This is a genomic window from Kitasatospora kazusensis (genome assembly GCF_039529945.1).
Taxonomy (GTDB): Bacteria; Actinomycetota; Actinomycetes; order Streptomycetales; family Streptomycetaceae; genus Kitasatospora; species Kitasatospora kazusensis.
In genome coordinates this window covers 1-43,325 of sequence record NZ_BAAANT010000048.1, presented here as the reverse complement: position 1 = coordinate 43,325, position 43,325 = coordinate 1, and the positions used below count along the sequence as shown (strand labels likewise).

34 protein-coding genes, 2 rRNA genes and 1 pseudogene are annotated in these 43,325 nt (G+C 73.9%); 9 read left to right on the top strand and 28 right to left on the bottom strand.

The window, feature by feature from the left end; translation table 11 throughout:
* Nucleotides 1–643 precede the first annotated feature (643 nt).
* Together ABD330_RS27945 and ABD330_RS27940 are read left to right on the top strand one after the other, a co-directional pair.
* Nucleotides 644–1,489, top strand: coding sequence for a hypothetical protein (locus tag ABD330_RS27945; protein WP_344468779.1), 846 nt, complete (start codon nucleotides 644–646; stop codon nucleotides 1,487–1,489).
* Nucleotides 1,490–1,581: 92 nt separating this feature from the next.
* The gene (locus tag ABD330_RS27940) at nucleotides 1,582–2,163 is read left to right on the top strand and encodes a hypothetical protein (protein WP_344468784.1); all 582 of its coding nucleotides are present in this window, start codon (nucleotides 1,582–1,584) and stop codon (nucleotides 2,161–2,163) included.
* Between the two features lie 228 nt (nucleotides 2,164–2,391).
* Here ABD330_RS27940 and der read toward each other — a convergent pair whose 3' ends face one another.
* From der to ABD330_RS27915, 5 genes are all read right to left on the bottom strand, one after another.
* Nucleotides 2,392–3,840 (bottom strand): ribosome biogenesis GTPase Der, encoded by a 1,449-nt coding sequence (der, locus tag ABD330_RS27935; protein WP_344468778.1) that lies wholly within the window; start codon nucleotides 3,838–3,840, stop codon nucleotides 2,392–2,394.
* 191 nt (nucleotides 3,841–4,031) lie between these two features.
* Nucleotides 4,032–4,745, bottom strand: a complete 714-nt coding sequence (gene cmk / locus ABD330_RS27930) for a (d)CMP kinase (RefSeq protein WP_344468776.1) — start codon at nucleotides 4,743–4,745, stop codon at nucleotides 4,032–4,034.
* A 234-nt stretch (nucleotides 4,746–4,979) separates the two neighbouring features.
* On the bottom strand, nucleotides 4,980–5,615 hold the full coding sequence (locus ABD330_RS27925; RefSeq protein ID WP_344468775.1) for an MBL fold metallo-hydrolase: 636 nt from the start codon (nucleotides 5,613–5,615) through the stop codon (nucleotides 4,980–4,982).
* Nucleotides 5,616–5,623: 8 nt separating this feature from the next.
* Nucleotides 5,624–6,709, bottom strand: a complete 1,086-nt coding sequence (locus tag ABD330_RS27920; RefSeq protein WP_344468774.1) for an S-(hydroxymethyl)mycothiol dehydrogenase — start codon at nucleotides 6,707–6,709, stop codon at nucleotides 5,624–5,626.
* A 202-nt stretch (nucleotides 6,710–6,911) separates the two neighbouring features.
* Nucleotides 6,912–8,000: a prephenate dehydrogenase gene (locus ABD330_RS27915; protein WP_344468773.1), complete on the bottom strand. Its 1,089-nt coding sequence runs from the start codon at nucleotides 7,998–8,000 to the stop codon at nucleotides 6,912–6,914.
* A 203-nt stretch (nucleotides 8,001–8,203) separates the two neighbouring features.
* Here ABD330_RS27915 and ABD330_RS27910 point away from each other — a divergent pair, with 203 nt between their 5' ends.
* From ABD330_RS27910 to ABD330_RS27900, 3 genes are read left to right on the top strand one after another with little or no spacing between them, the layout of a single operon-like run.
* Nucleotides 8,204–10,327 carry a DUF4139 domain-containing protein gene (locus ABD330_RS27910; protein WP_344468772.1) on the top strand — a complete coding sequence of 708 codons (2,124 nt, stop codon included), beginning with the start codon at nucleotides 8,204–8,206 and terminating at the stop codon, nucleotides 10,325–10,327.
* A gap of 4 nt (nucleotides 10,328–10,331) precedes the next feature.
* On the top strand, nucleotides 10,332–11,903 hold the full coding sequence (locus tag ABD330_RS27905) for a mucoidy inhibitor MuiA family protein (RefSeq protein WP_344468771.1): 1,572 nt from the start codon (nucleotides 10,332–10,334) through the stop codon (nucleotides 11,901–11,903).
* A gap of 25 nt (nucleotides 11,904–11,928) precedes the next feature.
* Nucleotides 11,929–12,291 (top strand): DUF952 domain-containing protein, encoded by a 363-nt coding sequence (locus tag ABD330_RS27900; RefSeq protein ID WP_344468770.1) that lies wholly within the window; start codon nucleotides 11,929–11,931, stop codon nucleotides 12,289–12,291.
* 16 nt (nucleotides 12,292–12,307) lie between these two features.
* Here the strand turns inward: ABD330_RS27900 and ABD330_RS27895 are convergent, their stop codons facing one another.
* The 10 genes from ABD330_RS27895 to pyrG form a co-directional block, all read right to left on the bottom strand.
* Nucleotides 12,308–13,288: a transcriptional regulator gene (locus ABD330_RS27895; RefSeq protein ID WP_344468769.1), complete on the bottom strand. Its 981-nt coding sequence runs from the start codon at nucleotides 13,286–13,288 to the stop codon at nucleotides 12,308–12,310.
* Between the two features lie 189 nt (nucleotides 13,289–13,477).
* Complete coding sequence (locus ABD330_RS27890; RefSeq protein WP_344468768.1) at nucleotides 13,478–15,136, bottom strand: pseudouridine synthase; 1,659 nt, start codon at nucleotides 15,134–15,136, stop codon at nucleotides 13,478–13,480.
* A 66-nt stretch (nucleotides 15,137–15,202) separates the two neighbouring features.
* Nucleotides 15,203–15,853 (bottom strand): SMC-Scp complex subunit ScpB, encoded by a 651-nt coding sequence (gene scpB, locus ABD330_RS27885; protein ID WP_344468783.1) that lies wholly within the window; start codon nucleotides 15,851–15,853, stop codon nucleotides 15,203–15,205.
* Nucleotides 15,854–16,068: 215 nt separating this feature from the next.
* Nucleotides 16,069–16,917 carry a segregation and condensation protein A gene (locus tag ABD330_RS27880; protein WP_344468767.1) on the bottom strand — a complete coding sequence of 283 codons (849 nt, stop codon included), beginning with the start codon at nucleotides 16,915–16,917 and terminating at the stop codon, nucleotides 16,069–16,071.
* Between the two features lie 133 nt (nucleotides 16,918–17,050).
* On the bottom strand, nucleotides 17,051–17,521 hold the full coding sequence (locus ABD330_RS27875) for a hypothetical protein (protein WP_344468766.1): 471 nt from the start codon (nucleotides 17,519–17,521) through the stop codon (nucleotides 17,051–17,053).
* Between the two features lie 41 nt (nucleotides 17,522–17,562).
* Nucleotides 17,563–18,627 carry a ParA family protein gene (locus ABD330_RS27870; protein WP_425555661.1) on the bottom strand — a complete coding sequence of 355 codons (1,065 nt, stop codon included), beginning with the start codon at nucleotides 18,625–18,627 and terminating at the stop codon, nucleotides 17,563–17,565.
* Between the two features lie 588 nt (nucleotides 18,628–19,215).
* Nucleotides 19,216–20,331: an alanine dehydrogenase gene (gene ald / locus ABD330_RS27865; protein ID WP_344468764.1), complete on the bottom strand. Its 1,116-nt coding sequence runs from the start codon at nucleotides 20,329–20,331 to the stop codon at nucleotides 19,216–19,218.
* A gap of 240 nt (nucleotides 20,332–20,571) precedes the next feature.
* Nucleotides 20,572–22,770, bottom strand: coding sequence for a tetratricopeptide repeat protein (locus ABD330_RS27860; RefSeq protein ID WP_344468763.1), 2,199 nt, complete (start codon nucleotides 22,768–22,770; stop codon nucleotides 20,572–20,574).
* Nucleotides 22,771–23,096: 326 nt separating this feature from the next.
* Nucleotides 23,097–23,738 carry an NUDIX domain-containing protein gene (locus ABD330_RS27855; RefSeq protein ID WP_344468762.1) on the bottom strand — a complete coding sequence of 214 codons (642 nt, stop codon included), beginning with the start codon at nucleotides 23,736–23,738 and terminating at the stop codon, nucleotides 23,097–23,099.
* 100 nt (nucleotides 23,739–23,838) lie between these two features.
* Entirely contained in the window at nucleotides 23,839–25,515 is a 1,677-nt protein-coding gene (gene pyrG / locus ABD330_RS27850; protein WP_344468761.1) for a CTP synthase, read from the bottom strand.
* Nucleotides 25,516–26,156: 641 nt separating this feature from the next.
* Between pyrG and ABD330_RS27845 the strand changes: the two genes are divergently transcribed.
* The gene (locus ABD330_RS27845) at nucleotides 26,157–28,112 is read left to right on the top strand and encodes a glycoside hydrolase family 15 protein (RefSeq protein WP_344468760.1); all 1,956 of its coding nucleotides are present in this window, start codon (nucleotides 26,157–26,159) and stop codon (nucleotides 28,110–28,112) included.
* A gap of 88 nt (nucleotides 28,113–28,200) precedes the next feature.
* Here ABD330_RS27845 and ABD330_RS27840 read toward each other — a convergent pair whose 3' ends face one another.
* The 3 genes from ABD330_RS27840 to yczE all read right to left on the bottom strand — a co-directional run bounded on the left by ABD330_RS27840 (nucleotide 28,201) and on the right by yczE (nucleotide 32,030).
* Nucleotides 28,201–29,361, bottom strand: coding sequence for a glycosyltransferase family 4 protein (locus ABD330_RS27840; RefSeq protein ID WP_344468759.1), 1,161 nt, complete (start codon nucleotides 29,359–29,361; stop codon nucleotides 28,201–28,203).
* A 176-nt stretch (nucleotides 29,362–29,537) separates the two neighbouring features.
* The gene (recN, locus tag ABD330_RS27835) at nucleotides 29,538–31,286 is read right to left on the bottom strand and encodes a DNA repair protein RecN (RefSeq protein ID WP_344468782.1); all 1,749 of its coding nucleotides are present in this window, start codon (nucleotides 31,284–31,286) and stop codon (nucleotides 29,538–29,540) included.
* A gap of 75 nt (nucleotides 31,287–31,361) precedes the next feature.
* Entirely contained in the window at nucleotides 31,362–32,030 is a 669-nt protein-coding gene (yczE, locus tag ABD330_RS27830) for a membrane protein YczE (RefSeq protein WP_344468758.1), read from the bottom strand.
* Between the two features lie 154 nt (nucleotides 32,031–32,184).
* On the opposite strand from yczE, the gene yczR reads away from it, so the two are divergent.
* A complete protein-coding gene (gene yczR / locus ABD330_RS27825; RefSeq protein ID WP_344468757.1) occupies nucleotides 32,185–33,684 on the top strand; it encodes a MocR-like transcription factor YczR in 1,500 nt (499 codons plus the stop codon).
* Between the two features lie 145 nt (nucleotides 33,685–33,829).
* On the opposite strand, the gene ABD330_RS27820 is transcribed toward yczR, so the two are convergent.
* From ABD330_RS27820 to ABD330_RS27805, 4 genes are all read right to left on the bottom strand, one after another.
* Nucleotides 33,830–34,732, bottom strand: a complete 903-nt coding sequence (locus ABD330_RS27820) for an NAD kinase (protein ID WP_344468756.1) — start codon at nucleotides 34,730–34,732, stop codon at nucleotides 33,830–33,832.
* Between the two features lie 85 nt (nucleotides 34,733–34,817).
* Nucleotides 34,818–35,624: a TlyA family RNA methyltransferase gene (locus ABD330_RS27815; protein ID WP_344468781.1), complete on the bottom strand. Its 807-nt coding sequence runs from the start codon at nucleotides 35,622–35,624 to the stop codon at nucleotides 34,818–34,820.
* Between the two features lie 42 nt (nucleotides 35,625–35,666).
* Nucleotides 35,667–35,855 carry a hypothetical protein gene (locus ABD330_RS27810; RefSeq protein ID WP_344468755.1) on the bottom strand — a complete coding sequence of 63 codons (189 nt, stop codon included), beginning with the start codon at nucleotides 35,853–35,855 and terminating at the stop codon, nucleotides 35,667–35,669.
* The gene (locus ABD330_RS27805) at nucleotides 35,848–36,465 is read right to left on the bottom strand and encodes a hypothetical protein (protein ID WP_344468754.1); all 618 of its coding nucleotides are present in this window, start codon (nucleotides 36,463–36,465) and stop codon (nucleotides 35,848–35,850) included. Before ABD330_RS27805 ends, ABD330_RS27810 begins: the two co-directional genes overlap by 8 nt.
* 171 nt (nucleotides 36,466–36,636) lie before the next feature.
* Between ABD330_RS27805 and ABD330_RS27800 the strand changes: the two genes are divergently transcribed.
* The gene (locus tag ABD330_RS27800; RefSeq protein ID WP_344468753.1) at nucleotides 36,637–36,984 is read left to right on the top strand and encodes an SCP2 sterol-binding domain-containing protein; all 348 of its coding nucleotides are present in this window, start codon (nucleotides 36,637–36,639) and stop codon (nucleotides 36,982–36,984) included.
* Nucleotides 36,985–37,083: 99 nt separating this feature from the next.
* Here the strand turns inward: ABD330_RS27800 and ABD330_RS27795 are convergent, their stop codons facing one another.
* A complete protein-coding gene (locus tag ABD330_RS27795) occupies nucleotides 37,084–38,133 on the bottom strand; it encodes an HAD-IIA family hydrolase (RefSeq protein ID WP_344468752.1) in 1,050 nt (349 codons plus the stop codon).
* A 53-nt stretch (nucleotides 38,134–38,186) separates the two neighbouring features.
* On the bottom strand, nucleotides 38,187–38,669 hold the full coding sequence (locus tag ABD330_RS27790; protein ID WP_344468751.1) for a tetratricopeptide repeat protein: 483 nt from the start codon (nucleotides 38,667–38,669) through the stop codon (nucleotides 38,187–38,189).
* Nucleotides 38,670–38,757: 88 nt separating this feature from the next.
* On the opposite strand from ABD330_RS27790, the gene ABD330_RS27785 reads away from it, so the two are divergent.
* Nucleotides 38,758–40,128: a DUF1015 family protein gene (locus tag ABD330_RS27785; protein ID WP_344468750.1), complete on the top strand. Its 1,371-nt coding sequence runs from the start codon at nucleotides 38,758–38,760 to the stop codon at nucleotides 40,126–40,128.
* Between the two features lie 108 nt (nucleotides 40,129–40,236).
* On the opposite strand, the gene ABD330_RS27780 is transcribed toward ABD330_RS27785, so the two are convergent.
* The 4 genes and pseudogenes from ABD330_RS27780 to ABD330_RS27765 all read right to left on the bottom strand — a co-directional run.
* Nucleotides 40,237–41,121, bottom strand: coding sequence for a tetratricopeptide repeat protein (locus ABD330_RS27780; protein WP_344468780.1), 885 nt, complete (start codon nucleotides 41,119–41,121; stop codon nucleotides 40,237–40,239).
* Between the two features lie 129 nt (nucleotides 41,122–41,250).
* Nucleotides 41,251–42,276 (bottom strand): annotated as a pseudogene (locus tag ABD330_RS27775) (hypothetical protein); the annotation flags it as partial.
* A gap of 703 nt (nucleotides 42,277–42,979) precedes the next feature.
* Nucleotides 42,980–43,096 (bottom strand): 5S ribosomal RNA (rrf, locus tag ABD330_RS27770).
* 134 nt (nucleotides 43,097–43,230) lie between these two features.
* Nucleotides 43,231–43,325, bottom strand: a 23S ribosomal RNA gene (locus tag ABD330_RS27765); the annotation flags it as partial.

The window sequence follows — 43,325 nt, the reverse complement described above, 5'->3', positions numbered from 1 at the left end:
CCGGGAGGACCAGCACGGCGCCTCCCATGAGGGCCATCCGCACGCGGTTGCGCTTGGTGGTCGAGGTGGCAGCGGCGGTCTCGTTACGGAAGGTCATGTGTTTCCTCTCGACAACCCCGGGCGGGCAGGCGGAACCAGGCCCGAGGGGCCTGATGTCGCTCACCGTGTCCGCGAGGGCGGCTGTGCACGTGTCCGACGTGCTGCGCCGCCCCGGTCACCGTCCCGTGCACCGGCCGCCCCGGAGGGCGTGGGCTGCGGGGGTGAACCCGGGTAGTGCTCGTTGCACTGGTTACGAAGCTACGAGTCACCGGGGTGTGTGCCAAACAGTTTCGGGTTGTCCCAGCTCAGGACGGCGTTACCGGCAGTAAGGATCAAGTAAATCGTGGGCAGATGTCCGATTTGCGCCCTATTTCCATGATCAAACCTCGTCGGATTATGACCTGAGTCACCCTCAGAGCCCGTCCGGGGCCCCGTGACCTCGGACACAGCATCGACAGATTGTGACCAGTCGTCCACACAGTGCTGTCAGATTCGCGGCAAATCCCGACTTGGCCGAGCCCACCCGTGACCCCAGACACAGCCGCCCGTTGGTAGTGGCGGCCGGGCGCGCCCCTGCCACCCCCTGACGACCCGAGGAGTACCCGTGCCGCGCATGCTCGATGTGAGCGACGAGGTCCGCGCCGAGATCGGCGACGACGAGGCCGACCGCCTGCTGGCCGGCGCCCACGCGCCCGACACCTACGACTGCACGTCCTGTCGAACGAACGGCGACTCCACCCGGGAGGCCACCAGCACCGTGCTGTTCGTCGGAGACGAGACGGCCGTGCTGGCGTTCGCCCACGCCCGCTGCATCCCCTCCCAGGTGGTGCCCGTCGCGGAGGAGCAACTGCTCGGCGCGGTCCGCAGCATCAGCCAGTCCCAGCACAGCACCCCGCCCTCCGGAGCCCCGGCCCCCGCTCCCGTTCCCGTTCCCGCCGCCGTCCAGCCGCAGCCGCAGCCCATCGTGCCCACCACCGGCGCACCCGCCATCCTCGGGATCACCTGCGGCCTGGTGCTGCGCGGCGATACCGGGCACGCCGCCCTGGTCATCGAGCCGACCGGCCCGGTCGGACGGCCCGGCGACGTCTCCGGCCAGGACCAGTTCCTCTCGCTCCTCACCGACCACGGCTTCCAGCACGTCACGGGTGTCGAGCAGCCGCCCGCCCAGATGCCCGGCTGGTCGGTGCTGATGGCCATGGGCCGGCTGCACGCGATCCTGCACCCCACCGCCACCGGCGGCAGCGCCGCATGGTGGCAGGCGCACCAGCCGCTCCAGGTCACCGAGACCTGGCGGTTCGCCGCCGGACGGCAGAACGCGGTGACCGTGTACGCGGCACCGGCCGGCACCATCGGACGCCAGCCCCGCGAGGACCTGCTCCGCCAGGCGCTCGACCGGGCGGCGGGCCAGGGCATGCTGGTCGCGGCCTCCCTGCCGCTGGCGGGCACCTGAGCTGACGCCCGTCCGGCGGGCCCGGGCGACGCGGCATAGGCCGCTCTGTCCCGGGCCCGCATCCCCCGGCTCGCTCGCTCGTTGGCTCCTACGTGTACAGCTACGACGTCGCCGCAGCCCACCGCCCGCCCACCAGCAGCCGTTCGATTCCGGGCATGCGCCCGTCGTACGACGCGGAGCACCCCTCTCCGGCCACGCCGATCTACGACGCGCTGTACTCGGAGTACCGCCGGCTCTTCCGGGCCCTGCCGGGCGACCGCTCCGGCGAGGAGGACATGCGCTTCACCGGCTTCGCGGTCCGCGACTCGTACCTCTCCCGCGAGCTGTACCCGGCCAGGGCGGTGGAGGCGGCCGGGTACCCGCAGCAGCAGGCGTTCCACACCTACCCGGGGCACGCCCAGGGCACGCCGCAGTTCATGCCCGCCCAACAGCAGCTCCAGAACGGCGGCCAGGCCACGAACGGCCACACCCAGAACGGGCAGACCCCGAACGGCCAGTACTCCGGTGCCCCGCTCTCCGGCGGCCAGGGCTGGGTCGCGACGGGCTATCTGACCCCGCCCCCGCCGGCTCCGCAGGCCACCGCGGCGGCGGCGGACGACGGCGGGGCCGGGATGGGCGGGCGGCACCGCAGCATGCTCTCGCTGCCGCCGGGCCGGGTGCCGGGCCAGGGCTGACCCGGCACCCGGGAACGGAGTGAGGCCGGGCACCCGTAGGTGCCCGGCCTCATCCCTGCGTCACTCGTGCGTCACTGCTGCATCACTCCGGCGCTGCCCGCGCCCGTACTCCCACTCCCGTACATCTGCGCGCTCTCACGCCCGGGAGCCCGTACGCCCGTACGCCCGTACGCCTGCGAGCCGTACGCCAGTGGGCCCGTACGTGGAACCGGCCCACGCCCGCGCGCCCTACTTCTTGCGGCTGCGCTTCTCCCGCACCCGGACCGAGATCGAGATCGGCGTGCCGACGAAGCCGAACTCCTCGCGCAGACGGCGCTCGACGTAGCGGCGGTAGCCCGCCTCCAGGAAGCCGGAGGCGAACAGCACGAAGCGCGGCGGGCGGATGCCCGCCTGGGTGCCGAACAGGATGCGGGGCTGCTTGCCGCCCCGGACGGGGTGCGGGTGGGAGGCCACCAGCTCGCCGAGGAAGGCGTTCAGGCGGGCGGTGGAGATCCGGGTCTCCCAGCCGGCCAGCGCGGTCTCGATCGCCGGGACGAGCTTCTCCATGTGACGGCCGGTCAGCGCGGAGACGTTGACCCGGGGTGCCCACTGGACCTGGACGAGATCCTGCTCGATCTCGCGCTCCAGGTAGTAGCGGCGCTCCTCGTCCATCTGGTCCCACTTGTTGTACGCGATCACCACGGCGCGGCCGGACTCGACGGCCATCGAGATGATCCGGGTGTCCTGCTCGGCCAGCGGCTCGCTGGAGTCGACCAGGATGACCGCGACCTCGGCCTTGTCCAGCGCCGAGGAGGTGCGCAGCGAGGCGTAGAAGTCGGCGCCCGAGGTCAGGTGGACCCGGCGGCGGATACCGGCGGTGTCGATGAACTTCCAGGTCTTGCCGCCCAGCTGGATCAGCTCGTCGACCGGGTCACGGGTGGTGCCGGCCAGCTCGTTGACGACCACGCGGTTCTCGCCGGCCACCTTGTTGAGCAGGCTGGACTTGCCGACGTTCGGACGGCCGATCAGCGCGACCCGGCGCGGGCCGCCCTCGACGACGCCGAAGGTCTGCGGCGGGGCGTCGGGCAGCGCGGCCATCACGGCGTCGAGCAGGTCGCCCGAGCCACGGCCGTGCAGGGCCGAGACGGCGTGCGGCTCGCCGAGGCCGAGCGACCACAGCATGGCGGCGTCGGCCTCGGCGGACGGGCCGTCGACCTTGTTGGCGCAGAGCACGACGGGCTTGCCGGCCCGGCGGATGATCTTGATCAGCGCCTCGTCGGTGTCGGTGGCGCCGACGTTGGCGTCCACCACGAAGAGCACCGCGTCCGAGTTGTCGATGCCGACCTCGGCCTGTGCGGCGACGGCGGCGTCGAGGCCGAGGACGTCGATCTCCCAGCCGCCGGTGTCCACCAGCTTGAACCGGCGGCCGTTCCAGGTCGCCTCGTACGTGACGCGGTCACGGGTGACGCCGGGCTTGTCCTCGACGACCGCCTCGCGGCGGCCGATGATGCGGTTGACCAGGGTCGACTTGCCGACGTTGGGGCGGCCGACGACGGCCAGCACCGGCAGCGGGCCCTGGCCTTCGAGGCCTTCGAGGTCCTCGGGGTCGAAGCCCTCCTCGGCGGCCAGCGCCATGAACTCGGCGTACTCGGCGGGGTCCAGCTCACCGTGGGGACCGGTGACGGTCTCGTTGCTCATCTTGGTTCTTCCGTTTCCCGGCACGGCCCTTCCCAGGGACGTGCCGTGCGTACCTGCCCCGCTCGGGGGCAGCGCGGTGCGGACCGCCCTGGTAGCGGGCGACGCAGAGTTCTGTGGGGGGGGGTGGGATCGGACCGTACCGGGTTCGGGCCGCACCGGTACGGATCGCACCGGGTTCGGGCCGTGCCGGGTCAGACCGTGCTGAGGCGGGCCTTCTCCTCCACCAGACCGGCGATCCGGTCGATCACCTGCTCCAGCGTGAGGTCGCTGGTGTCGACGAGCACGGCGTCGGCGGCCTGGACGAGCGGCGCGGTCTCCCGGGAGGAGTCGGCCGCGTCGCGGCGGGCCAGGTCGGCGGCCATCGCGGTGATGGTGGCCGCGTCCACGCCCTTGGCGCGCAGTTCGGCGGCCCGTCGTTCGGCGCGGGCGGCCTCGGAGGCGGTGAGGAAGATCTTCGCGGTGGCCTCCGGGAAGACCACGCTGCCCATGTCCCGGCCCTCGGCGACGATGCCGCGCTCGGCGACCTCGGCGCAGCCGCGCTGCAGCTCGACCAGCCGCGCCCGCACCTGCGGGACGGCGGCGACCGCGCTGACCTGCGAGGTGACCTCCTGGCTGCGGATCGGCCCGGAGACGTCCTGGCCGTCGACTGTGATGGTCGGGCCCGCCGCGTCCGTACCGGAGACGATCACCGGCTTGCCGCAGGCGATGGCGACCGCGTCGGCGTCCTGGACGTCGACCTCGTTCGCCAGCATCCACCAGGTCATCGCCCGGTACATCGCGCCGGTGTCCAGGAAGCTCAGCCCCAGACGGGCGGCCACGGCCCGGGAGACCGTCGACTTGCCGGAGCCGGCCGGCCCGTCGATGGCGACGACCACCGGTGCGGCGGCTCGGTCGGCAGTGTCCACGGGGCGAACCTCTCTCTGTCTCGGAAGCCGTCTCCGAAACCCGGGCGACTACATCAAGGTTAGACGACCCGCGCGGCCTCCCCCTCCGGGTCGGTCCGGCGGACCTGCCCGGCGGACCCGGAACGGGAGGCCGGCCCGGGGATCCGGGCCGGCCGGGCCGGCCGGCTCGTCGCCCCGGGCCCGCCGGCTCGGTCACCCCGGGCGGGTCGGCTCAGCGGCCCCGGGCCGGTCGGCTCAGCGGCCCCGGGCGATCCACTCCGCCAGCTGCGGGGCTTCCGCACCGATGGTCGTGGTGGCGCCGTGGCCGGGGTGCACCGTGGTCTCCGGGGGGAGGGTGAGGAGCCGGTCCCGGATCGAGTCGATGATCGTCGGGAAGTCCGAGAACGACCGGCCGGTCGCGCCGGGGCCGCCCTGGAACAGGGTGTCGCCGGTGAAGACCGCCTCCAGCGCCGGCACGTAGATGCTCACCCCGCCCGGGCTGTGGCCGGGGGTGTGGCGGACGTGCAGGTAGATGCCGCCGACGGTGATCCGCTGGCCGTCGCGGAGGTCCTCGTCGGGGTGGTCGCCCGGGTGGGTCTGCTTCCAGAGCGGCAGGTCGTCCGGGTGCAGCAGGATCGGCGCACCGGTCAGCGCGGCCAGCTCGGGGGCGGCGCCGACGTGGTCGTCGTGGGCGTGGGTGCAGATGATCGCCCGCAGTTCGCGGTCGCCGACGGCCGTCGCGACGGCGCGGGCGTCGTGCGCGGGGTCGATGACCACGGCGTCCTGGTCGTTGGCGATGATCCAGACGTTGTTCTCGACCTCCCAGGTACCGCCGTCCAGGGAGAAGGTGCCGGTGGTGGTGAGGAGCTCGATCTCGGGCTCGGGGGGCATCTGGCGCATCAGAGCATCACGACCGAGCGCAGCACGTCGCCGCCGTGCATCCGGGCGAAGGCTTCCTCGACCTGGTCGAGTGCGATGGTCTCGGAGACGAAGGCGTCCAAGTCGAGCCGTCCTTGCAAGTAGAGGTCGATCAGCAGCGGGAAGTCCCGCGAGGGCAGGCAGTCGCCGTACCAGGAGGACTTCAGCGCGCCACCGCGTCCGAAGACGTCGAGCAGCGGGAGCTCCAGCGTCATCTCCGGCGTCGGCACACCGACCAGGACGACAGTACCCGCCAGGTCACGGGCGTAGAACGCCTGCTTGTACGTCTCGGGGCGGCCGACCGCCTCGATCACCACATCGGCGCCGTTGCCGCCGGTGAGCGCGCGGATCTCCTCGACGGCGTCGGCGGTGGCGGAGTTCACGGTGTGGGTGGCGCCCAGGCGCAGCGCGGTGGCGAGCTTGCGGTCGTCGATGTCCACCGCGATGATCTTCGCCGCGCCGGCCAGCCGGGCGCCCATCACGGCGGCGTTGCCGACCCCGCCGCAGCCGATCACCGCGACGCTGTCACCCCGGCCGACCCCGCCGGTGTTGACGGCGGCGCCGAGCCCGGCCATCACGCCGCAGCCGAGCAGCCCGGCGGCGGCCGGCGAGGCGGCCGGGTCCACCTTGGTGCACTGGCCGGCCGCGACCAGGGTCTTGTCGGCGAAGGCGCCGATGCCCAGGGCGGGCGAGAGCGGGGTGCCGTCGAGCAGCGTCATCGGCTGCTTCGCGTTGTGGGTGGCGAAGCAGTACTGCGGGCGGCCGCGTCGGCAGGACCGGCACTGGCCGCACACCGCACGCCAGTTGAGGATCACGAAGTCACCGGGCGCCACCTCGGTCACGCCGTCGCCGACGCTCTCCACCACGCCGGCGGCCTCGTGCCCGAGCAGGAACGGGAAGTCGTCGTTGATCCCGCCGTCCCGGTAGTGCAGATCGGTGTGGCAGACCCCGCAGGCCTGGACCTTGACCACGGCCTCCCCCGGCCCGGGATCGGGCACCACGATGGTCTCGACCCGTACCGGCTCGCCCTTGCCCCGAGCGATGACGCCCCTGACCTGCTGTGGCATGTGGCCCTGACCTTCCCTCACGGAAACCTGAATCGGCGGAGCCGGACGGCCCCTCAGGGGAATTCTCCCCCGAGAACGACCGGCCGGGGACAGGGACGCGTCGGGGTACCTCCCGGCCGGAGGCGGCGGCCCCCGGGGAGCCGTCCCGGCGCCGCCTGTCCCGGAGGGCTCCCCGGACCGCTCCCCGGGGGCCGCCGCAGCGTCAGACCGACCGCACGCTCCACCCGTGCTCCCGCAGCGCGGTGTTGAGCCGCGCCACCGCCGAGGGGGCGACCGAGAGCTGGACGAAGCCGACCTGCTGTGCGGTGGAGTGTTCGATCGCCACGTCCTCGATGTTGACGCCGAGCGCGCCCACTTCGCCGAACAGCCGTCCGAGCTCGCCGGGCTGGTCGCCGAGCACCACGGCGACGGTCTCGTACCGGGTGGGCGGCGCGCCGTGCTTGCCGGGGATCCGGGCCTGGCCGTTGTTGCCGCGCCGCAGTACCGCCTCGATGCCGGCCGCACCGGACCGGCGCCCGGCCTCGTCGGCCGCCTCCAGTGCGCGCAGCGCGGTGACGGTCTCGCCGAGGTCGGCGGCGAGTTCGTCCAGGATGTCGGCGACCACTCCGGCGTTGGCGGAGAGGATGTCGACCCACATCGCCGGGTTGGACCCGGCGATCCTGGTGACGTCGCGGACGCCCTGGCCGGCCAGCCGGACGGCCGTCTCGTCGGCGTGCTCCAGCCGCGCCGCGACCAGCGAGGAGAGCAGCTGCGGAGCGTGCGAGACCAGCGCGACGGCGCGGTCGTGCGCGCCGGCGTCCATCACTATCGGCATCGCGCCGCACAGGGCGACCATTTCGAGCGCGGCGTTGAGCGTCTCGGTGTCGGTGTCGGCGGTCGGGGTCAGCACCCAGGGCCGGCCCTCGAAGAGGTCGGCGCGGGCCGCCAGCGGGCCGGTCCGCTCCCGGCCCGCCATCGGGTGGCTGCCGATGTAGTGGGTGGTGTCGCAGCCGAGCGCGGTCACGTCGGCGCGCGGGCCGGCCTTCACGCTGGCGACGTCGGTGTAGCGGTGGGCCAGCCCGCGCCGCTGGCAGTCCGCGAGCACCCTGCCGACCAGGGCGGGCGGCACCGCGACGACCGCCAGGTCGACCGGGCCGTCGGCCGGGTCGGTGGTGCCCGCGCCCAGCGAGGCGGCCGTCCGGGCGGCGTCCGGGTCGGCGTCCTCCAGGTGGACGGTCAGGCCGCGCCGGACGAGCGCGAGCGCGAGGGAGGTGCCGATCAGTCCGGTGCCGACGACGGCGACAGTGCGCATGGCGTTTCACGTCTCCTGGAACGGGTGGGCTGCTGCTCCGCTCATCCTCCCTCACCTGCTCCGACACCGTCCGACCGGCCCGCGCGGGGGGCGGACGGCGCGCGACGCGCGGGAGAAACCCCGGGAGAAATCCGCGCCACCGGGGGCCTTCCGGGGGCAGACTGGGCGCCCGGGCCGGGGAGTGCTGGAAGGGGTACCGCGGGGTGGCTGCTGAAGCAGGACAGGGTTGGGAGTCCGTACTGGACTCGGTGGTGGTCTACGCGAGCGGTGCGCTGTGCCGCCGGCGGGCCCGGGTGACGGTGCCGCCGGACGGCCGGGTACGGCTGTCGGGGCTGCCCCGGGTGCTGGACCCGGGTTCGCTGCGGGCCTCGGTGCTCGGCGGCGACGGGCTGCGGGTGACCGAGGTGCGGCTGGCGGAGGAGGCCGAGCTGCGCGCGCCGCAGGCCCGGCCCGAGCTGCGCCGCCTCGTCGAGGAGGCCGCCGACGCGCTGGAGGCCGCCGAGGGCCGGCACGCGCGCCTGTTCGCCCGGATCGAGGAGGTCGCGGCGTTGCGCGCGGTACCGCCGCCACGCCGGCGCGACGAACCGCACCGCCGCACCCCCGCCGATGCCTGGCTGGACCTCGCCGACTTCGTGGACGAGCGCCTGACCGGCCTGCACATCCGAGCAGCCCAGCTGGCGGACGAGCTCCGCCGGGCCGAGCACGCCTTCGCCGTCGCCCGGGAGCGGCTGGAGTCGGCCTCCAGCGCCCTCCCGTCCGGCGCGGTGCAGACCACCGTGACGGCCGTGCTGACCATCGGCGCAGCCGGCACCGAGGCGGGCACCGACCAGGGCACCGGACTCGACACCGACCAGGGCACCGAGGTGGACATCGAGCTGGAGTACGGCGTCCCCGGCGCGGTCTGGGCGCCGTCCTACCGGCTGAGCCACCGCCAGGGCGCGGGCGACGGCACGCTGGTGCTCTGCGCCTCGGTGGCCCAGCGCACCGGAGAGGACTGGACGGGCGTCCGGCTGGCCCTGTCCACCGCCGACCTGAACCGCAGGACGGACCTCCCCCGGCTCCGCTCGGTCCGGATCGGCCGACGCCAGCCCGCCCCCGCGCCGTCCGGCTGGCGGGAGGCGCCCGGCGGCCTGGACGACCTGTTCGCCGGGTACGACGCGGCGGCCCCGCTCCCGGCGCCGCCGCGCCGCCGGGCGATGCCCTTCGCGGCGGGCGGCGCGGCCCCCGGCCCGGCCGCCGTCCCCTACGGCGCCGCCTCGGCGGGCGGCCCGGCACCCGCCGTGCCCCCGGCGGCCCCGGCGCCGGGGCCGTTCGGCGGGCCCGGCGGACCCGGTGGCCCCGGCGAGCCCGATGCCGCGCTGCCGCTGATGGCCCGGCGCTCCCGGATGGCCGCGCCGGCGGCCCTCAGCGCCCCGCCGCCGGTGCCCCAGACCGCCCCCGGCTCCGGGTCCCGTCCGGAGCCCGGTACGGCCGGACCGGCCGCACCGGCCGGACCGCCGCACCCCGACCCCCGCTGGCTCGACTACGCCGCGCTGACGCTGCCCGGCCCCGACGGGGGCCGGGCCGACCGGGGCCGCCTGCTCCCCGGCGGCGGCCCCGGAGCCGACCCGGCCGGAGCCGGGGACCGGCACCGCGCCGAGGCCGTCGCCGCGCTCCCGCTGCCCCCGCACGCCGTCCGCCCGCGCCTGTCGGCCGGCTCCTTCGACCAGCGGTACGACACCGCCGCCCGGGTGGACCTGCCGTCCGACGGCGGCTGGCACACCGTCACGGTCGGCGAGATCCCGGTCGGGCTGCGGAGCGGGTACGTCTGCGTCCCGTCCGTCGAGGAGGCCGTGTACGGCACCCTGGTGCTCACCAACGCGACCGACCGGGCACTGCTCGCCGGGCCGGTCGAGGTCACCGTGGACGGGGAGTTCCTGCTGACCGCCGCGCTGCCGACGCTCGCGCCCGGCGGCAGCCGTGGCGTCGGGCTCGGCGTGGCGGAGGGCATTCGGGTGGCCCGCCGCACCGAGCTGCGGGAGTCCACGGCGGGGATGCTGGGCAACACCACCGTGCTGGACCACCGGGTGCACCTCGAACTCGCCAACCACCTCGGCCGCCCGGTCACGGTGGAGGTCCGCGAACGCGTCCCGGTCAGCTCGGACGGCGACGTCCGGATCGAGGAGCGGCCGGGCTGGACGACGGGCGAACCGTCCGAGGACTACCCGCCGAGCACCCGCCACCGCCGGGTCGAGCTGCCCGCCCACGGCAGTGCCGAACTGGACGGCGGGTACGAGATCCGCATCCCGGCCGGCAAGACCCTGCACGGCGGAAACCGGAGGAGCTGAACCGATGACCACCCCGCCCACCACCACCGCGCCCACCGCCGCCCTCCCGGTCACGGCGGTCACCTGTCTGGAGGACCGCAGCCTGGTCGAGCGCACTGCCGCCCTCGAACTGGCCCCGGGCGCCCAGCGGTTGCGCCTGGGCCCGATCACCGCCCTGGCGGTCGACCGCTCCCTGCGCACCGAACTCACCGGCCACCCGGACGCCAAGGTGCTGGACGCCCGGATCGTCCGCCGCTGGACGCCACGCGCCCCGCTGCCGCCCACCGACGAGGACTCCGGACTCCGGCACCGGGTGCACGCGCTGGAGCAGGAGCAGCTGACCGGGGAGGCCCAGCGGCAGCGGCTGGAGGCCCGGCTGACCCTGCTGGCCCAGCTCGCCGCCGACCTGCTCCGCGAGATCGGCGAGGGCGCGGGCTGCGGCGAGGTGGAACGGGCCCGCTGGTCCCGGGAGTTGGACCGGGTGGACGCCGAGCGCGAGTCCTACGGCGAGCGGCTGCGCGCCGCCCGGGCCCGGCTGCGCGCACTGGACGAGGAGCTGTCCGAGGCCCGGCAGGCCCTGGAGCGGGCCGAGGAGGAGCCCGCCGAGCTGCTCGCGTACGTCGAACTGACCGTCGAGGCCCGGACGGGCGGCCCGGCCGGGCTGAGCGTCGCCCACCTCACCCCGTGCGCGCTCTGGCGCCCGGCCTACCGGGCCACGCTGGCCGACGGCGCCCTCACCCTGGAGACGGCGGCCGTGGTCTGGCAGCGCACCGGCGAGGACTGGACGGGTGTCCGGCTCACCCTCTCCACCGCCCGCTCCGCCCTGGCCGGCGAGCCGCCGCGGCTGACCGAGGACGTGCTGACCCTGCTGGACCGTACGGCCGAGGAGCGCCGCAAGGTCGACGTCGAGCTGCGCGAGGAGGAGATCAGCGGCACCGGGCCGGCCGCGGACGGCCTGCCGGGCGTGGACGACGGCGGCGAGGTCCGGGTCCTGACGGCGCCGGCCCCGGCCTCGGTACCGAGCGACGGCCACCCCCACCGGGTGCCGCTGACCTCCTTCCGCGCGCCCGCGACCAGCGAGTACGCCTGCGCCCCCGAGCTCTCGCCGCTGGTCACCCGGGTCGCCCGGTTCCGCAACGGCGCGGGGCACGCGCTGCTGGCCGGCCCGGTGGACCTGGTGCTCGGCAGCGGCTTCACCGGGCGCGGCGAGCTGGCCTTCACCGCGCCGGGCGCGGCCGCCGAACTCTCCTTCGGCAGCACGGACGGCTACCGGGTCGTCCGGGAGACCGAGGAGAGCCGGGGCAGCTCCGGGCTCTCCCAGCGGACCACCGTCACCCGTACCGTCCGGCTGCACCTCTCCCGCTTCTCCGGCCCGCAGGAGCAGGACGAGCAGGTCGTCGCCCTGCGCGAACGGATCCCGGTGTCCGAGGTCTCGGCGGTCGAGGTGCGGCTGCGCAAGGAGGCCTGCTCCCCCGCCCCCGACACCCTGGACGCCGAGGGCATCGTCCACTGGGACCTGGCACTGCCCCCGGGCGGCCGGCGGACCGTCACCCTGGTCTACGAGGTGTCGGCGACGGCCAAGGTCGCCGGGATCTGACCGGAAAGCAGGTAGAAAGGGACACATGATCTACCACCTCGCGCCCCTGGACGACTGGCTGCACGACCCCGGCCGGCCGTACGCCGCCGCCTCGCTGCTCACCGACGGGTTCATCCACTGCTCGGCGGACGAACAGACCACCCTCGCGGTGGCCAACGCCTTCTTCCGGGACGCCCAGGGGCCGCTGATGGCCCTGCTGATCGAGGAGAGCCTGGTCGAGCCGATGGTGAAGTGGGAGGCCCCGAGCGGCGCCCCGCCGCCCGGTGCCACGCCCGACGTGCGCTTCCCGCACGTCTACGGACGGCTGAACCGGACCGCCGTGGTCGGGTTGGAGAAGCTGGAGCGCGGCCCGGACGGCCGGTGGGCCGCCCTGCTGCCCTGGAGCTGACCCCGGCGTCCGGCGGTCAGAGCCAGCCGCGCTCGCGGGCCGCCATCCCGGCCTGGAACCGGGTGGTGGCGCCGAGTTCGCGCATCAGGCTCTGCAGCCGCCGCTGGGTGGTCCGGGCGCTCCAGCCGAGCGAGCGGGCGATCGACTCGTCCGTCAGCCCGGCCGCCAGCAGCCCGAGCAGCTTGCGGTGGTCGGCCTCCGGCTCCAGCTCGCCGTCGCCGTGGCCGATCGCGGTCTGCAACGGGACGGCGCGCTCCCACTCGGCCTCGAACAGCCCGTCCAGGGCCTGGAGCAGGGCGGACGGGTGGATCACGTACGCGGCGTCCAGCACGGCGTCGCCGACGCTGATCGGGATGATCGCCATCCGGTCGTCGGCCATCATCATCTTCATCGGCAGCACCGGCCGCACCCGGGCCTCCTCGCCGTCCGCGACGCCGACCAGGATCTCCTTCTCCAGCCGCCCGGGCCAGGCCACCGCCTCCTTGTCGAAGACCGTGCGGAACCGCACCCCGGCCTTGAGCCGCTGGCGCTGCCGGGGCAGGTTGGCCACCGGGTCCTGGATGTAGGGCGGGCAGTCGAAGCCCCGGACCTGGTACTCGGCGGTCTCGATCAGGTGCTCCAGCCGCTGCGCGATCGCCTCGCCGCCGGTCAGCACCTCGACCGAGTGCGCGGGGTCGGTGAAGCGGGAGGCCTCGCGGAAGGCGTCCATCAGCCGGTGCATCTCGGCGCGGGCGCTGCGCAGCTGGGCCTCGCGGTGGCCGATCAGCGTGCCGATCGCGACGTCGGGGGCGACGGCGAGGTAGCGCTCGCGGTCCACCGGCGCCCGGGTCGCCATGCCCTGCTCCGCCAGCCTGTCCAGGGCGGCGCGGCCCTGCTCCAAAGTCAGCCCGCACTGCTCGGCGAGCTCCTCGGCCGTGGACTGCGGCGACACCACGAGAGCCGCATACAGCTGCCCGTCCGGCCCGCCCAGGCCGAGCACTCCGAATGAGTCGAGCACAACGCTCCTTCCCCCGCTGGCCACACCCCTGGTGGCGCAGTCCCGCCACCAGGCGGCCCGTCATCACCTGGCTATCTTCCGCCACTCGTCCACGGGCTGACAAGCCGGTGCGGTCAGGCTCACACCACTACCCCCGAACGACAGGAGGGCCTCCCCGCCGAACGGCGGGGAGGCCCTCCTACTCCATGACTACAGACCGACCTCGTGCATCAGCTGGCCGACCTCGGGGTTGGTCAGCCGGCGCAGCCAGCCGGACTTCTGGTCGCCCAGCGCGATCGGGCCGAAGTGGGTACGGACCAGTCGCTCGACCGGGAAGCCGGCCTCGGCCAGCATCCGGCGGACGATGTGCTTGCGACCCTCGTGCAGGGTCACCTCGACCAGGTAGTTCTTGCCGACGTTCGAGAGCACCTTGAAGCTGTCGGCGCGGGCGAAACCGTCCTCCAGCTCGATGCCCTGGCCCAGGATCTTGCCCAGGTCACGCGGGATCGGGCCCTGGATGGCGGCCATGTAGGTCTTGGTCACGCCGTACTTCGGGTGGGTCAGCCGGTGGGCCAGCTCGCCGTGATTGGTGAGCAGGATGATGCCCTCGGTCTCGGTGTCGAGACGGCCCACGTGGAACAGCCGGGTCTCCCGGTTGGTCACGTAGTCGCCCAGGCACTGACGGCCGTCCGGGTCCTCCATCGTGGAGACCACGCCGGCCGGCTTGTTGAGCGCGAAGAACAGGTACGACTGGGTGGCGACGGTCAGGCCGTCCACCTTGATCTCGTCGTTCTGCGCGTCGACCCGCTTGCCCTGCTCGGTCACCAGCTTGCCGTTGACCATGACGCGGCCCTGCGAGACCAGCTCCTCGCAGGCCCGGCGGCTGCCCATGCCGGCCCGCGCCAGCACCTTCTGCAGGCGCTCGCCCTCGGGCTCGCCGAAGGTCTTCGGGAGCACCACGGCCGGCTTGTCGTGGCGCGCCAGCACGGCGTCCTCGATCTTCGCCTGCAGCTCACGCGAGCGCTGCGGCTGACGCCGCGGGTCGCCCGGAGCACCCTGCCCGGGCTGACGCGGACGCGCCGGCCCCTTGGCCTGCGGCAGCGCCTTGCGCGCGCCGTAGTGGCCGCCGGAGCCGAACTCCGGACGGTCGTACTTGCGCTCCTCGGGCCTCAGCGGACGGTCCGGGTGCTGCTTCCGGTCGTCACGGCGGTCGTCCCGACGGTCATCGCGACGGTCGTCACGGCGGGCACCGCCACCGTACGAACCACCGCCGGAGGAGCCCCCGCGCGAACCGCCACCGGACGACGAACCGCCGCGCGAACCGGCGCCGTACGAACCGCCACCGGACGACGAACCGCCGCGCGAACCGGCGCCGTACGAACCGCCACCGGACGACGAACCGCCGCGCGAACCGCCACCGTAGGACCCGCCGGACGACGAACCCCCACGCGAACCGCCGCCGCCGTACGAACCGCCACCCGACGACCCGCCACGCGAACCGCCGCCGTAGGAGCCGCCACCACTGCCGCTGCCGCCACCGTACGAACCGCCACCCGACGACCCGCCACGCGAACCGCCGCCGTAGGAGCCGCCACCACTGCCGCTGCCGCCACCGTACGAACCGCCACCCGACGACCCGCCACGCGAACCGCCGCCGTAGGAGCCCCCGCCGGACGACGACCCGCCGCGCGATCCGCCGCCGCCGTACGAACCACCGCCGGAGGAGCCTCCGTACGAACCACCGCCGGAGGAGCCCCCGCGCGAGCCGCCGCCGTAGGAGCCGCCGCCGCTCCGGCCCCCGCCCTGTCCGCCACGGCCCTGGCTGCCGCCGCCACCACTGCTGTTCCTACCGCTACCACTGCTACGCATCAAAGAAGTCCGTACGTCGTTTCCGTCTGGGGAGTGCAAGTCGTGCCGGCCGACCTCACCGCTCCCTTACCGACCAGGCACAGCCCGACCGGCCTCATCGCCGCCGCCCGCCGCACGTGCGGCGGCGACCGCATCCGCGATCATCGTGCCTTCGAGGGACTCCGCTTCCACGTCGTCGACCTCAGGCAGGAAGGGCGCCAGCGCCGGGAGTTCCTCCAGGCCGCGCAGCCCCATCCGTTCCAGGAAGTAGTTTGTCGTCCGATACAGGATCGCACCTGTTTCGGGCTCGGAGCCGGTCTCTTCCACCAACCCTCGCTGTACCAGGGTACGCATCACGCCGTCACAGTTCACACCACGTACGGCTGAGACCCTGCTGCGCGACACCGGCTGCCGGTACGCGATGACCGTCAGGGTCTCCAGCGCGGCCCGGCTCAGCCGGGCCTGCCGGCCGTCCAGGACGTAGCGGTCGACGGCGGGCGCGCACTCGGCCCGGGTGTAGAAGCGCCAGCCGCCGCCGACCGGCCGCAGGTCGAAGCCCCGGCCCTGGGCGGTGTACTCGGCGGCCAGCGCGTGCAGCGCGGCGGCGACCTCGGCCCGCGGCCGCTCCAGTACGGAGGCCAGGTGCGCCTCCCCCGCCGGTTCGTCGACGACCAGCAGGATCGCCTCCAGGGCGGCCCGCAGCGGCACCTCCGCCCCGGCCGCCGCTTCCGCCGCCACCCCTGCCTCCGCCGCCGGCCTCGGCGCCGGTCCCGCCTCCGCGACGGCGTCCGACCCGGCGTACGGCCCGGCCTCCGGCCGACCGGCCGGCCCGCCCTCGTCCTGCACCGGCCCGTCCGGGCCCTCCAGGGGGTCGTACGCGGGCTCCAGCCACTCCTCGGCCCGCGCCTGCCCCGGGACCCCCAGCGCACGCCTGGGCGCCCTCTGCCGCTCCGTCACGACGGCGCACCTTCCTCCGCCACCGGTCCGACCAGCCGGTCGAACTCGTCCGTCACCTCGATCACGCGGTCCTCCTCGGCGATCCAGCGCACCAGCAGCTCGCCGAGCGCCTCCGGCTGCTCGAAGGCGAGCGCCTTCTCCCGGTACAGCTCCAGCAGGGCCAGGAAGCGGGCGACCACCACCAGCGGGTCGTCGGTGTCCGCGACCAGCCGGGCGAAGCTGGCCTCGCCGAGCGCGGCCAGCAGGCCGGCCACCAGGGCCGCCTGCTCGCGCACGCTCACGGCGGGGGCGTGGATGTGGTCGACGTACACCACCGGCGCGGGCCTGGGCAGCATCGCCCGGGCCGCGAGCCGGGCGAAGTCCTCCGGCCCGATGCCCAGCACGACCTCGGGGAGCAGCGCGGCGTGCTGCGGCTCCAGGCCGGCTGTCCGGGGGCGCCGCAGCAGTTCGGCGGCCCAGTGCCCGGACAGCACCTCCGCCGCCTGCTTGTACGCCCGGTACTGCAGCAGCCGCGCGAAGAGCAGGTCGCGGGCCTCCAGCAGGGCGAGGTCGGCCTCGTCCTCGACCTCGGCGGCGGGCAGCAGCCGGGCCGCCTTCAGGTCGAGCAGGGTGGCGGCGACCACCAGGAAGTCGGTGGCGGCGTCGAGGTCCCAGTCCGGTCCCATCGCCCGGATGTGGGCGATGAACTCGTCGGTGACCGTCGAGAGCGCGATCTCGGTGATGTCCAGCCGGTGCTTGGCGATCAGGCCCAGCAGCAGGTCGAACGGCCCCTCGAAGTTCTCCAGCCGCACCCGGAACCCGCCGCGCGGCTCGGCGGTGGCTGGCGACTCCTGGATGCTCGGCATGAGGCGTCCATCTTGACGCACTCGACGCACACGTACGGCTCACGCCCCGCCGGGGCGCGTCGGGAGACCTCCGGGCCACCGGCCGGGGGAGCACCGCGCGGGGCAGGAAGGGCGGGCGCCGCGTCCTGCCGCCTCAGCGCCCCCGCAGGCGCCGCACCAGGATGCTGGCCTCGCCGCGCTGCTCCAGGTCGGCCAGCACGACGGCGATGGCCTCCCGGACGATCCGGCCCCGGTCCACGGCGAGCCCGTGCTCGCCGCGCAGCACCAGCCGGGCGTGCTCCAGGTCCATCAGTTCCTCGGCCGAGACGTACACGGTGATCTTCTCGTCGTGCCGCTCGCGCCCGCTGGGCCGGCGCGGTGCCCGGCCCCGGGGGCGGGGCCGCCGGGCGGCGGCCTCGCCCTGCTGCTCGTCGGCGGCGCCGTGCTCGGTGCCCTGCTGCTCGGCGCCGTGCTGGTCGGCGCCGTGCTGCTCCGGCCGGGCGGCGGGCACCGCCCGGCCGGGGGCCGGGGGCTGGGTCCGGTCCGCGCCGCCGGGCTCGGCCGCCCGTGCGGTCTCCGGTCTGGGCGCCTCGGCCGGCCGGGCGAGGGAGGGCGACAGTGCCATCCCTCCGGTGGTCCGGAACAGCTCGTCGGCACCCGGGAGACTCACTCGGCGGGGCGGCACCGGTCGAGCACCTCCCTGGCGAGCTGACGGTAGGCGGCGGCGCCGACCGAGTTGGTCGCGTACGTGGTGATCGGCTCGCCGGCGACGGTGGTCTCCGGGAAGCGGACGGTACGGCCGATGACGGTGTGGAACACGTGCTCGCCGAAGGCCTCGACCACCCGGGCCAGCACCTCGCGGCTGTGCACCGTGCGCGAGTCGTACATGGTGGCCAGGATGCCGTCGAGCCGCAGGTCGGGGTTGAGCCGCTCGCAGACCTTCTCGATGGTCTCGGTGAGCAGCGCGACCCCGCGCAGCGCGAAGAACTCGCACTCCAGCGGGACGATGACGCTGTGAGCCGCCGTCAGGGCATTGACCGTCAGCAGGCCCAGCGAGGGCTGGCAGTCGATGATGACGAAGTCGTAGTCCGGCAGCAGCGGCTTCAACGCCCTGGCGAGTGCGGACTCCCGGGCCACCTCGCTGACCAGCTGCACCTCGGCGGCCGACAGGTCGATGTTCGAGGGCAGCAGGTCCATCCCGGGGACGGCGGTCTTCAGCAGCACCTCATCGGCCGTCAGGCCCCGCTCCATGAGCAGGTTGTAGACGGTGACGTCCAGCTCCATCGGGTTGACGCCCAGTCCGACCGAGAGCGCGCCCTGCGGGTCGAAGTCGACGAGCAGCACCCGGCGGCCGTACTCGGCGAGTGCGGCGCCCAGGTTGATGGTCGACGTGGTCTTGCCGACGCCGCCCTTCTGGTTGCACATCGCGATGATCTGCGCGGGGCCGTGCTCGGCCAGCGGCGCGGGGATCGGGAAGTAGGGCAGCGCGCGGCCGGTCGGGCCTACTCGCTCACGTCGCTGACGGGCTGCGTCAGGGGCCAGGGTCGCGGCATACTCCGGGTCTGGTTCGTACTCGGCGTCCGGGTCGTCGATCGAGCCGTAGGCGAAGTCGCCGTAGGCCAGACCGTGTGACGGCAGGTCCGCGTCGTAGGCGGCGGTCGAGCCGGGGGCGGAGTTCTGGCGTGCCTCGAAGGTACGGACCGCGACCGAGCCGACCTCTACCGAGCCCACCGTGGCCTGACGGGCCGCGTGCTCCTCGTTCGGCTGTCCGGCGGCGTGCTCCGCCAGTCCTGGCTGACCACCCCCGGGAGCAAATGTCGACTCATTCACAAGTCGTCTTACCTCCTTGGGCATCCAGGACTCTATGTCGATTCGTCAGCGTGGCAGCATGCCGACGGTTTGCGACTCTAGGCCGTATTCGCCGTCCACAGCAACACAATCCACGGTAGTGGGCAGGATGTGTCGGCTATCGGCCCGGTCGCTGTCAAGGGATGAGCAGCCTCTTGACCCTAACGTTTCTGCGGAGAGCGACCCCCCCGGGGGCACCACCGGGAAGGGTCACCGCACCGGGCGGGTGACGTGAGGCACATTAATTGACATCTCGACGCCACCTGAGCCCAACCTCCCGGTCACGGGCAGTCCGAGCTGGGGCGCACGCCGCAGGGGGCGCGGCGCCGAACCCCCCGCAGGGCGCGCTCCCCGGCCCGCGCGGTGTGCGGCTCCCGGCCCGCGCGGCGGGGCCTCAGGGCATGCCGAAGCCCCCGGCCCGAGACGGGCGGGCCGGGGGCGGGAGACCTCGCGGTCTCGGCTGATCAACCGTCAGGCGAGCACGGTGTCAAGGGAGACGGACTCCAGGCCGAAGGCCTCGGCGACGGCGCCGTAGGTGATCTGGCCCTCGTGCACGTTCAGGCCCTTGGCCAGCGCGGCGTCACGGCGCAGCGCCTCCTTCCAGCCCCGGTTGGCCAGCTCGACGATGTACGGCATCGTCGCGTTGGTCAGCGCGTAGGTGGAGGTGTTCGGGACGGCGCCCGGCATGTTGGCGACGCAGTAGAAGACCGAGTTGTGGACCTCGAAGGTCGGCTCGGCGTGCGTGGTCGCACGGGAGTCCTCGAAGCAGCCGCCCTGGTCGATCGCGATGTCGACGAGCACGGAGCCCGGCTTCATCCGGGAGACCAGCTCGTTGGTGACGAGCTTGGGGGCCTTGGCGCCCGGGATCAGCACCGCGCCGATGACCAGGTCGGCCTCCAGCACCGCCTTCTCCAGCTCGAAGGCGTTGGAGGCGATGGCCTTGATCTTGTTGCCGAAGACCCGGTCGGCCTCGCGCAGCTTGTTGATGTCGCGGTCCAGCAGGGTCACGTCGTAGCCCATGCCGATCGCGATGGTGGCCGCGTGCCAGCCGGAGACGCCGCCGCCGATGACGACGCACTTCGCCGGGTGGGTGCCGGGCACGCCGCCGGGGAGGGTGCCGCGGCCGCCGGCCGGACGCATCAGGTGGTACGAGCCGACCTGCGGGGCCAGCCGGCCCGCGACCTCGGACATCGGGGCGAGCAGCGGCAGGGCGCCGTTGGCGAGCTGCACGGTCTCGTACGCGATCGCGGTGGTGCCGGACGCGAGCAGCGCGTCGGTGCCGGCGCGGTCGGCCGCCAGGTGCAGGTAGGTGAAGAGGGTCTGGCCCTTGCGCAGGCGGCCGTACTCCTGGGCGATGGGCTCCTTGACCTTCAGCAGCAGGTCGGCGGTGGCCCAGACCTCGTCGGCGGTGGCCAGGATGGTGGCGCCGGCGGCCACGTACTCCTCGTTGGGGATCGAGGAACCGACACCGGCGTTGTCCTCGATGAAGACGGAGTGTCCGTTGCGGACCAGCTCATGCACGCCGGCGGGCGTGATGGCCACGCGGTACTCGTGGTTCTTGACCTCGCGGGGGATGCCGACCTTCATGGCTTAACTCGTCCCTTTTGCCTGGGGGTCCCGGCCGGGGAAGACCGGCGGGCGACGCGCATGGGGGAGCCTCCGGAGACGCCGGGGCACGCTTCGCTGCGCGACTAAGTCCGAGTGTAATGAAGCCCAGCTGATCCGTCAGCCTTCCAAACTGAATAAATCAGCTGGCCACATTGGCAGGTTCGTAGGCTTGCCTGGGCTGTAACCCCTAAAACCGCTGGTAAACCGGCATCTCGGACATTACTCCGAAGTCACCCGATCCCGCTCACCCGCTGGCCGTACTGCTTCGAGCCGGACCGCTTCGACCCTCACCGCTTCGGTCCGGACCGCTTCGCTCCGCAGGGCCTCGGTTCGCAGGGTCTCCGCTCGCAGGGTCTCCGCTCGCAGGGCTTCGAGCCGGACGGCTTCGGCCCGCTCCGCCCCGACCCGCTCCCGCAGCCGCACCAGCGCGGCGGTGACGGCCGCCCGGCCGTATCCGTCGTCCAGCCGCCGCAGCACCGCCAGCGCGGCCCGGTACTCCCGGTCGGCCTCCTCGAACCGGCGCTGCGCGGTGTGCGCCTCGGCGGTGCGGGCGAGCAGCCGGGCCTCGGCCCGGGGGTCGCCCAGACTCTGCCGCAGAGCGAGGGCGCGGCCGTACCAGTCGGCGGCCCGGACGGGGTCGCCGAGCGCCCGGTGGCACTCCGCGACGCCCTCCAGTGCCCGGGCGCAGGCGGGCTCGTCCAGGCTGTCGCGGGCGCTCTCCAGGGCGGCGCGGTAGTGCTCGGCTGCCCGGGCCCAGCTGCCGGAGGCGGCCTGGAGGTCGCCGAGGTTGAGCAGCGCGGCCGTCACCCGCCTGGGGGCGCCGCCGCGCTCGGCGACCTCCAGGACGAGCTCGTGCAACCGGTACAGGTCGGCCGGGGCGGCGGCGCCGGTCATCGGCAGCGCGCGGAGCAGCGCGGTGACCAGCCGCCCGGCCGAGCCGTCCAGGTCCGCCAGGCCGATCGCGTCCGCCACGGCGGTGAGCAGCAGCTCGCGCTCCCCCAGCAGCCACTGCCGGGCCTGGGCGGCACTGCGCAGCCGCAGCACGCCGGGCAGCGGGTCGGTCACCGGGCCGTGGCCGGGGTCTAGCAGCGCGCGGGCGGAGTCGGTCAGCCGGACGAGGCGTTCCAGCAGCCGGGCCCGGGCCAGCTGGACCTCGGCCGGGCGGTCGGTGCTCTCCAGCAGCCGGACCAGCCGGGCGTACAGCCGCCCGGGGATCCGGTAGCGCAGTGTGCCGTCGGCGGCGGGCGGCTCGGTGTCCAGCAGCTCGCACTCGGCGAGCCGGCGCAGCAGCGCGGCGGCCTCGGGCGCGGGGCAGCCGACCAGCGCGGAGGCCGTCCTGGCGTCGGCGAGCTGGGCGGGGGCGAGGGTGAGCGTCCGCAGCATCCGCGCCTCCGCGGCCGGCAGCGAACGGTAGAGCAGCAGGAACGCCCCGCTCAGCGGATCGGTGTCGGGTACCGGCACGGGTCCGGTCTCCGCCGGTACGGGCTCCGCGACCGGCTCGGCGCCGGCCTCCCCCGCCGCGCCGGGCGCCGGCGGGGACGCCTGCGCGGCTGCCGGGCGCGCGGGCTTGGTGCGCGCCCCCTTGGGCCGCCGCACGCCCTTCTTCGGCGGCCGGTCCTCGACCGGTCCGCCGGCCCGCGGCCCGGCCGGCCGCGCCAGCGCGTTCAGCTCCTGGGCCGCGTCCGTCACCGCCGCCTTGGCGTTGCCCCGCAGCCAGCCCGCCATCAGCCGCAGCGCGGCGGGTCCGGCCCCGCAGGCCTCGGCGAGTTCGGCCGCCCCCACCGGGTCGCAGCTGATCCTGGTGCCGCCGACCAGCCCGCCGAGCAGCTCGGCGGAGCTGGTCAGGCCGAGCCCGCCGAGGATGACGGGGTCGATGTCCTCGATACCGGTCAGCGGGCCGGCCGTCGTCGCGAGCACCAGGCAGCCGGGCTCGTCGCAGAGCAGCGGGGCGAGCTGGCCCGCGTCGCGGACGTCGTCGAGCAGCAGCAGCACCCGCTTCCCGGCCAGCGCCTCCCGCAGAGCCACGGCGGCCGGCTCCGGCGCGTCGGGCCCGCCCGCACCGGGCAACCCGACCTCCACGGGCTCGGCCCCGAGTTGCTCCAGCAGCAGCCGGGCCGCCTGCCCGGGCGGGACGCGCCCGCCGTCCGGTGCGGACAGCCGGGCGAACAGCAACCCGTCCGGGTACTCGGCCGCGACCGACCTGGCGTACCGGACGGCCAGCGAGGTCCGCCCGGACCCGGGCCGCCCGGCCAGCACCACCACCGGGCAGCGCCCCCGGGCCGGGCGGGCGGCGGCCGCCGCGAGCGCGGCCAGCTCCCGCCCCCGGCCGGCCCAGACCGCCGGGGCGGCGGGCAGCAACCGGTCGCATCCGCCCGCCTCGGCGAGCCCTGCGTCCGTCGTCGCGGTCTTCCTCGCCACCTGCGTCACTCCCGACCAGTCGCTGTGCCCAGCCACCCCGTCTGCGAAGCGTAGTTCGAAGGTACGACCCGTCACCGCCTGACACCGGTAGTACGAACCGGCAAATCACCCCACCGGATCAACCCGGGGGCGTGTGGGGGAAAACTGCGCGGAACCGGAAGGCACCCCGCGAGACAGCTGCGCAGCCCGCCCCAAGTTGCACTATCAAGGGGCGCGAGGAACTGCGCGAAGGCGGAAGGCACCCCACCGTCACTCCCGCTCCGCGCAGTTCCACGCGCCCCCTCGGGTCGGCCCTCACTCTCGGGGCAACCCCGCGGAGCGCCCCCTCAGCCCGCCCGGAAGGGCCGGGCCGGCCAGGCCGAGTCCGCAGGACGCAACGCGTCGAGCCCTCCCGATGTCAGCGCGGCGTGCAGCGCCAGCGTGCCCGTGATCAGGGTCGGGTTGTGCAGCTCGCCGGCCAGCACCAGGGCGACCAGCTCCGCCAGCGGCACCCGGGCGACCTCGATCTCCAGCTCCTCGCCGTGCGCGGCGTAGCGGTCGCCCTCCGCCTCGGCGAGGTCGGTGGCGAGGAAGAGCCGCAGCGCCTCGTCGGTGCCGCCGGGCGAGGTGTAGAAGTCGACCAGCACCTTCCACTCCCCCGCCTTGCAGTGCGCCTCCTCGTACAGCTCGCGCTGGGCGGCGTGCAGCGGGTTCTCGCCGGGGACGTCCAGCAGCCCGGCGGGCAGCTCCCAGAGCCGCTGGCGGACGGGGTGCCGGTACTGGCGGACGATCAGCACCCGCTGCTGGGAGTCCAGCGCGAGGATGCTCACCGAGCCGGGGTGGATCTGGTAGTCCCGGCGGGCGGTGGACCCGTCCGGCATCTCGACCTCGTCGGTCCGCACCCCGGTGACCCGCCCCTGGAAGGGGGTCTCGCTGGAGAGCACCCGCCACTCCTCGGCCACGTCCCTGATCTGCCCGCTGTCCGTCATCGCACTCCCCTTTGTCGGTACGGCCAAACATATGCCGAATATGCCGGACGGCGGCCGCGCGATGATCCGCGCGACCGCCGTCCCAGCTCTGCGCCGAGTGTTACTCGCCAGCAGTCTTGATCTTGATGGCCGCCGCCACCAGGCCCGCGAACAGCGGGTGCGGGCGGGTCGGGCGGGACTTCAGCTCCGGGTGCGCCTGGGTGGCGACCAGGTAGGGGTGCACCTCGCGCGGGTACTCGACGTACTCGACCAGGTCGCCCTTGGGGGACAGGCCGGAGAACTGCAGGCCGGTCTTCTCCAGGTCGGCGCGGTACGCGTTGTTGACCTCGTAGCGGTGGCGGTGGCGCTCGTCCACGTACTGCTCGCCGCCGTAGACCTCGCGGACGATCGAGCCCTCGGCGAGCTTGGCCGGGTAGAGGCCGAGCCGCATGGTGCCGCCCAGGTCGCCCTTGCCGTCCACGATCGCCAGCTGCTCGGCCATCGTGGAGATGACCGGGTACTTGGCCGCCGGGTCGAACTCGGTGGAGTTCGCCTCGGGCAGGCCCGCCAGGTTGCGGGCGGCCTCGATGACCACGCACTGCAGGCCGAGGCAGAGCCCCAGCAGCGGGACCTTGTTCTCGCGGGCGTAGGTGATCGCGGCGACCTTGCCGTCCACACCGCGGTCGCCGAAGCCGCCGGGGATGCAGATCGCGTCCACGTCGCCGAGCTGCTCGCGGGCGCCCTCGGGGGTCGAGCAGTCGTCCGAGGTGACCCACTTGATCTCGACGCGCGCGTTGTTGGCGAACCCGCCGGCCCGCAGGGCCTCGGTCACCGACAGGTACGCGTCGGGGAGGTCGATGTACTTGCCGACCAGCGCCACCTTGACGATGTGCTGCGGCTCGTGGACCCGGCGCAGCAGGTCGTCCCAGGTGGTCCAGTCCACGTCGCGGAACGGCAGGTCCAGGCGGCGCACCACGTACGCGTCCAGGCCCTCGCCGTGCAGCACCTTGGGGATGTCGTAGATCGACTTGGCGTCGATGGCCGCGACCACGGCCTCCTCGTCGACGTCGCACATCAGCGAGATCTTGCGCTTGATGGCCGCCGGGACCTCGCGGTCGGCGCGCAGCACGATGGCGTCCGGCTGGATGCCGATGCTACGCAGGGCCGCGACGGAGTGCTGGGTCGGCTTGGTCTTCAGCTCGCCCGAGGGGCCGATGTACGGCAGCAGGGAGACGTGCACGAAGAACACGTTGTCCCGGCCGACCTCGTGGCGGACCTGGCGGACGGCCTCCAGGAACGGCAGCGACTCGATGTCGCCGACGGTGCCGCCGACCTCGGTGATCACGACGTCGACGTCCTCGGTCGCCATCCGGCGGATCCGGGACTTGATCTCGTTGGTGATGTGCGGGATGACCTGGACGGTGTCGCCCAGGTACTCGCCGCGGCGCTCCTTGGCGATGACCGTCGAGTACACCTGGCCGGTGGTGACGTTCGCCGAACCGTGCAGGTTGGTGTCGAGGAATCGCTCGTAGTGGCCGACGTCCAGGTCGGTCTCGGCGCCGTCGTCGGTGACGAAGACCTCACCGTGCTGGAACGGGTTCATGGTGCCCGGGTCCACGTTGAGGTACGGGTCGAGCTTCTGCATCGTCACGCGCAGACCGCGGGCCTTGAGCAGGGCACCGAGGCTGGAGGCGGTGAGGCCCTTGCCGAGCGAAGAGGCGACACCCCCGGTGACGAAGAGGTGCTTGGTCGTCACGGCGCGGCCGATTGCTGCCTTGCCGGAATGGGGCTGTGCCAAGAGGGGGCTCCCGTGGGTCGCGTGTCGAAGGTGACGCTGGTGGAGGGGCCTGAGGCGCTCCTTAGCCCACCGGTCCACGGGATACCAGGGTATCAGCGACCTGCGCCGAACGCGTTCGGGACCGTCGCCGCGGAGCCCCGGCGGACACCCGGCGCAGCGTCGGCGCGGACCGGGCGGACACCCTCCGGGCCCCCGGACGGCCGGTCCGGGGGCACCGGCGGGGGGTGCCCGGGGGCCCGGAAGGATCACCTCCAGATGGTTCGGAAGGCTCATCCCGGATGCTCCAGACGGACCACTTTGGATTCATTTGGTGTGACGGCGGCCGGACGAGGCGCTCTTCACGTGCCCCACCCCATCCCACCGACGTATCCTGCACGGACGCATCGCCGACAAGCAGAGCACGCGGGAGGGCGAGGGGGTCAGGACGACGCCCCTCGGTCCCCGATGCGCGACCGGACACCTCCCGTACCAGTTCACCCGTTCAGGCCAGGGCCCCACCGGGCCCCGTCCGGACGCCCGTCGAACTCCCTGCGCAGCCGCAGGAGTCCGCGAGCGCCCCGCCCCGGGTATCCGGCCGCGCAGAACCGCCCGCTCCCCGCCGTCGGGCGCCGCCGAGCACATCTTGCGAACTGGAGACCCACGTGGCCGGCCGTATCGAGGATTACGCACTCATCGGGGACATGCAGACCGCCGCCCTGGTCAGCAGGGACGGGGCGGTCGACTGGCTCTGCCTTCCCAGATTCGACTCGCCGGCCGTGTTCGCCGGGCTGCTCGGCACCGACGAACACGGGTTCTGGCGGATCGGCCCGGCCGAACCGGTCGCCGACGGGGCCGGCGCCCCGGCGCCGCGCTCCGCCCTCACCGATTCGGGTGAGATCCGCGTCATCCCGCCCACCGCCGCGGCCCCCGCCGTGCCCGCCGACCGGCGGCGCTACCGGGGCGACTCGCTGATCCTGGAGCAGGAGTGGGACTCCCAGGGCGGCAGCGTCCGGGTGACCGACTTCATGCCGCCGCGCCCGCTGGCCGGCCGGGACTCCGTCCCGCAGATGATCCGGATCGTCGAGGGCGTCTCCGGCACGGTCCGGATGCGCTCGGCGCTGCGGATGCGGTTCAGCTACGGCCGGGTCGTCCCGTGGGTGCACCGGGTCGAGCAGGCCGACGGCAGCCACCGCACCTGCGCGGTCGCCGGGCCCGACTCGGTCTGGCTGGACGGCGAGGCCGAGACGTACGGGCGCGACCTGACGACGTACGCGGACTTCACCGTCCACGAGGGCGAGCGGATCGCCTTCGCGCTCACCTGGCAGGCCTCCCACCTGCCCGCGCCGACCGCCCCGGACGCCGAACAACTGCTCACCGAGACCATGCAGTTCTGGCGCGACTGGGTCAGCCAGTGCACCTACCAGGGCCCCTACCGGGAGGCCGTGGTCCGCTCGCTGATCACCCTCAAGGGCCTCACCTACGCCCCCACCGGCGGCATCGTCGCCGCCCCGACCACCTCACTGCCCGAGGACATCGGCGGCGAACGCAACTGGGACTACCGCTACACCTGGCTCCGCGACGCCGCGATCACCCTCTCCTCGCTGCTGCGCACCGGCTACCGCGACGAGGCCCGCGCCTGGCGCGAGTGGCTGCTGCGGGCCGTCGCCGGGGACCCGGAGAACCTGCAGATCATGTACGGCATCGCGGGCGAGCGCGAGCTGACCGAGTCCGAGCTCGACTGGCTGCCCGGCTACGAGGGCTCGCAGCCCGTCCGGGTCGGCAACGGCGCGGCCGGGCAGCTCCAACTGGACGTCTACGGCGAGGTGGTCGAGGCGCTGCACCTGGCCCACATGACCGGGCTGACCCGCAACGACCACGCCCACCACCTCCAGCTCAAGCTGATCAGCTACCTGGAGCAGCACTGGACGGAGCCGGACGAGGGCATCTGGGAGGTGCGCGGACCGCGCCGGCACTTCGTGCACTCCAAGGTGATGGCCTGGGTCGCGGTGGACCGCACCATCAAGCTGATCGAGCAGTCCCCCACCGACGGCCCGCTGGAGCGCTGGAAGGAACTGCGCGACACCATCCACCGGGACGTCTGCGAGAAGGGCTACGACGCCGAGCGGAACACCTTCACCCAGTACTACGGCGGCCGGGAGCTGGACGCCTCACTGCTGCTGATCCCGCAGGTCGGCTTCCTCCCGCCGGACGACAAGCGGGTGATCGGCACCATCGAGGCGATCCAGCGCGAGCTGTCCACCGAGGACGGCTTCGTGCTGCGCTACCCGACCCACGACGACCAGGGGAACAACGTCGACGGCCTGTCCGGCCACGAAGGGGCCTTCCTGGCCTGCTCGTTCTGGCTGGCCGACGACCTGGCGATGATCGGCCGGGTCCAGGAGGCCCGGGAGCTCTTCGACAAGCTGCTGTCCCTGCGCAACGACGTCGGCCTGCTCGCCGAGGAGTGGGACCCGCGCGCCAAGCGCCAGGTCGGCAACTTCCCCCAGGCCTTCAGCCACGTCCCCCTGATCGACACCGCCCTGCGCCTCACCGCCTGCGCCGGTGCCTACCTCTCCACCCAGCCCACCGGCCGCACCACCGAACAGGCCACCGTCTAGATTTTTCAGGGGCGCGGGGAACTGCGCGCACGACCAGGCACCTTCGGAGCGCCCTGGTCGCACAGTCCCCCGCCCCCGGACGGGTGCCTCAGCTCCGCTGCACCAACTCGTCGTACGTACTGAGCACCTGCGCCACCGTCGCCGCCTCGTCCGGCCAGGTCTCGGCCTGCGCCCGGCCGGCCGCGGCCAGCGCGGCCCGCCGGTCCGGCTCCGCCAGGAGCCCCCGCACGGCCGCGCCGAGCGCCCCCGCATCGCCGTACGGCACCAGCACCGCCGCCTCGCCGACCAGCTCGGGCACCCCGCCGACGGCCGTCGAGACCACCGGGACACCGGCCCGCATGGCCTCCTGGACCACCAGCGAGCGGGCCTCCCAGCGGCTGCTGACGACCACGACGTCCGCCGCGGCCAGCAGGTCGGGCACGTCGGCGCGGTATCCCAGCAGCCTCACCGGGAGCCGCTCGGTGGCGATCCGCTCCCCCAGCCCGGCCCGCTCGGGGCCCTCGCCGGCGATCAGCACCACCGGGTCGGCCTCGCCGAGGTCCCGCGCCGCGTCCAGCAGCAGCCCGAAGGACTTCTGCTGCACCAGCCGCCCGATCGCCAGCACCACCGGCCGGTCCGGCCGGTCCCCCAGCAGCCGCGCCCGGGCCGCCTCGCGGCCCAGCTCGCCGGGCGGCATCGGCGGGGCGGCGACCGGGCCGAGCCGGGCGTCGGAGGCGCCCAGCTCGCGGGCCCGGGCCACCAGGTCGGAGGAGGCGCCGAGCACCAGGTCGGCCGCCCGGGCGACCCTGCGCTCCATCAGGCGTTGCAGCCGGCGCTCCATACCGGTGGCCAGCATCGCGTGGTGCGAGGTCACCACCAGCGGCGTCTCCGGCCGCAGGCCCGGGAAGCGTCCGGCGGTACGCAGCGCCAGGTCGGACAGCAGCCCGGCGCGCAGGCCGTGCGCGTGCACGACGTCCGCGCCGGTGAACGCGCGGCGCAGCTCGCCGATGGCCGCGGCGTCGCTGCGGGCGCCCGCCGTCGGCGTGATGTCGACCAGGTGGAAGCGCGCGCCCGTCCGGGAGAAGCCGAACAGCGAGTCCGTCCCGGCGGGCGCGCAGACCGTCACGCCGACGCCGTGCGCCACCAGCCCCTGGGCGAGGGAGCGCACGTGGGCTCCGATGCCGCCGGTGCTGGCGGCCAGGACGAACACCACCTGCAGCTGCCCCGGCTCGGGGGCGGCAGCGGTGGCCCGGTTGACGGATTGGTCCACGTCGTCTCGCTCCGACTCGATCACTAACTCACGGTCTGGGATGCCAGTATCCAGCCGCCACCATGCCAGGTCGGACAGCCCCTTGGACAGCCGACGCCACGACCGCACGCAGGTGGCTCGGCAACGACCCGCGCCCTCCCGCCGCGCTCACCTGCGCGCGCCCACAGCAGGAAGCCTCAGCGCCCGCGCGGAGCACGTGCCGCGGCGAGCAGCTCCTCGGCGTGGGCGCGGCCCAGCTCGGAGTCCTCCAGGCCGGCCAGCATCCGGGAGAGCTCGCGGACCCGCTCCTCGTCGTTCAGCACCTTGACGCCACTGCGGGTCACCGTGCCGTCGCTGGTCTTCTCGACCACCAGGTGCCGGTCCGCGAAGGCCGCGACCTGCGGGAGGTGCGTCACCACGACCACCTGTGCGCTCTCCGCCAGCTTGGCCAGCCGACGGCCGATCTCGACGGCCGCCTTGCCGCCGACACCGGCGTCGACCTCGTCGAAGAGGTACGTCGGCACCGGGTCGGCACCCGCGAAGACCACCTCGACGGCCAGCATCACCCGGGAGAGCTCACCGCCCGAGGCGCCCTTGGCGATCGGCCTCGGCGAGGCGCCGGGGTGCGGGGCGAGCAGCACCTCGACCTCGTCCACGCCGTGCGACCCGTACGCGACGGTGCGCCCGTCGAGCTCGATGCCCGCCAGGTCGTCGACCCGGCTGAGGGCGAAGGTCACCCGGGCGTGCGGCATGGCCAGCTCGGCGAGCTCGGCGGAGACCGCCTCGGCGAACCGTCCGGCGGCGGCCTGCCGGGCCGCCGAGACCTCGGCCGCCAGCTCGGCCAACTCGGCGCGCAGCGCGGTCTCCCGGGCCCCGAGCTCGTCGATCCGCTCGTCGTCGCCGTCCAGCTCCAGCAGCCGGGCGGAGCTCGTCTCGGCCCACTCCAGCACCTCGGCGAGGGTGCCCTGTCCGTGGGTGTGGGCCGGGCCGCCGTACTTGCGCAGCAGCTGGGCCAGCACGGCCCGGCGGTCCTCGACGGCCGCCAGGCGGGCGGGGTCGGCGTCCAGGTCGTCGGCGTAGCCGGCCAGGTCCTGGGCGACGTCGGTGAGCAGGTAGCCGACCTCGTTCAGGCGGTCGGCGAGGGCGGCGAGGCGCTCGTCGTGGCCGCGCACGCCGTCCAGGGCGCGGCGGGCCTGCGCGAGCAGGGTGCCCGCGTCCACCGAGTCCGGCTCGGTGGGGTCGCCCGCGAGGGCGGCGTGGGCCTGGGTGGCGGCGGAGGAGAGCGCGTCGGCGTGGCCGAGGCGCTCGGCCTCGGCGGAGAGCTCGGTGTCCTCGCCCGCGACCGGCTCGGCGGCGGCGACCTCTTCCAGCCCGAACCGGAGCAGGTCAGCCTCCTGGGCCCGCTCACGGGCCCGGGTGGTCAGCTCCTCCAGGGTCGCGGAGACCTCGCGCAGGGTCCGGTAGACCGCGCGGTAGCGGGTCAGCGGCCCGGCGACCGCCTCACCCGCGTAGCGGTCCAGCGCACCGCGCTGGCGGGAGGGGCGCAGCAGGCGCTGCTGGTCGGTCTGGCCGTGCACGGCGATCAGGTCCTCGCCGAGTTCGGCGAGCAGCCCGACCGGCACGGCGCGGCCGCCGACGTGGGCGCGCGAGCGGCCCTCGGCGGAGACCGTGCGGCTGATCAGCAGCGCGCCGTCGTCCAGCTCGGCGCCCGCCTCCAGCGCGCGGGCGGCCACCGGGGAGCCCGGGGGCAGCCCGATCCGGCCCTCGACCACCGCCCGGTCCGCCCCACGGCGCACCAGCCCGGGGTCGGCCCGGCCTCCGAGCAGGAGCCCGAGGCTGGTCACCACCATGGTCTTGCCCGCACCCGTCTCGCCCGTCACCGCTGTGAAGCCCGGTGCCAGTTCGACCACCGCGTCGTCGATGACGCCAAGATCCCGTATCCGCATCTCGTCCAGCACGGAGACGACCTTACGAGGTTCCACCCCCCTCGCGCGACGAGCGTAGGTGCTCGAGGGGGAAGTTCATCCCTTCCGGGCTTCCTTTTCCAAGGGCCTGCGGGCACTCGGACCCGACGGCACGGTGCACCACCGGAGGAAGAACTGTGCCAGCGGCCCGATCGCCAGTGCGTATACGACTGTACCGACGCCCACGGTGCCACCGAGCAGGATCCCGACGGCCAGCACGGTGAGTTCGACCGAGACCCGCATCAGCCGCAGGGACCGGCCGGTCCGCCGGTGCAGGCCGGTCATCAGGCCGTCGCGCGGCCCGGGGCCGAGCCGGGCGCCGATGTAGAGACCGGTGGCCAGGCCGTTGAGCAGGACGCCGAGCAGCAGCAGGGCGATCCGGCCGGCCCAGGAACCCGGGGCGGCCACCACACCGAGGGTGAGGTCCATGGCGACGCCCAGGATCAGGACGTTCCCGACCGTGCCGATCCCGGGCCGCTGCCGCAGCGGGATCCAGAGCAGCAGGACGGCGGCGCCGGTGAGGGTCGTCCAGGTGCCCATGCTCAGCCCGAAGTGGCGCTGCATGCCCTGGTGGAAGACGGTCCAGGGGTTCACCCCGAGCCCGGCCCGGACCATCAGCCCCGAGCTGGCGCCGTAGAGCCAGAGGCCGAACAGCAGCTGCGGCAGGCGCCGGCCGAGCCGGTCGGTACTCCAGGGGGTGGTCGCGGTCGGCGTGATGGCGGCCATGCGGCTCCTCGGATGCGTTCTGGGGGTGCGCGGGCCCCGGGTGCGCCCGGGTTGCGGGATGGCGGCCACCATGGCCGCAGTGCCATGATGAGCAGTCCAACCGGACCGGAACCAGGTCCAATCACTGGCAAGTGGACTGTTCCGGAGGCCTCGCATGACCGAGTGGCAGAGCACCGTGACCCCGCCCGCGCTGGCCCGCCTGCTGCGTGACGCCCGGCTGCCCGCCCCCGCAGGCCACCGGCCCGCGTACCGGACGCTCGCGGGCCAGGTCCGCACGCTGGTCTCGGAGGGCCGGCTGCCGGTCGGCGCCCGGCTGCCCGCCGAGCGGGAGCTCGCCCTGGCGCTGGAGCTCAGCCGCACGACGGTCGCCGCCGCGTACGAGGCGCTCCGGGCGGAGGGCTTCCTGCGCAGCCGCCGGGGCTCCGGCAGCTGGACCACCCTGCCCGAGGGCAGCCGGCCGCCCGGCGACGCACTGCACCCCGTGCCGCCGGACGAGCGCGGGGCGGTGCTCGACCTCGGCGTCGCCGCGCTGCCCGCCCCGCAGCCGTACCTCGGCGAGGCCGCCGCCCAGGCAGTCGAACAGCTGCCCGCGTACGCCGCCGGGCACGGCCACTACCCCACCGGCGTACCGGTGCTGCGGGAGGCCGTCGCACGCCGGTACACCGAACGCGGGCTGCCGACCACACCCGACCAGATCCTGGTCACCACCGGCGCGATGGGCGCCCTGCACCTGGCCCGGCACGCCCTGGTCGGCCCCGGCGGCCGGGTCGCGGTCGAGGCGCCCAGCTACGCGCACACCCTCCAGTCACTGCGGCGGGGCGGCGCCCGGCTGGTGGCCGTACCGCACGCCTGGCCCGGCGGCCCGGACGAACTGCCGCGCTGGGACCTCCCGCAGTGGCAGCGGGTGCTGCGCGGCGCGGCGCCCCGGGCCGCGTTCGTCATCCCCGACTTCCAGAACCCGACCGGCGCCCTGATCGACGAACAGCAGCGCCGCGAACTGCTCGCCGCCGCCCGCGCCGCCGGGACGACCGTCGTGGTGGACGAGACACCCGCCGAACTCGGCTGGGGCGGCGGCGCGCAGGAGCTTCCCCGCCCGACGGCCGCGCTGGACCGGGCCGCCCAGGTGATCACCATCGGTTCGGCGAGCAAGACCCTCTGGGGCGGCCTGCGGATCGGCTGGCTGCGCGCCAGCCCCAGCCTGGTACGGCAGTTGGCCGCCGACCGGGTGTACACCGACGTCGGCACCCCGGTCCTGGACCAGCTGATCGCCGCCGCCCTGCTCACCGACCGCTTCGCCGAGGTCCGCGCCCACCAGCACCAGCGGCTGCGGTCCGGCGCCGAGGCGCTGGCGGCCGCACTGCGCGAGCAACTCCCGCGCTGGCGCTTCGCGTTCCCGCCCGGCGGCCTCTGCCTCTGGACCGCCACCGACGGACTCTCCGGAGCCGCGCTGGCCCAAGCCGGCGACCGCGTCGGCGTACGACTCGCGGCCGGCTCCCGCTTCGGCGTGGACGGCGCCTTCGAGAACTACCTGCGCATCCCGTTCACCGTCCCGGCCGCCGCGGCCCCGGCCGCGATCGCCCGCCTCGCCACAGCCGCGGCCCTCGCCGCAGGCGGCAGCGAAACCCCCCTCACCGACCCGCCCCTCGCCATCTAACGAAAGCTGTAATCCAGGGGCGCGAGGAACTGCGCGAGGGCGGAAGGCACCTCACCGTCACTCCCGATCCGCACAGCTCCCCGCGCCCCCTGGGGTCCGCCCCAACTGATGGCCAACCCCGCGAAGCCCCCCGCGCCCCCAGGGCTCAGCAAGCACCGGCCCGCCCACGCCACCCCGTCACCGGCAGCGCGAACTTGGCCACCAGCCGGTCGGTGAACGGCGCCCGGTGCAGCCGGGCCAGCCGGACGGGAGTGCGGCCGCGACGGACCTCCACCCGGGCCCCGGCCGGGAGTTCGACCGAGCGGCGCCCGTCGCACCAGAGCACCCCGTGCGGGGTCTTCGGCTGCACCTCCACCGCCAGCACCGAGTCCGGCGAGGTGACCAGCGGCCGCGCGAACAGCGCGTGCGCACTGATCGGCACCATCAGCAGCGCCTCCACCTCCGGCCACACCACCGGCCCGCCGCCGGAGAAGGCGTACGCGGTGGAACCGGTCGGCGTCGCGCAGACCACCCCGTCGCAGCCGAAGTTGGAGACCGGACGGCCGTCCACCTCGGTCACCACCTCCAGCATCCGCTCGCGCGAGGCCTTCTCGATCGACGCCTCGTTCAGCGCCCAGTCCTCGTGGATCACGTCGCCGTTGGTCCGCACCAGCACGTCGAGGGTCATCCGGTCCTCGATCTCGTAGTCGGCGTCGACCACCCGGTCGACCACCACCGCCAGATCGTCCCGCTCGGCCTCCGCCAGGAAGCCGACCCGGCCGAGGTTGATGCCCAGCATCGGCAGCCCGGACTCCCGGGCCAGTTCGGCGCCGCGCAGCAGCGTCCCGTCGCCGCCCGCGACCAGGATGAGTTCGCAGCCGTCCGCCGCGCCGTGCCCGCCGGGCACCCGCTCCACCCCGTCCGGCAGGTCGAGCCCGACCGCCTCGGAGGCGAACAGTCTGATCCTGAGCCCCGCCTTGAGCAGGCCGTGCACCAGCCCCTCGACACTGCGCAGTGCCGCCTCCCGGCCGGTGTGCGCAACCAGGAAGACCGTACGTGCCTCGCTCATACCGATGCCCTCTCCCTACGCCTGCCCCATGGCGGTCGGACGTCTGCCGAGTACCTTAATCCCCCCGACAATTGGGGGGCCGTCTTTACCGGGGCCCCTCCGCGACGGCGCGGTCCGCGTCGGCCGGGTCCAGCCGGGGGGCGCCCCGGCGCAGCCACAGGAAGTATTCGACGTTCCCGGACGGGCCCGGCAGCGGGCTCGCGGTGACGCCCTGGACGCCCAGCCCGAGGGCCCAGGCCTGGTCGGCGACCCGCCGGACCATCTCGGCCCGCAGCTCCGGGCTACGCACGACCCCGCCGCTGCCGAGCCGTTCCTTGCCGATCTCGAACTGCGGTTTGACCATCATCACCAGGTCGGCGTCCTCGGCGCAGCAGCCCGCCAGGGCGGGCAGCACCAGGCCGAGCGAGATGAACGAGAGGTCGCCGACCACCAGGTCGACCGGCACCCCGCCGAGCTGCTCCAGGGTCAGCTCGCGGACGTTGGTCCGGTCCATCACGGTGACCCGCTCGTCGCTCTGCAGCGACCAGGCGAGCTGCCCGTACCCGACGTCCACCGCCAGCACGTGGGCGGTGCCCGCCCGCAGCAGCACGTCCGTGAAGCCTCCGGTGGAGGCGCCGGCGTCCAGTGCCCGGCGGCCCTCGACCACCAACCCCTGCGGGACGAAGGCCGCGAACGCGCCGGCCAGCTTGTGCCCGCCGCGCGAGACGTAGTCGGGGTCGTTGTCGTCCTTGGCCACGACCACGGCGGCCGAGGTCTCCACCTGGGTCGCGGGCTTGGTCGCGGTGGTGCCGCCGACCGTCACCCGGCCGGCCGCGATCAGCTCGCTCGCATGCTCACGCGAACGGGCCAGGTTGCGGCGGACCAGCTCCGCGTCGAGTCGGCGTCGTGCCACTGCCACTGCTACTTCAGCTCCTGCTACCAGTCATGCCGCACGTCACTGCTGCTGATCGAGCGCGGCAAGGGTGTCCGCGAGCCGCTGGTGTACATCTTCGTACACGGCGACGTGTCCGCCGGTCTCCACCCCGTCCAGAGCCGCCAGCCGGCCCAGCGCGGCATCGACGGCGGGGTGTCCGGTGGGGCTGTCGGCAGGGCTGACGGCGGGCGTCCCGGCGGGCTCAGGCATCGGCGTCCGGCGCGGGCGCCGCCTTCTTGCGCGGAGCGGCCTTGCGGACCGCCTTCTTCTTCACCGGCGCGGGCGGCTGCTGCTCCGCGACCGGCTCCGGTTCCGGCTCGACCACCGGCTCGACCACCGGCTCGGGCTCGACCAGCGGCTCCGGCTCGACCGGCGCCTCCGCCTGCGGCTCCACCGCCGGCCCGGCCTCGCTCTCGTCCTCCCAGCCGACCCCGAACAGGTCACCGGCCCGCGACTCCGGCTTGGCCGGCGCCGCCTGCTCCTCCTCGACCTCGCGGAGCAGGCCCTCCAGGTAGCCCAGCACCACGCCGACCTTCACCACCTGGTCGCCGACCAGCTCGAAGATCTTCTCGGCCTCCGTACGGGCCGTGCCGACCGCGAGGTCGAGCCCCGCCCGGCCCACGGTCACGGCCTCCCCGGCCAGCAGCTGGATCGACCGCACCGAGGGCGGGAACTGACCGGCCACCGTCCGCTCGATCGCCGCCACGTCGACACCACTGCGCTCCAGCAGCCCGGCCGCCGTACCGACGACCCGCTTACCGGTCTCCTCCGCGAGTTCGACGGCCAGTACCGTCACACCCCGCACCGCATCCCGCAGCATTCGAGTGCCTCCTCCGCGCCTCGCACGTCCCGGGCCCGCCCGGACATACCGGGCGCCCGCCCCGACGCTACCCCTTCCCGCCCGCCCGGCGCCCGGATCCTCCGGCAATCGGGGGCGGGCGCTGGGATAGCGTGGGCGGCGAACCGGACCGGACGGGAGAGACCAGGGACCATGGCCAGCACCGAGCAGTGCCGCGCAGCACTGGAGCAGCTCAGCAGGAACCTGGCCGGCTCCGACGGCGACGTCCGCCAGGCCGCCGCCCTGAACCGCTCGCTGACCTGCCGGATCACCGACCTGGACCTGACCTTCACCGGCCGTCTCCAGGACGGCCGGATCACCGACGTGGTCGAGACCCCCGGCCCGCCGCCCGCCAAGGCGGAGATCCGGCTCACCATGGCCAGCGACGACCTGGTCGCGCTCGTCGGCGGCAAGCTGAACTTCGCCTCCGCCTGGGCCGGCGGCCGGGTCAAACTGGAGGCCGGCTTCCGCGACCTCCTCCGCCTGCGCACCCTCCTCTGAACCCGCACGTCAGGCACAGCAGGGGGCGCGAGGAACTGCGCGCCCAACCAGGCACCCCCGTAGAGCCCTGATCGCACAGCACCCGCGCCCCCGCAGGAACTACAGCCCCAATTCAGCCAGCGCCTTCCGCCCGTCCGGCGCCACAGCCCCCGCATCCGCGTCCGCCGCCGCCCAGGCGGCCCCGCAGAGCGCCCGCAGCCCGTCGTACGGGTCCTCCCCCGCGCCCTCCAGCCGCAGCACCCCGCCGTCCACCGACGCCAGGTACCCGCCGCAGCCGTACCGCCCCTCGCCCAGCGGTTCGACCCGGGGCTGCGGGAGCAGCAGCCCGCGCAGGTCCGCCGCCAGGTAGGTGGGACGGTGCTGCGCCGGGGCGGCGAGCAGCAGCGCGGGCGTGGTGACGCCGGTGAAGACCAGCAGGCTGTCCACGCCGCCGTTGTGGGCACCCTCGATGTCGGTGTCCAGCCGGTCGCCGACCACCAGCGGACGCTTCGCGCCGGTACGGATCACCGTCTCGCGGTGCATCGGCGGCAGCGGCTTGCCCGCGACCTCGGGCTCGACGCCGGTCGCCGTCCGGACGGCCGCCACCAAGGTGCCGTTGCCCGGCGCGATGCCACGCGCGGTCGGCACGGTCAGGTCGGTGTTCGAGGCCACCCAGGGCAGGCCGCGCGCCACCGCGTACGAGGCCTCGGCGAGGTGCTGCCAGCCGACCGTCGGGTCGTAGCCCTGCACCACGGCCACCGGGTCCTCGTCCAGCGAACGCACCGCCACCAGCCCGCGCTCGGCCAGCGCCTCCACCAGCCCGGCGCCGCCGACCACCAGCACCTTCGACCCGGCCGGTACCTTGTCCGCGACCAGCCGGGCCGCCGCCTGCGCGGAGTTGATCACGTCGGCGGCCTCGGCGGGCACCCCCAGCTCGGTCAGGTGCTCGGCCACCACACGCGGCGGCCGCGAGGCATTGTTGGTGACGTACGCCAGCCGCATCCCGGTCTCCCGCGCGGCGGCCAGCGCGTCCACGGCGTGCTCGATCGCGTCCGGCCCGGCGTACACCACGCCGTCCAGGTCGAGCAGCGCGGTGTCGTACGCCTCGGTCAGCGGGCGGTCGGAACCCCCGGGGGCGGTGCGGTTCGCTCCGGCAGCCATCTCCGTCATGCGTGCTCTACCTCGTCCTGTCCGATCGAATGACCATCGAAATGGCCGGAGCCCTACTGAGCCCCGTCCTGGGCGTCCAAGGACTCCCGGTACCCGGGCGCGCCCGGCAGCAACGGCCCGTACTCCCCGGCCCTGGCCGCCAGCGTCGCCCTGGTCTGCCGCAGCGCGGCCCGGTAGTGGTCGGCCTCGGGCCGCATCGCCACCGCCAGTGCCAGGTGCTCGGCGGAGGTCTCGAAGTCGCCCAGCCGAGCCGCCGAGACGCCCCAGCCGAACTGAGCGTAGTCGTCGGACGGATCGGCCAGCGCTACCGCCCGGAAGTTCTCCAGCGCCTGCGCGTACAGCCGGGCGTCGAACTGGGCCCGCGCCAGCGTCTCCCGGATGCTCCGCGAGTGCGGCTCCGCCTCCACCGCCCGGCTCAACAGCTGCTCGGCGGCGGCCGGATGGCCCTCCGCCAACAGCTGGGCACCGCGCCGGAACCAGTCGTAGACATCGCCCTCCGGCACCCCGCCGGCCGACCGCTCCTGCCCCTCACCCATGCCCTACCTCGCTCCCCGATCCGGTCGGGCCGACACCCGTCCCGCTTTTTGATCTCCCAACAACGCATACGCGATTACCATGCCCAGAATGAGTGCACCCAGTGCAGATACCGGAGCAGAGTCTCCGGCGGGCGGCCCCGGCGATCCTGGGCATGTCGCCACCGCAGGGCTGTCCCTGTCCCCCTTCCGCGGCCTGCGGTACGTCCCCGACCGGGTCGGCACCCTGGCGGCGGTCACCTCGCCCCCCTACGACGTCGTCGACCCGAACCGCCGGCTCGACCTGGAGACGGCGGATCCGCACAACATCGTCCGGCTGATCCTCCCCAGACCCGAGCCGAACGACGGCGGTGACCGGCCCGACCGCGACACCCGCTACCGGCACGCGGCGCGGCTGCTCAAGGAGTGGCAGCGCGAACGCGTCCTCGCCGCCGACCCCGAGCCCGCGCTGTACGTCTACGAGCAGCGCACCCACCCGGACTCCCCCGGCGGCGAGCTGCTCCAGCGCGGGCTGATCGGCGCACTGGCGGTCAGCGGCCGCGAGGCCGGTGTGGTGCTGCCGCACGAGGACGTGATGCCCCGGCCGGTCGCCGACCGGGTCGGCCTGATGCGGACCACCAGGGCGAACCTGGAACCGCTGCTCCTGACCTACCGGGGCCACGGCGGCGCGGCGGCGGTGATCGAGGACGCGGTGCGCCGCGAGCCGCTGCTCACCACGACCACCAGCGACCGCACCCACCACCGGCTGTGGGCGGTCACGGACCCGGCCGAGCTGGCCGAGGTCACCCGGGACCTGGCCACCTGCCGGGCCCTGATCGCGGACGGCCACCACCGCTGGGAGATGTACCTGCGCCTCCAGCGCGAGCACCGGCACCTGCCGCGCAGCCCCTGGGACCGCGGCCTGGTCCTGCTGGTCGACACCGCCCGCTACCCGCTGCGGGTCCGGGCCATCCACCGGGTGCTGTACCGCCTGCCGATCGCCGAGGCGCTGGCCGGGCTCGGCGACCAGTGGCAGGTCAAGGAGGTCCCCGGCCCGCTGGACACCGCCCTCCAGGCGCTCGCCGACGCCAAGCGGCACGGCGGCAACTCCTTCCTGCTGACCGGCGGCGACGGGGTGTTCTGGCTGCTCACCGAGCCGGACGAAGCACTGCTGGCGGCGACCGTGCCGGCCGGCAAGCCGGAGGAGTGGCGACGGCTGGACGCCACCGTGCTGCACGCCACCCTGCTGGACCACACCTGGCGCGTCCCGGACGGCCCCGACGACATCGGCTACCTGCACGCCGCCGTGGCCGCCGAACGCGAGGCCCGGCGCAGCGGGGGCACCGCCGTCCTGCTGAACCCGGTCAAGGAGAGCGTGGTCCGCCGGCTCGCCGAACAGGGTGTCACGATGCCCCGCAAGTCCACTTCCTTCGGTCCCAAGCCCGCCACCGGCCTGGTCCTGCGCAACCTCGAACTGGGCTGACCCGGGATACGGCTGAGGCCCTGTCCGGTACGCGGATCGCGTACCGGACAGGGCCTCAGTTCACCGCTCGGTCACTGCCCGGCACCGGTGGGTGCCGGGCAGAACCGGTCAGCGCTGGTCGTTCTCGGGGCGCTTGGCGGCGTCCCGGCCGTCGTACTCCTCGACGACCTCAAGGTCGTCCTCGTCGTAGTACTCCTCGACGTCTTCCTCGTCCTCGTAGATGTCCCGGTTCTCACCGGTGTCGTCCACGGCGACCTTGCGGGCCGGAGCGGACTCGCCGCGGTCGGCGACCGCCTCGTCCTCGTCCTGCTCGGGGTCGAGAGCGTCGACGAACTCCAGGCCGTCGATCTGCGCGAGCCGCTCGGACGCGTCGGTCGCACCCTCGGTGTCGGCCTCCGCCGCCTTGGCGAACCAGTCACGGGCCTCGTCACCCCGGCCGGCCGCGATCAGGGCCTCGGCGTAGGCGTAACGCAGGCGCGCGGTCCACGGGTGGATCGCGCTGGAGCCCAGCTCCGGGCTCTGCAGCGTGACGACGGCGGCCTCGAACTGGCCCATGTCACCGCGCGCACCGGACGCGACCAGGCGCATCTCGACCTGGCCGGCCTTGTCCAGCTGCTTCACCTCGGGCTCGCCGGCCATCGCCAGCGCCCGCTCCGGACGGCCCAGACCACGCTCGCAGTCGGCCATCACCGGCCACAGGTCGGCCCGGCCGGTCATCCGGCGAGCCGCCCGGAACTCGGTCAGCGCCTCGGCGTACCGCTGCGTCACGTACGACGCGAAACCGGCCGCCTCACGGACCGACGCGACACGCGAGGCCAGCCGCAGCGCGACCCGGGAGTACTGGTACGCCTCCTCGGCGTCGGTGTCGAGCGTCCGGGCGACCATCACCAGGTTGCGCGCGACATCGTCGGCCAGCGTCTTGGGCAGGCTCTTGAGGTCCTGGCGGACATCGGCGTCGATCTCGAAGCCCGTGACGTCCTCCGGGATCGGCAGCCGCTTGACGGGCTCGAAGTTCCCACGACGGTCGTCGTAGTCCCCACGACGCTCGTCCCGCTGCCCCTCGAAGCGCCCACCACGGCTCTCGTACGAACGCCCGCCGCCGGACGGACGGTCACCACCGAAGGAACGGCCACCGGACGGACGGTCGTCGCGGCGCGGGCCACGGTCATCGCGGTTGTAGCCACCGCCACCAGAGGGACGGTCGCCACCGAACGAACGGCCACCGGACGGACGGTCGTCACGACGCGGACCACGGTCGTCACGGTTGAAACCACCACCGGACGGACGGTCACCACCGAACGAACGGGCACCACGGTCATCGCGGTTGTAGCCGCCGCCCGAGGGACGGTCACCACCGAAGGAACGGCCACCGGACGGACGGTCGTCACGGTTGAAACCACCGCCGGACGGACGGTCGTCACGACGGAAGCCGCCACCGGAGGGACGGTCATCGCGACGCGGGCCACGGTCATCGCGGTTGAAACCGCCACCGGACGGACGGTCACCACCGAACGAACGGCCACCCGACGGACGGTCGTCACGGTTGAAACCACCACCCGAGGGACGGTCGTCACGACGCGGACCACGGTCATCGCGGTTGAAACCACCACCGGACGGACGGTCGTCACGACGCGGGCCACGATCGTCACGGTTGAAACCACCACCGGACGGACGGTCACCACCGAACGAACGACCACCCGACGGACGGTCGTCACGGTTGAAACCACCACCCGAGGGACGGTCATCGCGACGCGGACCACGGTCGTCACGGTTGAAACCACCACCGGACGGACGGTCACCACCGAACGAACGGCCACCCGACGGACGGTCGTCACGACGCGGGCCACGGTCATCGCGGTTGAAACCGCCACCAGAGGGACGGTCGCCACCGAACGAACGGCCACCGGAGGGACGGTCATCACGACGCGGGCCACGATCGTCACGGTTGAAACCGCCGCCACCGGACGGACGGTCACCACCGAACGAACGACCACCCGACGGACGGTCGTCACGGTTGAAACCACCGCCGGACGGACGGTCGTCACGACGCGGACCACGGTCGTCACGGTTGAAACCGCCACCAGAGGGACGGTCACCACCGAACGAACGGCCACCGGACGGACGGTCATCGCGGTTGTAGCCACCGCCCGAGGGACGGTCGCCACCGAACGAACGGCCACCGGAGGGACGGTCATCGCGGCGCGGGCCACGGTCGTCACGGTTGTAGCCGCCGCCACCGGACAGACGGTCACCACCGAAGGAACGACCACCCGACGGACGGTCGTCACGGTTGTAGCCACCGCCCGAGGGACGGTCACCACCGAACGAACGGCCACCGGAGGGACGGTCGTCACGGTTGTAGCCGCCACCGGAGGGACGGTCGCCGCCGAACGAACGGCCGCCGGACGGGCGGTCGTCGCGGCGCGGACCACGGTCATCGCGGTTGTAGCCGCCGCCACCGGACGGACGGTCGTCGCGACGGAAGCCGCCGCCCGACGAGCGGTCGTCACGGCGCGGACCACGGTCGTTCGACCAACCCCCACGCGACCGGGGCTCGCTGCCACGGCCTTCGTCCGATCGACGCTCGGGACGGTCCTGGGGAGGGTTCGACATCGTGGTGACTCCTTCTGCTGCTTCAGCTCTACCGCGCGTCCGGGGCGACACCATCGCCCGGTGCGGTGTGATGCGGGCCGCCCGGCCACACACCATCTCCATTGTCCGGCATCAACCGCCGTCCCGCGTTCGGGCGGGCGCCGGCTGACCGGTTGTCCTGCGTACGTCTCGTAAGTCTGAAAAACAAAAAAGGCCGTGGGCCCCAGCGATTCGCTGGGGCCCACGGCCTTGAATAATTGTTCGGCGGCGTCCTACTCTCCCACAGGGTCCCCCCTGCAGTACCATCGGCGCTACGAGGCTTAGCTTCCGGGTTCGGAATGTGACCGGGCGTTTCCCTCGTGCTATGACCACCGAAACCCTATCGGGTATTCAGCGAAACACACTTTTTAGTTAAATGGTGTTTCTTTATCGTGGCTGGACCGAATCATCGGTCCGTCACCGGCGATAGCTGTTCGCTACCCGGGAACCACACAGTGAACGCGAGCGTCTGAGGACAAGCCCTCGGCCTATTAGTACCGGTCAGCTCCACCCCTTACAGGGCTTCCACATCCGGCCTATCAACCCAGTCGTCTACTGGGAGCCTT

What these genes read in the sequence shown, in the direction of transcription:
- der (WP_344468778.1), bottom strand. Translation starts at nt 3,840, where the DNA reads ATGAGCAACGAGACCGTCACCGGTCCCCACGGTGAGCTGGACCCCGCC.
- ABD330_RS27925 (WP_344468775.1), bottom strand. Translation starts at nt 5,615, where the DNA reads ATGCCCCCCGAGCCCGAGATCGAGCTCCTCACCACCACCGGCACCTTC.
- ABD330_RS27920 (WP_344468774.1), bottom strand. Translation starts at nt 6,709, where the DNA reads ATGCCACAGCAGGTCAGGGGCGTCATCGCTCGGGGCAAGGGCGAGCCG.
- ABD330_RS27915 (WP_344468773.1), bottom strand. Translation starts at nt 8,000, where the DNA reads ATGCGCACTGTCGCCGTCGTCGGCACCGGACTGATCGGCACCTCCCTC.
- ABD330_RS27905 (WP_344468771.1), top strand. Translation starts at nt 10,332, where the DNA reads ATGACCACCCCGCCCACCACCACCGCGCCCACCGCCGCCCTCCCGGTC.
- ABD330_RS27900 (WP_344468770.1), top strand. Translation starts at nt 11,929, where the DNA reads ATGATCTACCACCTCGCGCCCCTGGACGACTGGCTGCACGACCCCGGC.
- ABD330_RS27890 (WP_344468768.1), bottom strand. Translation starts at nt 15,136, where the DNA reads ATGCGTAGCAGTGGTAGCGGTAGGAACAGCAGTGGTGGCGGCGGCAGC.
- ABD330_RS27880 (WP_344468767.1), bottom strand. Translation starts at nt 16,917, where the DNA reads ATGCCGAGCATCCAGGAGTCGCCAGCCACCGCCGAGCCGCGCGGCGGG.
- ABD330_RS27875 (WP_344468766.1), bottom strand. Translation starts at nt 17,521, where the DNA reads ATGGCACTGTCGCCCTCCCTCGCCCGGCCGGCCGAGGCGCCCAGACCG.
- ald (WP_344468764.1), bottom strand. Translation starts at nt 20,331, where the DNA reads ATGAAGGTCGGCATCCCCCGCGAGGTCAAGAACCACGAGTACCGCGTG.
- ABD330_RS27855 (WP_344468762.1), bottom strand. Translation starts at nt 23,738, where the DNA reads ATGACGGACAGCGGGCAGATCAGGGACGTGGCCGAGGAGTGGCGGGTG.
- recN (WP_344468782.1), bottom strand. Translation starts at nt 31,286, where the DNA reads ATGCGGATACGGGATCTTGGCGTCATCGACGACGCGGTGGTCGAACTG.
- yczE (WP_344468758.1), bottom strand. Translation starts at nt 32,030, where the DNA reads ATGGCCGCCATCACGCCGACCGCGACCACCCCCTGGAGTACCGACCGG.
- yczR (WP_344468757.1), top strand. Translation starts at nt 32,185, where the DNA reads ATGACCGAGTGGCAGAGCACCGTGACCCCGCCCGCGCTGGCCCGCCTG.
- ABD330_RS27820 (WP_344468756.1), bottom strand. Translation starts at nt 34,732, where the DNA reads ATGAGCGAGGCACGTACGGTCTTCCTGGTTGCGCACACCGGCCGGGAG.
- ABD330_RS27810 (WP_344468755.1), bottom strand. Translation starts at nt 35,855, where the DNA reads ATGCCTGAGCCCGCCGGGACGCCCGCCGTCAGCCCTGCCGACAGCCCC.
- ABD330_RS27805 (WP_344468754.1), bottom strand. Translation starts at nt 36,465, where the DNA reads ATGCTGCGGGATGCGGTGCGGGGTGTGACGGTACTGGCCGTCGAACTC.
- ABD330_RS27800 (WP_344468753.1), top strand. Translation starts at nt 36,637, where the DNA reads ATGGCCAGCACCGAGCAGTGCCGCGCAGCACTGGAGCAGCTCAGCAGG.
- ABD330_RS27795 (WP_344468752.1), bottom strand. Translation starts at nt 38,133, where the DNA reads ATGACGGAGATGGCTGCCGGAGCGAACCGCACCGCCCCCGGGGGTTCC.
- ABD330_RS27790 (WP_344468751.1), bottom strand. Translation starts at nt 38,669, where the DNA reads ATGGGTGAGGGGCAGGAGCGGTCGGCCGGCGGGGTGCCGGAGGGCGAT.
- ABD330_RS27785 (WP_344468750.1), top strand. Translation starts at nt 38,758, where the DNA reads ATGAGTGCACCCAGTGCAGATACCGGAGCAGAGTCTCCGGCGGGCGGC.